Source organism: Labrenzia sp. R5_0 (assembly GCF_017743835.1).
GTDB lineage: Bacteria > Pseudomonadota > Alphaproteobacteria > Rhizobiales > Stappiaceae > Roseibium > Roseibium algicola.
In genome coordinates, this window is record NZ_JAGHRK010000005.1 from 1 (window position 1) to 57,671 (window position 57,671).

Annotated in this window: 54 protein-coding genes (1 of these 54 running past the window's edge); 20 read left to right on the forward strand and 34 right to left on the reverse strand. The window is 60.0% G+C overall.

The features are described 5' to 3' along the window. From J7447_RS23420 to J7447_RS23450, 7 genes are all read right to left on the reverse strand, one after another. A partial coding sequence (locus J7447_RS23420; RefSeq protein ID WP_209171111.1) for an ATP-binding cassette domain-containing protein occupies positions 1 to 817 on the reverse strand: 817 nt, incomplete at its 3' end. Further along, the gene (locus tag J7447_RS23425) at positions 814 to 1,563 is read right to left on the reverse strand and encodes a glycerophosphodiester phosphodiesterase family protein (RefSeq protein WP_209171112.1); all 750 of its coding nucleotides are present in this window, start codon (positions 1,561 to 1,563) and stop codon (positions 814 to 816) included. The genes J7447_RS23425 and J7447_RS23420, both read right to left, overlap by 4 nt. Before the next feature lie 12 nt (positions 1,564 to 1,575). Next, on the reverse strand, positions 1,576 to 2,385 hold the full coding sequence (locus J7447_RS23430; protein WP_023001393.1) for a carbohydrate ABC transporter permease: 810 nt from the start codon (positions 2,383 to 2,385) through the stop codon (positions 1,576 to 1,578). Next, the gene (locus J7447_RS23435) at positions 2,375 to 3,244 is read right to left on the reverse strand and encodes a sugar ABC transporter permease (protein WP_209171113.1); all 870 of its coding nucleotides are present in this window, start codon (positions 3,242 to 3,244) and stop codon (positions 2,375 to 2,377) included. The genes J7447_RS23430 and J7447_RS23435 overlap by 11 nt, the downstream gene beginning before the upstream one ends. Before the next feature lie 70 nt (positions 3,245 to 3,314). Further along, a complete protein-coding gene (locus J7447_RS23440; protein ID WP_031269502.1) occupies positions 3,315 to 4,571 on the reverse strand; it encodes an ABC transporter substrate-binding protein in 1,257 nt (418 codons plus the stop codon). Positions 4,572 to 4,711: 140 nt separating this feature from the next. Continuing rightward, complete coding sequence (locus J7447_RS23445; RefSeq protein ID WP_023001396.1) at positions 4,712 to 5,596, reverse strand: MurR/RpiR family transcriptional regulator; 885 nt, start codon at positions 5,594 to 5,596, stop codon at positions 4,712 to 4,714. Between the two features lie 125 nt (positions 5,597 to 5,721). Beyond that, entirely contained in the window at positions 5,722 to 6,381 is a 660-nt protein-coding gene (locus J7447_RS23450; RefSeq protein ID WP_075283419.1) for a winged helix-turn-helix transcriptional regulator, read from the reverse strand. Positions 6,382 to 6,481: 100 nt separating this feature from the next. Between J7447_RS23450 and J7447_RS23455 the strand changes: the two genes are divergently transcribed. The 4 genes from J7447_RS23455 (at position 6,482) to J7447_RS23470 (ending at position 9,370) form a co-directional block, all read left to right on the forward strand. Beyond that, a complete protein-coding gene (locus tag J7447_RS23455) occupies positions 6,482 to 7,207 on the forward strand; it encodes a DUF1428 domain-containing protein (RefSeq protein WP_209171114.1) in 726 nt (241 codons plus the stop codon). Continuing rightward, positions 7,204 to 7,878, forward strand: a complete 675-nt coding sequence (locus J7447_RS23460) for a glutathione S-transferase family protein (RefSeq protein WP_209171115.1) — start codon at positions 7,204 to 7,206, stop codon at positions 7,876 to 7,878. The genes J7447_RS23455 and J7447_RS23460 overlap by 4 nt, the downstream gene beginning before the upstream one ends. Positions 7,879 to 7,974: 96 nt before the next feature. Continuing rightward, positions 7,975 to 8,451, forward strand: a complete 477-nt coding sequence (locus J7447_RS23465; protein ID WP_152512486.1) for a VOC family protein — start codon at positions 7,975 to 7,977, stop codon at positions 8,449 to 8,451. Between the two features lie 58 nt (positions 8,452 to 8,509). Beyond that, entirely contained in the window at positions 8,510 to 9,370 is an 861-nt protein-coding gene (locus tag J7447_RS23470) for an alpha/beta hydrolase (RefSeq protein ID WP_209171116.1), read from the forward strand. A 6-nt stretch (positions 9,371 to 9,376) separates the two neighbouring features. Here the strand turns inward: J7447_RS23470 and J7447_RS23475 are convergent, their stop codons facing one another. From J7447_RS23475 to J7447_RS23520, 10 genes are all read right to left on the reverse strand, one after another. Then, positions 9,377 to 9,826: a deaminase gene (locus J7447_RS23475; RefSeq protein ID WP_075283415.1), complete on the reverse strand. Its 450-nt coding sequence runs from the start codon at positions 9,824 to 9,826 to the stop codon at positions 9,377 to 9,379. A gap of 10 nt (positions 9,827 to 9,836) precedes the next feature. Next, positions 9,837 to 11,273, reverse strand: coding sequence for an aldehyde dehydrogenase family protein (locus J7447_RS23480; RefSeq protein ID WP_209171117.1), 1,437 nt, complete (start codon positions 11,271 to 11,273; stop codon positions 9,837 to 9,839). A gap of 13 nt (positions 11,274 to 11,286) precedes the next feature. Further along, positions 11,287 to 12,150, reverse strand: a complete 864-nt coding sequence (locus tag J7447_RS23485) for a dihydrodipicolinate synthase family protein (protein ID WP_209171118.1) — start codon at positions 12,148 to 12,150, stop codon at positions 11,287 to 11,289. After that, positions 12,147 to 12,494: a ferredoxin family protein gene (locus J7447_RS23490; protein ID WP_023001405.1), complete on the reverse strand. Its 348-nt coding sequence runs from the start codon at positions 12,492 to 12,494 to the stop codon at positions 12,147 to 12,149. The genes J7447_RS23485 and J7447_RS23490 overlap by 4 nt, the downstream gene beginning before the upstream one ends. Positions 12,495 to 12,508: 14 nt before the next feature. Continuing rightward, a complete protein-coding gene (locus J7447_RS23495; protein WP_055660974.1) occupies positions 12,509 to 13,285 on the reverse strand; it encodes an enoyl-CoA hydratase-related protein in 777 nt (258 codons plus the stop codon). Beyond that, complete coding sequence (locus J7447_RS23500) at positions 13,282 to 14,448, reverse strand: CoA transferase (RefSeq protein WP_152512299.1); 1,167 nt, start codon at positions 14,446 to 14,448, stop codon at positions 13,282 to 13,284. Before J7447_RS23500 ends, J7447_RS23495 begins: the two co-directional genes overlap by 4 nt. Before the next feature lie 13 nt (positions 14,449 to 14,461). Continuing rightward, complete coding sequence (locus J7447_RS23505) at positions 14,462 to 15,829, reverse strand: FAD-dependent oxidoreductase (protein ID WP_209171120.1); 1,368 nt, start codon at positions 15,827 to 15,829, stop codon at positions 14,462 to 14,464. 77 nt (positions 15,830 to 15,906) lie between these two features. Beyond that, a complete protein-coding gene (locus tag J7447_RS23510) occupies positions 15,907 to 16,716 on the reverse strand; it encodes an ABC transporter permease (RefSeq protein WP_023001409.1) in 810 nt (269 codons plus the stop codon). Continuing rightward, positions 16,716 to 17,513: an ABC transporter ATP-binding protein gene (locus J7447_RS23515; RefSeq protein ID WP_055660967.1), complete on the reverse strand. Its 798-nt coding sequence runs from the start codon at positions 17,511 to 17,513 to the stop codon at positions 16,716 to 16,718. The genes J7447_RS23510 and J7447_RS23515 overlap by 1 nt, the downstream gene beginning before the upstream one ends. 4 nt (positions 17,514 to 17,517) lie before the next feature. Continuing rightward, positions 17,518 to 18,561 carry an ABC transporter substrate-binding protein gene (locus J7447_RS23520; protein WP_031269507.1) on the reverse strand — a complete coding sequence of 348 codons (1,044 nt, stop codon included), beginning with the start codon at positions 18,559 to 18,561 and terminating at the stop codon, positions 17,518 to 17,520. A gap of 182 nt (positions 18,562 to 18,743) precedes the next feature. On the opposite strand from J7447_RS23520, the gene J7447_RS23525 reads away from it, so the two are divergent. From J7447_RS23525 to J7447_RS23560, 8 genes are all read left to right on the forward strand, one after another. Next, the gene (locus tag J7447_RS23525; RefSeq protein WP_055660965.1) at positions 18,744 to 19,649 is read left to right on the forward strand and encodes a LysR family transcriptional regulator; all 906 of its coding nucleotides are present in this window, start codon (positions 18,744 to 18,746) and stop codon (positions 19,647 to 19,649) included. 168 nt (positions 19,650 to 19,817) lie between these two features. After that, complete coding sequence (locus J7447_RS23530) at positions 19,818 to 20,747, forward strand: winged helix-turn-helix transcriptional regulator (protein ID WP_168687670.1); 930 nt, start codon at positions 19,818 to 19,820, stop codon at positions 20,745 to 20,747. Positions 20,748 to 20,898: 151 nt separating this feature from the next. Further along, on the forward strand, positions 20,899 to 22,410 hold the full coding sequence (locus tag J7447_RS23535; protein WP_023001414.1) for an alpha-N-arabinofuranosidase: 1,512 nt from the start codon (positions 20,899 to 20,901) through the stop codon (positions 22,408 to 22,410). Positions 22,411 to 22,423: 13 nt separating this feature from the next. After that, on the forward strand, positions 22,424 to 23,494 hold the full coding sequence (locus J7447_RS23540) for an ABC transporter ATP-binding protein (RefSeq protein ID WP_209171121.1): 1,071 nt from the start codon (positions 22,424 to 22,426) through the stop codon (positions 23,492 to 23,494). Between the two features lie 74 nt (positions 23,495 to 23,568). Beyond that, a complete protein-coding gene (locus J7447_RS23545) occupies positions 23,569 to 24,840 on the forward strand; it encodes an extracellular solute-binding protein (RefSeq protein ID WP_075281766.1) in 1,272 nt (423 codons plus the stop codon). A 90-nt stretch (positions 24,841 to 24,930) separates the two neighbouring features. Continuing rightward, positions 24,931 to 25,812 (forward strand): sugar ABC transporter permease, encoded by an 882-nt coding sequence (locus tag J7447_RS23550; protein WP_023001417.1) that lies wholly within the window; start codon positions 24,931 to 24,933, stop codon positions 25,810 to 25,812. After that, positions 25,809 to 26,636, forward strand: coding sequence for a carbohydrate ABC transporter permease (locus J7447_RS23555; protein ID WP_023001418.1), 828 nt, complete (start codon positions 25,809 to 25,811; stop codon positions 26,634 to 26,636). Before J7447_RS23550 ends, J7447_RS23555 begins: the two co-directional genes overlap by 4 nt. A gap of 202 nt (positions 26,637 to 26,838) precedes the next feature. Beyond that, entirely contained in the window at positions 26,839 to 28,833 is a 1,995-nt protein-coding gene (locus tag J7447_RS23560) for a hypothetical protein (RefSeq protein WP_209171122.1), read from the forward strand. 23 nt (positions 28,834 to 28,856) lie between these two features. Here the strand turns inward: J7447_RS23560 and J7447_RS23565 are convergent, their stop codons facing one another. Further along, positions 28,857 to 29,477 carry a LysE family translocator gene (locus tag J7447_RS23565; RefSeq protein WP_209171123.1) on the reverse strand — a complete coding sequence of 207 codons (621 nt, stop codon included), beginning with the start codon at positions 29,475 to 29,477 and terminating at the stop codon, positions 28,857 to 28,859. Between the two features lie 2 nt (positions 29,478 to 29,479). Continuing rightward, the gene (locus tag J7447_RS23570) at positions 29,480 to 30,433 is read right to left on the reverse strand and encodes a DMT family transporter (protein ID WP_286189515.1); all 954 of its coding nucleotides are present in this window, start codon (positions 30,431 to 30,433) and stop codon (positions 29,480 to 29,482) included. 69 nt (positions 30,434 to 30,502) lie between these two features. On the opposite strand from J7447_RS23570, the gene J7447_RS23575 reads away from it, so the two are divergent. After that, the gene (locus J7447_RS23575; protein WP_209171125.1) at positions 30,503 to 31,396 is read left to right on the forward strand and encodes a LysR substrate-binding domain-containing protein; all 894 of its coding nucleotides are present in this window, start codon (positions 30,503 to 30,505) and stop codon (positions 31,394 to 31,396) included. Between the two features lie 54 nt (positions 31,397 to 31,450). Here the strand turns inward: J7447_RS23575 and fba are convergent, their stop codons facing one another. From fba to J7447_RS23600, 5 genes are read right to left on the reverse strand one after another with little or no spacing between them, the layout of a single operon-like run. Next, positions 31,451 to 32,488: a class II fructose-bisphosphate aldolase gene (fba, locus tag J7447_RS23580; RefSeq protein WP_055660946.1), complete on the reverse strand. Its 1,038-nt coding sequence runs from the start codon at positions 32,486 to 32,488 to the stop codon at positions 31,451 to 31,453. Positions 32,489 to 32,498: 10 nt separating this feature from the next. Continuing rightward, positions 32,499 to 33,485 (reverse strand): class 1 fructose-bisphosphatase, encoded by a 987-nt coding sequence (locus J7447_RS23585; protein ID WP_075281770.1) that lies wholly within the window; start codon positions 33,483 to 33,485, stop codon positions 32,499 to 32,501. Positions 33,486 to 33,517: 32 nt separating this feature from the next. Beyond that, positions 33,518 to 33,973 carry an RpiB/LacA/LacB family sugar-phosphate isomerase gene (locus J7447_RS23590; protein WP_023001425.1) on the reverse strand — a complete coding sequence of 152 codons (456 nt, stop codon included), beginning with the start codon at positions 33,971 to 33,973 and terminating at the stop codon, positions 33,518 to 33,520. Between the two features lies 1 nt (position 33,974). Continuing rightward, positions 33,975 to 34,754, reverse strand: a complete 780-nt coding sequence (locus J7447_RS23595; protein WP_152512287.1) for a triose-phosphate isomerase — start codon at positions 34,752 to 34,754, stop codon at positions 33,975 to 33,977. 4 nt (positions 34,755 to 34,758) lie between these two features. Continuing rightward, the gene (locus tag J7447_RS23600) at positions 34,759 to 35,523 is read right to left on the reverse strand and encodes a DeoR/GlpR family DNA-binding transcription regulator (RefSeq protein ID WP_209171126.1); all 765 of its coding nucleotides are present in this window, start codon (positions 35,521 to 35,523) and stop codon (positions 34,759 to 34,761) included. Positions 35,524 to 35,666: 143 nt separating this feature from the next. Between J7447_RS23600 and tkt the strand changes: the two genes are divergently transcribed. Next, positions 35,667 to 37,682, forward strand: a complete 2,016-nt coding sequence (gene tkt, locus J7447_RS23605) for a transketolase (protein ID WP_209171127.1) — start codon at positions 35,667 to 35,669, stop codon at positions 37,680 to 37,682. A gap of 26 nt (positions 37,683 to 37,708) precedes the next feature. Here the strand turns inward: tkt and J7447_RS23610 are convergent, their stop codons facing one another. The 4 genes from J7447_RS23610 to J7447_RS23625 all read right to left on the reverse strand — a co-directional run bounded on the left by J7447_RS23610 (position 37,709) and on the right by J7447_RS23625 (position 42,892). Beyond that, positions 37,709 to 38,644: a sugar-binding transcriptional regulator gene (locus J7447_RS23610; protein ID WP_152508001.1), complete on the reverse strand. Its 936-nt coding sequence runs from the start codon at positions 38,642 to 38,644 to the stop codon at positions 37,709 to 37,711. A 145-nt stretch (positions 38,645 to 38,789) separates the two neighbouring features. Then, positions 38,790 to 39,722 (reverse strand): TIM barrel protein, encoded by a 933-nt coding sequence (locus J7447_RS23615; protein WP_209171128.1) that lies wholly within the window; start codon positions 39,720 to 39,722, stop codon positions 38,790 to 38,792. A 46-nt stretch (positions 39,723 to 39,768) separates the two neighbouring features. Next, positions 39,769 to 41,286 (reverse strand): glycerol-3-phosphate dehydrogenase, encoded by a 1,518-nt coding sequence (locus J7447_RS23620; RefSeq protein WP_209171129.1) that lies wholly within the window; start codon positions 41,284 to 41,286, stop codon positions 39,769 to 39,771. 1 nt (position 41,287) lies between these two features. Continuing rightward, a complete protein-coding gene (locus tag J7447_RS23625) occupies positions 41,288 to 42,892 on the reverse strand; it encodes an FGGY-family carbohydrate kinase (RefSeq protein ID WP_353653817.1) in 1,605 nt (534 codons plus the stop codon). A gap of 539 nt (positions 42,893 to 43,431) precedes the next feature. On the opposite strand from J7447_RS23625, the gene J7447_RS23630 reads away from it, so the two are divergent. The 6 genes from J7447_RS23630 to J7447_RS23655 all read left to right on the forward strand — a co-directional run bounded on the left by J7447_RS23630 (position 43,432) and on the right by J7447_RS23655 (position 49,861). Beyond that, complete coding sequence (locus J7447_RS23630; RefSeq protein WP_286189517.1) at positions 43,432 to 44,106, forward strand: DUF2291 domain-containing protein; 675 nt, start codon at positions 43,432 to 43,434, stop codon at positions 44,104 to 44,106. Then, positions 44,103 to 45,644, forward strand: coding sequence for a sugar ABC transporter ATP-binding protein (locus J7447_RS23635; RefSeq protein WP_077294273.1), 1,542 nt, complete (start codon positions 44,103 to 44,105; stop codon positions 45,642 to 45,644). Before J7447_RS23630 ends, J7447_RS23635 begins: the two co-directional genes overlap by 4 nt. Positions 45,645 to 45,657: 13 nt before the next feature. Beyond that, positions 45,658 to 46,707, forward strand: coding sequence for an ABC transporter permease (locus tag J7447_RS23640; RefSeq protein WP_077294270.1), 1,050 nt, complete (start codon positions 45,658 to 45,660; stop codon positions 46,705 to 46,707). A gap of 98 nt (positions 46,708 to 46,805) precedes the next feature. Further along, the gene (locus J7447_RS23645; protein WP_023001437.1) at positions 46,806 to 47,753 is read left to right on the forward strand and encodes a D-ribose ABC transporter substrate-binding protein; all 948 of its coding nucleotides are present in this window, start codon (positions 46,806 to 46,808) and stop codon (positions 47,751 to 47,753) included. A gap of 100 nt (positions 47,754 to 47,853) precedes the next feature. Next, a complete protein-coding gene (locus J7447_RS23650; RefSeq protein WP_209171131.1) occupies positions 47,854 to 48,711 on the forward strand; it encodes a DeoR/GlpR family DNA-binding transcription regulator in 858 nt (285 codons plus the stop codon). A gap of 169 nt (positions 48,712 to 48,880) precedes the next feature. Beyond that, positions 48,881 to 49,861 (forward strand): sugar-binding transcriptional regulator, encoded by a 981-nt coding sequence (locus tag J7447_RS23655; protein ID WP_209171132.1) that lies wholly within the window; start codon positions 48,881 to 48,883, stop codon positions 49,859 to 49,861. A 19-nt stretch (positions 49,862 to 49,880) separates the two neighbouring features. On the opposite strand, the gene J7447_RS23660 is transcribed toward J7447_RS23655, so the two are convergent. The 6 genes from J7447_RS23660 to J7447_RS23685 all read right to left on the reverse strand — a co-directional run. Then, on the reverse strand, positions 49,881 to 50,825 hold the full coding sequence (locus tag J7447_RS23660) for a sugar kinase (protein WP_209171133.1): 945 nt from the start codon (positions 50,823 to 50,825) through the stop codon (positions 49,881 to 49,883). A gap of 23 nt (positions 50,826 to 50,848) precedes the next feature. Further along, positions 50,849 to 51,808, reverse strand: a complete 960-nt coding sequence (locus J7447_RS23665; protein WP_228148166.1) for an ABC transporter permease — start codon at positions 51,806 to 51,808, stop codon at positions 50,849 to 50,851. A 56-nt stretch (positions 51,809 to 51,864) separates the two neighbouring features. After that, the gene (locus J7447_RS23670; protein ID WP_075281778.1) at positions 51,865 to 53,469 is read right to left on the reverse strand and encodes a sugar ABC transporter ATP-binding protein; all 1,605 of its coding nucleotides are present in this window, start codon (positions 53,467 to 53,469) and stop codon (positions 51,865 to 51,867) included. 78 nt (positions 53,470 to 53,547) lie between these two features. Then, entirely contained in the window at positions 53,548 to 54,549 is a 1,002-nt protein-coding gene (locus J7447_RS23675) for a substrate-binding domain-containing protein (protein ID WP_023001443.1), read from the reverse strand. Positions 54,550 to 54,629: 80 nt separating this feature from the next. After that, entirely contained in the window at positions 54,630 to 55,610 is a 981-nt protein-coding gene (locus J7447_RS23680) for an ABC transporter permease (protein WP_035907770.1), read from the reverse strand. A 131-nt stretch (positions 55,611 to 55,741) separates the two neighbouring features. After that, a protein-coding gene (locus tag J7447_RS23685) for a bifunctional sugar-binding transcriptional regulator/dihydroxyacetone kinase subunit DhaK (protein ID WP_209171134.1) crosses the window boundary here: on the reverse strand, positions 55,742 to 57,671 show its 3' portion. The gene runs 158 nt beyond the window's last position; 1,930 of the gene's 2,088 nt are visible here — the last part of the coding sequence; the start codon falls outside the window, past its right edge; the stop codon is at positions 55,742 to 55,744.

Sequence of the window (57,671 nt, forward strand, 5' to 3'; positions counted from 1 at the left end):
GGGACGAGGTGTGTACCTTCATATGCTCCGGCCGCATGCCGACGGTGAGGCCTGTTCTGCCGGACCAGAAGGGCAAGGTTTCTATGGGCAGAAAATTTGTCGGCAGCATTCCGAGGAACCCGGCGACGAAGCGGTTCGCCGGCCGGTCGTAGATTGTGCCGGGCGTGTCGAACTGCAGAAGATCTCCATCTTTCAGGACGGCGATCCGATCCGCCAGGGAAAGGGCTTCACCCTGATCGTGGGTTACGTAAACGACAGTCGCCCCCAGTTGCCTGTGGAGCTCCTTGATTTCCGAGCGCATGGCAACCCGCAGGGCGTTATCCAGATTGGACAGGGGCTCGTCCATCAGGAAGATGGAACTGTTGCGCGCCATGGCCCGGCCCATCGCGACCCGCTGACGCTGGCCGCCGGACAGGGCGCCCGGCTTTCGGTCGAGATAAGGATCAAGCTTCAACGTTCTGGCCACTTCCTCTGCCCGGGTGTTGCGCTCTGACATGGCGACGCCGCGCAACTCCAGACCAAAGGCGATGTTCTGGCGCACGTTCATATGCGGATAGAGGGCGTAATTCTGGAAGATCATTGCAATGTCCCGATCCTGCGGCGCAACGTCATTGACGCGTTTGCCATCGATGCGGATATCGCCCTGATCGCATTTCTCCAGGCCGGCGATGAGGCGTAGCAGCGTGGATTTTCCGCAGCCCGAAGGGCCGACGATCACGACGAATTCCCCGGCTTGCATGTCCAGCGAAACACCATGCAGAACTTCCGGTCCGCCAGGATAGGATTTGCGGATATCTGTCAGTTCTATCCCGCTCATGACCGCCCCTCCCCCTGCCAGCGGTTCCGGATCGCGATCGCAAGGCTGGGCCGATCGGTAGTGAAAACCTTCACACCGAGCCGGAGCGTCTTTTCGATTTGCGCACAGGTATGTGCTGCCCAGCAGCCGAACTGAAGTCCGGCATTCTCGACAGCAGTCATCAACTCTTCATCTGCGCAATCGACATGAACACCGATTTCCGGGATCCCGTGAGCCTTTGCCACTTCGAGCGTGCCTGCGGTTCCCAGTTGCTGAAGAACCGGCGGGCTGACAAGCCATAGTCTTGGCCGCTCTGTTGCCCTGGCCAGCTCGTCCTGTGTTTCGACCAGAAAGGAGGAAAAAACCGTACGCTCCAGCATGTCTTCTGCGGCAAGCATTGCGACCACCTTCGGAACGAAGTCGGCATAGGGTCTGCGATCCGGACCGGGCTTGATCTCGCAGCGGAAGCCAACGGCACTGCGCCGGTAAATCGCGCAGAGCTCCTGGAGGGACAGAGGATGGCCTCCCGCGCCGTAATCGATCGTTGCCGAGCGAACCTCGGCCTCGCGCAGATCGCGGATCGCGCCGGACCTGTCGGTCGTTCGCTCGAGTGTCGCATCGTGGTGGACCATGATGGCGCCATCGGCCGTCGGGTGCAGGTCGAATTCGACTTCCTCAAGCGCCATCCGCGCAGTGGCTTCGAAGCCCGCCGGTGTGCTGTCGCCAAACTCCAGGGTGCCGCCGCGATGAGATGCAATACGTGTCATTGAAACTTCCATTTACTTGACCGCACCCATGGTGATGCCACGCACCAGGTGCCGTTCGACGAATATGAAACCGAGCAGGACGGGAAGAATTGTGATGGTGGAAGCCGCCATCACCAGCGGCCAATTGACCACGTCTTCACCCGGATTGACCCGGTAGAGACGCGCAAGACCGATCTGGAGCGTGTAGAGGTCTTCATCACCAACTGCCACCAGCGGCCAGATGTAGCTGTTCCATTCCGTGATGAAGATGAACAGCCCCATGGAGAATATGGCCGGGCGGGCAATCGGCACGATTACGCGCCAGAGCACCTTGAGCGGTGTTGCTCCATCCATGTAGGCCGCTTCATCCAGGGCGATCGGAATGCCGCGGATGTACTGCCGCAAAAAGAAAGCCGCGAAACCGTTGGAAATCGCCGGAAGAATGAGCCCTGCATAGGTGTCCAGCAGCCCCACCTTTGCAAGGGTCAGGTAGTTCGGGATCAGCGAGATATGGCTGGGGATCATCAGGGTTGCCACCACGGCCGCAAACAGCAGGTTGCCGCCAGGAAAACGAAACCTGGCAAAGGCAAATGCGGCCATTGTCGACACCGTCAGGGCAATGAACGTGACCAATCCCGATACGACGATGCTGTTCAGCAGATAGCGGGCAAAATGGTATTGCCCAATGGCCAGTTCGTAATTCTCCAGGGTGAACTCGAATTTGCCAGTGTAATAGGCGTCCACCGTCTGGAACGACATGAAGACCGAATAGAGCGCCGGAGACAGGAACAGAAGGCCGGCAATCAGTGCAAGCCCTGCGAGGATGCGGCTGTCAGGCTTCATAATGCACCCTCCGGCCCAGAACCCGTGCCTTGAAGAGGGCCAATGCCATCAACAGCACGAAGAGCACAACGGCCAGTGCAGAGCCCTGCCCGATATCGAACAACGTGAAGCCGACACGGTAGAGCATGTTGACCAGCATGTCGGTGGCCCCCGCCGGACCACCCTTGGTCATGACGTCCACGACGGTGAACACCTGAAAGGCCTCGATCACCGAGACGACAAGCAGGAAATAGGTTGTCGGCATTACCAGCGGAACGGTTACACGGCGGAAGACGCGGCCTTTCCTGCCGCCATCGACGGCGGCGGCGTCATAAAGTTCCTGCGGGATTGCCTGAAGCCCGGCGATGTAGATGACGATATCGTAGCCGAGCTGCTTCCAGGTGTTGACGATGATCAGCACCCAGAGCGCGAGCTGCGGGTCCTGAAGCCAGGGAACCTTGCCGAAGCCGAGAGTTTGCAGGAAGGCATTGATCATGCCGTAGTCCGTCGCGAACAGCCAGGAAAACACGACCGCGATGGAAACGGTGGACGTAACAGACGGCAGGAACAGCGCGCCACGCAGAATACGGGACGGCAGAGCCTCCCGGACCAGGTAACTTGCAACCACAAGCGCAAGGCAAAGCCGGATCGGAACGGAAATGACGGCAAAGATCGCAGTCACCTTGAGCGAATTCCAGAACTCGTGGGACGAGAACAGCAGCCGGTAGTTTTCAAAACCGACAAGGGGCATCGTCGGCGACAGGAAATCCCATTCCCGGAAGCTGAGATTGAGACTGGCTGCAATCGGAATGTAGGTGAACACCGCGATGAAGGAGAACAGCGGCAGTACCAGAATATAGGGTGTCAGGCGGGACAGCATCGGAAAGGGCTCCGGAGACACCGGGCTTCTTCTGGAAGCCCGGTGCTGATGTCGAAAGAAAATCGGGCGATCAGTTGGTGCGCTCGGCTTCCTTTCGGGTGCGGTCCGCGAAATCCTTCAAGGTTTCCGTGACATCACGCTGACCAAGGGCCATGGCCTGCCACATGTCGTATTCGGTTGCGCGCATCCAGGTGACCACCGGCGGGCGCGGACGGCCACGGGCGAAGTCCAGCTGGTCGATCGCAACCGTGATGCCGGGCTTGTCCTGAACGGCGGCGGCGGCCAGCGGCTGTTTGGCGGTATTCTTGTTGATCGGCATGTAGCCGGTGCCGGAGAACCAGGTGGCGTTGGACTCGGGTGAGGCGGCAAAGCTGATGAACTTGTAGGCGGCGTCCTGGGTTTCCTTGTCGGCTGACGACAGAATGCCGATACCTGCCCCACCGATCGGCACGGCGCACACCTTGTTGCAAGGCATCGGACGAACGGCAAGGTTATCGCCGAGCGCCTTCTTGGAGCGACCGTAGTTGCCGGTTGAATTCAACATGATGCCGACCTTGCCGGCCAGGAAGGCATCCCTGCCGTTGTTTTCCTTGGTCACGCCGTCGGCAGAAGCAACCTTGTGCTCATGTACCAGCGAGGCCATCCATTCATAGGCTTCGATCGTGTTCGGGCTGTCGATCAGGATCTCGCCGGTCTTGCTGTCGATCAGGTCACTGTCGTTATCCATGATGAGACCCCAGCGTGCGAACTGGCCCGGTGCGGCAATGCCCGTGATGCCTTCGTCGCCCAGCTTCTCGGTAATCTGTTTGGATACCGCCAGAAGATCGTCGTAAGTCTTGAGCGCCGGTTCTTCGGCAAAGCCGGCCCGCTCGAAAATCTCCTTGTTGTAGTAGAGCACCGGCGTGGAGGAGTTGAACGGCACGATGTAGTTCTTGCCTTCAAAGACGCCGACTTCGCGGGCAAAATCGAACAGGTCGTCCTTGAGCGGGTCGTTGTTGACCTTTTCGGTCAGATCCAACAGCACGCCGCGGTCAGCGAAGAGACCATACCGGGTAACTTCCATGATCACCGCGTCCGGTGCCCGGCGCGCCGGGATGGCAGCCTGGAGCTTGGCGACGATATCATTGTAGTTGCCGATGAACTGGGCATCGATCTTGATATCAGGGTTGGCAGCCTGAAAGTTCTCGATGATCTCGCCAAGCGCTTCGCCGCCGCTCCCATCGAAGCTGTGCCAGAATTCAACCGTGACGTCCGCCTGCGCGGCACCGACGCTGCCGGAAAGGCCGATCAGGCCCGCCAACAGCACTTTCTTCAAATTCTTCAACATGGAGTCATCCTTGTCAGAGTGAACTATTTCCGTTTGCGCACGAGACTTTGCCGCCGGTTCCAACGGCGGTCTTTTTTGGTTTGTTCAGCGAATTCAGTGTCCGGCCCCGCTTCCGGGAAGGGGCAGGTTTGCTGGCGAACTCATCTGCGCCAGCGTGGCGGCAGTGATTGACGAAATGCCTTGAATTCCTCCAGGGAGCGGATCGATCTACCGCCATCGATACCGGCCAGATCGAGAATGACCGCGTTGGCAATGGTCATCGGCACGACCAGCGACTGGGATTCGCCCGCCTCACCGCGCGAGGCGCAGATCTGATGATCGGGCGCGGGGTCGAACCGGGCCGCGAGCAGGTCCGTCAGCGCCAACCTTGTCGCGCCGCGCATGGACGCAATCCCGTTTGCATCGCTGATTTGCTGGGAAGGGCGGCGGAAGGCGAGCAGCCAGACGACATCGTCCGGTGAGAGCCTGTTCAGCATCTCGGCAAAGTGATGGGTGCGGTCGCCAAGGTCGGCGGCATCATACCCGGAGCGCTGCAAGCGCAGGGCAATCAGCGAGGACAGGCTCGCGGCATGACCGCGACCGAAAATGAAGATCTTGCGGGCATCGCGCAGGGCTTCGGAGAAGGCGCGGATATCGCTGTCGGGGACGGCAGTACGCAAGGCCTCGAGGGCGGCAATTTCACTGTCGAGCACGGACGACAGCACTTGCCCTTCTTCCGCCCGCACCAGCCGGGCCGCCATGCGGGCGGCCGGGTTCTCGAAGTCGTTGCCTTCTTCAACCAGATTTGCCTGCAGGTAGGCTCGAAATTCCGGATAACCTTCAAAGCCGAGCCGCTTGGCCAGACGCACCGCTGCGGCGGGATGCACGCCCGCGCGAAGGGACACTTCCTTGCCGTTTTCGATGGCGGCTCGGATCGGGTCCTTGACCAGCACATCGAGTAGACGGGTATCGGACCCTGTCAGCCGGGAGGCGTTGCGGGTGATGAGATCGGACAGGAAACCGGAGGATGGCACAGGTTTTGACATGCCATCGTTCTAGTTTTGCAATTTGAATTGCAGGCTACAGTTCGATGAAATTTTTATTACAAACCCCGGAGCCGGTACAGACGCCGGTACAGGCGCTCGCACCGTCGGGCAGCCGTCCAGCCAACTCAGGTCTTTCGTTGCAGTTTAAACCGCGAGACGAATTCAGCAGCAAGGGACGCGTCTCCCGACACCTCGACCACGCCTTTGGCGATCAGATCCGCAAGCGGAACTGACCCATAAACGGCTGAAGCCATCCGGTTGCCGTTGCCGGAAAGCACAAAGGGCGCGTCAGGACGGGAAACCGCCTTGGTGTGAACCTTGCCGGAGATCAGCTGCATCTCGAATGCCTCGCCCTTGAAATCGAACCCGGCAAGCGCGTCTCTTTGCGCCGCAGCCTCCGGAACGACGTTGACACCCATGGATATCATCAAGGCAGACGGGCTGATGAAACGCGTCGGATCGTGACCGGGTACCAGCAACGCCCACCGGCACAGCGATTCCAGCACAGGCAGCAGAGCCTGGCCCGCCTCCGTCAGGGAATACACCCCCAGTCGCTCGTCGTGTTCGATGACATCGACCTCTACGAGCTGCGCAAGACGGCCGGTCAGAACACTCGCGGTTATGCCCGGCAACCCGGCGCGGATCATCTGAAAGCGTTTTGCGGAAAACATAAGCTCGCGCACAACGAGCAGAGCCCACCTGTCGCCTATTAGGTTCAGGGCGTGGGCGGCCAGGCACCCCTCGTCATAACGAAGGCGCGTTGTTGTTTTTGTCTCTTTGGTCATTTTTTCATACTGGCAGTTGTTTTTTCATACTAACGCTGTCACGATAATGCTGCAACCGGGATGTTCCCATCATCCCGACAAAAAGGAGGAAATGATCGCCATGTCCTATTTCACAGGTGCGGTAGCGGCTGTTCCGGCCGCAAACAAGCAGAAATATGCCGACCACATCGCCGCTGCCTGGCCTCTGTTCAAATCCTACGGCGCCACCCGCATGGTCGAAACCTGGGGTGTTGATGTTCCGAAGGGCAAGGTTACGGACTTCTACGGCGCCGTCGACGCCAAGGAAGACGAGGCAATCGTGTTTTCCTGGATCGAATGGCCGGACAAGGCTGCTGCCGATGCTTCCTGGGAAAAGATGCAGAACGACCCTGCCATGAAGAAAATCCCGGAAATGCCCTTCGATGGCAGCCGGATGATCTTTGGCGGATTTTCCCCTGTCTATGAGGCAGGCAGGCACAGCGATGCTGGTTATTATCAGGGGTTTCTGCTGGCGGTGCCCGAAACGAACAAGAAGGCCTACGCCGAGATGGCGGACGAAGGCTGGAAGATGTTCGAGAAATTCGGCGCTCTCGGGATGATCGAAAACTGGGGCACGGATGTACCGCGCGGCCAGAAGACCGATTTCTACCGGGCCTCCAAGGTGGAAGACACCGAAGTGCCCGTCTTCAGCTGGGTTGCCTGGCCGGACCGTGCCACATGTGATGCCGCTGCCAAAGAAATGGAAGCGGGGATGGCCGACATGGACATGTCCGCAATGCCTTTCGACGGAATGCGGATGATGTGGGCCGGCTTCGATCCGCTCTTCGACTCGGAGAAAGCCGCATGACCCTTACCCTCTACACCTTCGACTGGCTGCCGGAGTTTCCACGCGGGTTCGTGCGGGATCTACGGGTCCGCTGGGGCTTGGAGGAGATTGGTCGCAGCTACCAGGTTGCGACCGTGCCCGCACACCCCAAGAGCGCCGAACACCGCAAGCTGCAGCCATTTACGCAAGTGCCCGTAATCCAGGACGGTGAGCAGACGCTTTTCGAAAGCGGAGCGATCCTTGTCTACCTTTGCGAAGGCACCCCGTTGCTGCCGGACGAGCGGAAAGCGGAAATCTGGCAGTGGTTGTTCGCCGCGCTGAACACGGTTGAATTGTCGGTGATGCACTGGGTCAGCATGATCCTGGCCGAGCGGGTCCCGGAATTCTTCGGCCCTCCTCCGGCAGCCGACGTCAGGGCTCACGTCAAGGCAGACATGGATACCAAGCTGACTGCGCTACAGCAGGCTCTGGGCGACAAGGAGTGGCTCGCCGGTGACTTCTCCGTCGCCGACATCGCGATGGTGGAAGTGCTGCGCGTGGTCGCGGCCGAAGAAGCCCTTGATGCCTATCCGCATCTTGCAGCCTATGTCGAACGGGCAACATCCCGACCTGCTTTCAAGAAGGCCATGGCAGATCACATGCAGCATTGGCAGGCGGCGGACGCCGAACAAGCGAAACGCAGCACGGGCTGACGCCGGCTTTTCCGCAAACAATGTCATGTCGCCCCTGGATCTTTGAGTACAGCCATCCGGGGCGACGGTATAACTCCAGGACTGGAAACAATGTCGATTGCAAAGAACACGATTTGCCTCTGGTACGAAAAAGACGCCGAGGCCGCGGCACGATTTTATGCTGAAACCTTTCCAGACAGTGCCCTGAAAGCCGTCAACCACGCGCCCGGCGACTATCCGTCCGGGAAAGAGGGCGACGTTCTGACCGTCGAATTTACCGTGCTGGGCATTCCCTGTCTCGGCTTGAACGGTGGCCCCACATTCAAGCACAGCGAAGCGTTCTCTTTCCAGGTTTCGACCGAGGATCAGGAAGAAACCGACCGTTACTGGAACGCCATTGTCGACAATGGCGGCGAGGAAAGCGCCTGCGGATGGTGCAGGGATAAATGGGGCATCTCCTGGCAGATCACCCCGCGCACGCTGATGGAAGCCCTGGCTGCCGGCGGCGGCGAAGCAAAGCGCGCCTTTGGCGCAATGATGGAGATGAAGAAAATCGACGTGGCTGCCATCGATGCGGCCCGCCGGGGCGGCTGATCGTACCCGAGAGGCCGGAGATTTCGTGAACCAGCCCTGTAAATTCGAGAAGTCCGATATGAAGAAATCATTATTAGGTGCAGCTGCAACATTGCTGATTACAAGCCTTGCGCACGCAGACACGGTTACCGTGAACGGTCACGACGTCTATTACGAAGTTCACGGAGACCTGGAGACCGGCGAAACGCCGGTTCTCCTCCTTCACGGCGGCATGCAGAGTATCGCCTCAAGCTTTGGCGCCTTCATCCCTGAACTTGTCGAGGACCGGCCAGTGATTGGCGTCGAGCAGCAGGGGCACGGACACACGCCTCTGAATAACGAACCAATCACCCTGGAGACCATGCGCATTGATACCATCGGTGTGCTTGATGCCCTGTCAGTGGAAAAGGTTCATGTCGTCGGGTTCTCGGCGGGTGGCATGCTGGGACTTGACCTTGCGGTCAACATGCCGAACAGACTGGCCTCTCTGACAAGCATTTCCGGCAGCGCCTCGCCAGACGGCTTTGTGCCCGGCATCATCAGGATGCAAAAGGACCCGGACTATGTGCCGCCGGCCGAAGTTCTGGCGATGATGCCGAGCGAAGAGGAATTTGCGGAGATGTTCGCCGAGATTGCGGCCGTGAACCCGGGAGGTGCCGAGGCCGCACCGGTGACGATGCAAAAAATGAGCAGGTTCATAACCACGGACTGGGGATGGACAGAGCAACAGGTCGCGGCAATTCCCGTGCCGTCGCTGATCATGAACGGTGACAACGACTTCATCCTGGCAGAGCATGCGCTCTATCTGTCGAAAACCATTCCTGACGCCCGCCTGGCAATCCTGCCCGGAACCACGCATATGAACATTCTGAAACAACCGGAACTCAAACCGATGATCAGAAAATTCATCGATGACATGGATAGCCAAGCCGGCGAGTGAGGTTTCCTACAGCAATAGCCGAATACCAGCTTCCTTGAGCATGATCTCGGAAACCTCAAAACTGTGATCGAGCTTGCCATCATGCGATGGTCTGGGCGGGCATTCCACACAGGACAGCCCGCTTTGAATGATCGCCCTCGCGCAGTCCGCACAGGGAAACCGGTTGACGTAGAGAGTGCAACCGGCAAGCGCTACACCGGCGCGGGCTGCGTTGTAGATCGCATTGCGTTCGGCGTGTTCCACCCAGAAGAACTTTTCACCGCTCGGGCGGTCGAGACGGGTTTCATCCGTTCCGGAGACCCCGCGCGGCAGGCCGTTGTAACCTGTCGCGCGGATTTCCTGGCCAGGTCCGACAATGACCGCGCCCACCTTGAAGTCGCGATCTTCAGACCATTGTGCGATGTGATCGCACAGCCCGAGAAACCGGTTGCGCCATTTGCCGGAATTGCTGCCCAATATGTTTCTCCTAGCCTGCAAACAGGTAGCTGGTCTTGACCGTGGTGAAGAATTCCGCCGCGTAGCGGCCCTGTTCACGTGGCCCAAAAGACGATCCCCTGGTGCCGCCGAAGGGAACGTGAAAATCAACACCGGCGGTCGGCAGGTTGACCATCACCATACCGACCCTGGCACGCCGCTTGAAGTCGCGGGCATGTTTCAGGCTTGTGGTGCAGATACCGGCTGACAGACCGAACTCGGTGTCGTTTGCAACTGTAATGGCTTCCTCGAAGTCGGCCACCTTGATGACGGATCCGCAGGGACCGAAAATCTCTTCCCGGTTGATGCGCATGGAATTGGTCGTCTCGAGAAACAGTGCCGGGGCCTGAAAATAGCCGGGCACGGCAAGTTCGAGCCGCTCGCCGCCAATCACCTTTGCACCTTCCTTGCGGGCGAGGTCCACATAGGCAAGGTTCGAAGAGAGCTGTTTCTCGTCGACCACCGGTCCAATCTGGGTAGCGGGATCAAGCGCATCCCCGACCTTCAAGGCCAGCATCGCTGTTTGCAGCTTCTCAACGAAAGCATCGTGAATGCCCGCCTGCACGATCATGCGCGAGGACGCGGTGCAGCGTTGGCCGGTGGAAAAGAATGTCCCGTTCAGGCATGCGGATACGGCAACATCCAGATCGGCGTCATCCAGCACCACCATCGGGTTCTTGCCACCCATTTCAAGCTGGCACTTGCGTTTAAGCCGTCCGCACACTTCGGCAATATGGCTTCCCGTGGCAACGGAACCGGTGAAGGAAACCGCATCAACATCCGGATGGGTGACGATGGCCTCGCCAACAACAGAACCGCGCCCCATGACCAGGTTGAAGACACCGGGCGGACAGCCGCATTCATCCAGCAGAGTTGCGATCACATGAGCGCAGCCCGGCGTCAGGTCCGCCGGTTTCAAAACCACGCAATTGCCATAGGCCAGCGCAGGTGCTGCCTTCCAGGCGGGAATGGCGATGGGAAAGTTCCACGGTGTGATCAGGCCGATCACACCGACCGGCTCACGCGTAACCTCGACGTCGATGTCGGGCCGCACGGAGGCCTGCATATCGCCGGTCACGCGCAGCGCTTCACCGGCAAAGAACTTGAAAACCTGCGCGGCGCGCATGGTTTCACCGATGCCTTCCGCCAGCGTCTTGCCTTCCTCGCGCGACAGCAGGCGGCCATATTCTTCGGCCCGTTCCGCCAACTTTCGCCCAACTGCTTCCAGCAGATCATGGCGGGTCTGCGGCGTTGCCGCTGCCCAACCTGGCGTAGCCTTGCGCGCTGCGGTGACGGCGGCATCGACATCGTCAACGCTTCCCTGGGCATAAAGGCCGACGACATCATCGGTGTTCGAAGGATTGCGGTTTTCGGAATAGGTGTTGGAAGGCAGCCATTTGCCGCCGATCAGATTATCGTGTTTTGTCATTGGAATTCCGGTTTCAAAGGGTTTCGGCAATGCGGTCGAGAGACCCGCATGCGGCAGCGTCCAGATGTTGAAAGGGAGGCAGGACACGGTTCCAGGCACTTTCAGCCGCGCGCCGACCGACAAGATATTTGACCGCAGGCACCAGCGGGTGGGCCGCAATGTCCGCCCGTATGCTGGCGACCCGGCCAGCCAATGCCTCGTCTGCCGGGTCCTGCAGGAGCCGCGCACAAAGGGGCGCGCTGATGTTCACGGTGGCGGAAATACAGCCTGCGAACCCGGCTCCGGGCCCCTCCGCGAGCGCCGTTTCCGAACTTGGAAACACCTTCAGCTCAGGCAGTCGCCGGACAAGCTCCCGGCAATAGTCGAGATCGCCAGAAGAATCCTTGATACCCGTGAACCTTTTCGGATGGGCTTTTGCCAGACGCTCGACGACATCCGCGGGTATCTTCAAGCCCGTCATCTGCGGAAAATTATAGAAATAGATCTCGATCGACGTCGCGCCGAGTGCCCGGTCCAGCGCTTCGTACCAGGCAACCAGCCCCTCTTCGGTGACAGGCTTGTAGTAGAACGGCGGCAGGACCAGCGCGACGCCATAGCCCATGTCGGCAGCTGCACGCGTGAGGTCCAGCGTGTCCTCAAGGGACGTGAGACCCGTGCCGACCATGAGACGGCTTGTGTCAAAGGCCTCGGCCGCCCAGGCCATCACTTGCTTGCGATGGGCCAGACCGAGAGAATTCGCCTCACCGGTCGTACCCAGGATGTTCAGGGCATCGCACCCGTTTGCCAGCGCCCAGGCGCAATGTTCCAGAAAGGTATCTTTCACCGGTGCGCCATGCGCATCGAGCGGTGTCGGCACCGCCGCAACTATCCCCTTCATGTCGTCTGTTCCTCAAAATCGCGTTTGAAAAAATCCCGCACCGCAGGGTGGTCCCGGAAAGGCGTATCGCCCCTGGTCCAGCCACCCGGCGAAACCAGCCCTCCGTCCGGACCCTGGAACACATCCTTGTTGATCTCGATGAACGCCCGGTCCGCACCGGTCACCTCGTCGTCGTAGCGGATCGCGTCGACCGGGCAGATGCTCTCGCACATGCCGCATTCGATGCATTCTTCGGGGTGGATGTAGAACATCCGCTCGCCTTCATAGATGCAGTCGACCGGACAGGACGTGGTGCAGATCCCGTCCTTCACATCAATGCATTCGCTCTTGATGATCAGCGCCATCTTGATCTCTCAACTCATTTGCCTTGCCAGACCGGCGCGCGCTTTTCCCGGAACGCCCGAACCCCTTCGAGGGAATCTTCTGACGTGAGGGCGGCGATCAGTTCGGGAGACCGCACGGCCTGTGCCTGGTCGGGCGGCATTTCACCGGTTTCGCGTACTGTGGCCTTGATCGCCTGCACGCAAAGCGGCGCACTTGCCAGAATGTCGGCAATCCAGCGGTCCACTTCCGCATCGAGTTCGTCCTGCGGCACGACGGCATTCACGAGCCCGTAGCGCTCCATCTCCACAGCGCTTGCCATCCGGCCGGTCATCATCAGACCGACAGCGATATTGCGGGGGACAAGACGCTGAAGCAGCGTCATCCCGCCTGCCAGCGGAAGGTTGCCCACCTTTGCTTCGGGCAGGCCGAACCTGGCCGTATCGCTGGCAATCACAATGTCGCAGCCGAGAACCATTTCCATGCCGCCGCCGAGCGCAAGACCGTTGACACGGGCAATCACCGGCACCTTCAAGGAGCGCCTCAGGGCGATGCCGCCGAACCCCAGCGGGTTTGCGGACGCCCAATATTCAAGCCCACTCAGTCCGTTGCTGTCCTTCAGGTCCGCACCGGCGGAAAAGGCACGTTCACCCGAACCGGTCAACACCACGCAGCGCACGGTCGGATCGGCTTCGATCTTCCGCCAGATGGTTTCCAGCTCGTCCGAAGTTGCCCTGTCGACCGCATTCATGCGCTCCGGGCGGTCTATGACAACCCGGGCGACATGGTTTTCGAGGGTGAAAAGGACACTCATTCCGCCGCCCCTGCCACCTGTTGCAGGCCGAACTCCGCAATGACTTCGTCGGTGTGTTCGCCCAGGCGCGGCGGCGCGTGCCGCAGTTTCAGCGGAGCTTCACTCAGGTGCACGGGTGACCCCACGACCCTCAAGGGGCCAAGGACCGGATGGTCGAAATCCAGCAGCATGCCGTTGATGGCGGTCTGCGGGTCTTCGAGTGCCTCTCCGAGCGCCCGCACGGGTGCGCAAAGCAGATCCTGCTCTTCCAGCCTGGCGATCCAGTGCGCCGTCGTGTCCGTTGCGAAGACAGCCCGAAACCGGTCCTGCAGATAGGGCTTGTTGGCACGCTGGCTGGCGAGATCCGGATAGGTGGGTGAAAGGTCCTCGATGCCAAGCGCGGTGCAGATGTCGCGCAGCGGATTTGCCTTGAAGGCACCGACCACCACCAGAGCACCGTCAGTGGTGTCGAAGACACCGGTCAAGGGCATGGCGGCCCAGTTCAGCACTTCACGATGCTTGGTCCACTGTGCGGCTTCCTGCATCTGCATCGCAATCATGGAATCGTAGAGCGAAACGGAGACCCTCTGGCCACGACCGGTCTTCGTCCGTGCCAGCAAGGCCGCCAGAATGCCCTGAACCAGGTGCATGCCTGCCGTATAGTCGCACAAGGTGGTGGGGTAGATGGACCGCTCGATCGACGGGTCGGCGGTCTTTTCCATGACACCACTCATTGCCTGGGCCAGAACGTCCTGCCCACCCTTGTGGGCATAGGGGCCCTTCTCGCCAAACCCCGTTCCGGATGCACAGATGATGCGGGGATTGATCGCCTTGAGCGCCTCATAGCCGAAGCCCAGACGGTCCATGACACCGGCGCGGAAATTGTCGACGACCACGTCCGCATTGCGTACCAGATCGTACACCATCTGCTTGCCCTCATCGGACTTGGTGTCGATCTCGACAGACCGCTTGTTACGGTTCAGCGACGAGAAGACGGCATTGTTCATGCCCTCTTCCGACCGCACGTCGAAGAAGTGTCGCGACAGGTCGCCCGCACCGGGGCGCTCGATTTTGATGACGTCTGCACCGAAGTCGGCCAGCATCTGGGTTGCACATGGCCCCAGCATGACCTGGGTGAAGTCCAGAATGCGGACACCGGAGAGTGGGAAAGCTTGGGTATTCACGTTTGTTATCCTTTTATTCTGCAGCGACGGTGCCTTCGACGAGCGCATTTGCTGATGGGATGTCGCCGGGGTCGGCGCCCTGGGCACGCATGCGTTTCTGGATCGTGGCAACGTCGGCGTCGCGCAGTGCACAGTTCTGGTCCAGAGCGACCGAAACGGCGACGCCGGCGGCTTCGCCCTGCGCCATGCACGGCGGTATTTCCCGCGAAAGCTTCTGGGCTTCGCTCTCAACCGAGTAGTGGCGACCGGCAACGATCATGTTGTCGATGCCCTTGGGCAGCAGGGCCCTGTAAGGCGTGTAGTAGTCCCTGCCCCGGCAGACGCTGTCGGAGAAATGACGGCGGGAGCGCACGTCATCGCGGGTGACCACATATTCGCCCTGCAACAGACGGGTCTGGCGAATGCCGAGTTGTTCCGCGGCACCCAGCATCTTGGCGTTTTCGAAACCGGGCAGATTGGCGCGCACGAAGGCGAGCAGCTTCATCATGCGCTCGCGGCCTTCGACTTCCGCCGCCAGCATGTGTTCCGGCGACAGGCCGTCATACCCCGGCATGTGCGGGCAATTGCACCAGACGATGCCCGGCAGCGGCGTCTTCAGCCACCACATGCCCCAGGCGCCACCGATCACCCGGCGCACCTGACGGTCCAGGGCCTTGTATTCTTCCGGATTTTCGAACTCGAAGGCTTCTGCCTTGTCCGTATCGACGTCGCACAGGCGGAACACGGTCGTGACGATGTACTGTCCGGTCTGGAAAGACGCCCCTGCGGAGGATGCGACATCCAGATCGCCGCTGGCATCGATCACCATCTTCGCCTTGATCGCCTGACGGCCAAGCTTGGTCTGACAGATCACGCCGGTCACACGGCCGTCTTCCACCATTGCTTCGGAAAACCACGAATGCAGGCGCAAATTGACACCTGCCTCACGAGCCAGGTCGAGGCTCACCCGTTTCCAGCAATCGGGGTCGAAGGCAACTGCGTGAATGATCGGCTGAGGCATGCCGGTCTTGTGAAAATCGATGCAGCCCCAACGGGACCACTTCTTCCACATTTCCCAGTTGGTCAGGCAATCTTCCGGCGGCGGAAACACTGCGCCATCCTGAGCCGACATCCGGTCGACGAATTCGTTGACGATGCCCGTCGTGACGATTTCATTGCCCTCGTTGACCATGTCGTCGAGCACCAGAACCATTCCGCCGGAGGCCATGCCGCCAAGGTGGTGGTAACGCTCGAGCAGGGTCACCGAGCAGCCGTTTCTGGCGGCCGATACGGCGGCACTCAGGCCGGCGGGACCACCACCGATGACGACCACGTCGCAGTCTGCGACGACCGGAACCTGCTCATTGCGGGTCAAGGAAATCTGCGTTGTGTTGGTGCTCATTTCGGCGCACTCCTCCCGTTGGGCCGCCAAGCGACGGCCCGGTTTCAGTTCAGATTTTCGTTTGGTTCAGATCCGCTTCACCACCGCACGATCATGCGTTCGGCAATGGAAACGGCGGCAAACATCAGCACCGACAGGCCCGACGACAGGAAGACTGTCGCGTAGAGCAAGGCGGAGCGGAAATTGAAGGTTGCATCGATGATCAACGCACCCAGCCCGACATCCGCGCCAACCCATTCCCCGACGATTGCGCCGATGACACAGGTGGTGGCCGCGATCTTCAGTGCCGAAAACAGGAACGGCAGCGAAGACGGCAGGCGGATCTTCCAGAACACTTCCGACTTGGAGGCGGACAGGATCCGTGCCAACTCAAGTGCCTGAGGGCTGACGGACTGCAGGCCGCGTACCATATTGACCAGTGTCGGGAAGAAACAGATCAGGGCAGCGATGACGACCTTTGCGGTCAGGCCGGCTCCGAAGATCAGAACCAGGATCGGGGCAATGGCCAGGATCGGAATGGTGTTGATGAACACCGCGATCGGGAAGAACGCCCGCTCCACCATCCGACTGTGCACGAAGGCGATCGCGATCAGCACTGCAGCCACGTTGCCGACGACAAAGCCGAGCACGCTTTCGAACAGTGTCGGCCAGAAGTTCCGCATCAACTGCGGAAATTCGGTCACCAGCGTTGTCGCGACTTCGCTCGGAGCCGGGGCGATGTAGCTCGGCACTCCAAAGGCCCGGACGCCGATTTCCCAGGTGGCGATCAGGCCGACCGCAGTCAGCACCGGGGTCGCGACAGCAGTCAGCCGTGCCCTGCGCGCCATGGCCTTTTCGGCAGCGTCATCATCCACCGGCATGCCCATCGTTTCGTCGACGGCAGTCATCAGCACGCCTCCAGAAGTTTGCGCAAATGCGCGGAGTATCGGGTGAATTCCGCCGTATCCCGCAACTCAGTGGTGCGCGGATATGGCAGATCGATATCGACGATCTCGTGCAGGCGGCCCGGATGCGCCTTGAGCATCAGCACCTTCTGCCCCAGAAAGACCGCTTCCGGGATCGAGTGGGTTACGAACAGGATCGTCACGCCGGTTTCCTCCCAGACCTTCAGGAGCTGAAGGTTCAGGTGGTCGCGGGTCATCTCGTCGAGCGCACCGAAGGGCTCGTCCATCAGCAACAGCTTCGGCTTGCAGACCAGTGCACGGGCAATCGCCACACGCTGGCGCATGCCTCCGGAAAGCTCGTGCGGCAGTGCGTGTTCGCGGCCCTTGAGCCCGACCAGCTCAAGCAACTCCATCGGCGACTTGTCGCTGACGGGGATCTGGATCCCGCGGCTTTGCCCCATTTCCAGGGGAAGCTGGACGTTCTCCAAGGCCGTGCGCCAGGGCAGCAGTGTCGCGTCCTGAAACACGAAGGCAAATTCCCGTGCCAGGCGGGCAGCCTCGGTCGTCTTGCCGAAGATCGACACGTCCCCGGATGCAGGCGGGATGAGATCAGACACCAGCCTGAGCAAGGTCGACTTGCCACACCCCGACGGACCAAGGATGGAATAGAAGGCTCCCGCCTCGATCTCCAGGCTGATGTCCTGGATCGCGGTGAACTGACCGAACTTGACCCAGGCATTGCGCAGGCTGGCTGCTGGCACCAACGTGCCTGCGTCCAGATTTTCCAATACCGCTTCCATGGCCTTAACCCACCTTCGGGCGGCTGTCTGCGGTGCTCTCCAGGACCGACAGTGTCATCACATCGTCGACGGCGGGCGCCCCGTTCGCGAATTGCTCGAGATTTTCGTAAGTCTCGATCTGGGCCTGCCAGTTTTCGCGGGTCATGGTGCCCCAGCCGTTTTCGGCGGTCTTTTCGTTGAAGGAATATCCGACCACCAGCGGCACCGCCTTCAGTTCGCTTTCCCTATCCAGGTTCGGCAGGCGCTCGACCAGATAGTTGACGGCTTCTTCCTGGTTCTCACGAACCCAGCCCCAGCCGCGCGAGATGGCGCGGATCATGGCCTGCACCTTGTCGCCATGCTCGTTCAGCACCGTGTCCGTGGTGTAGAAGGGGTTGGCATAAAGCTGGATGCCGGCATCCCACAGGGACATGTCGACACGCTGGTCCCCTAGGATCGAAAGCGCGTTGACGTTTGTCTTCCAGCCGGTAATCGCATCGACCTGCCCCGTCAGCAGCGGCGCCATGTCACTGCCGATGACCTTCAGTTCAACCTGATCCTCGGATATGCCGTTCTTGGCCAGAAGCGCGCGGAACAGGATCCGTCCGGTCGCCTGAGTGCCGATGGTCTTGCCGATCATGTCCTGCGGTGTCTTGATCGGGTTCTTCTTGAGCGAGAAATACGTGTAGGGATGCTGCTGGTAACCGGCGGCAATACATTTCACCGGAATGCCCGCCGAGCGCGCCAGCATGAGAGAGGGGCTGGAAGACACCTGGCCGAGATTGGACCGCCCGGAAGCGACGGACGCCACACCATCGACATTCGGCCCCCCCGGCACGATTTCGAATTCAAGACCTTCTTCCGCAAAATAGCCCAGCTTGTCGGCCGCGATTTCTCCTAGGTTGCCGTTACCGGCCAGCCAGCCGAGCTGCATGGAAACCTTGAAGGTGTCCTGAGCAAAGCCTGGTACGATATTCACAAGTGTTCCGGCGCCTGCCAGACCAGCGCCCGCGGCCATGGTCTTGAGCATCGAGCGGCGGTTCAATCCATTCGAGAATAGGTATGACATACTGTTGGTCCCCCTCATTTGAGATTGGGCGGTTTGTGGCCGACTGTTCCCCTTGCCGACTTCACAGTGAACTCTAACGGGAAGATGCACGGTGCAAAAAGTGCAAAAACATGCTAACGGTGATGCATAAAATGCACCACACTTTGTGATGCACTGTTTGCCACTCTGTCCGGGGGGACATCGTGCATTCGAATTTTCTGCGTTATTTCGACGAAGTCGCCCGCCAGGGCTCCATCCGCAAGGCATCTGCGGTTTTGAACGTGTCTTCCACCACGGTGAACCGGAAGATCATCAGCACCGAGAACGAGATGGGTGTTCGCCTGTTCGAGCGCACCCCCGAAGGCGTGACGCTGACCGATGCGGGGGCCATCGTCCTGGAACACTGCCGCAAGACGCTGCAGGATTATGAACGCACCCGCACCATGCTGGATGATATCCGCGACCTTCGGTCCGGGCACCTCAACATTGCCGCCATCGATTCCGTAACCTACGGCCTGTTGCCCCGTATCCTGCTCGACTTCAACCGGATCTATCCGCAGGTCACCTATTCGATCACCACCGCGCAGCCGGACGAGATCATTACCGCTGTCGCGGGCGGGATCGCCGATATCGGCATCACCTTCACTTTCGATCTGCATCCAAACGTTCGGGTTATTTCCGACAAGACCGCGCCGATCGGCATCATCATGCGATCCGACCATCCCTTCGCGGGCCGAACAAACCTTGCCATAGAGGAACTCTCCGGCCAGAAAATGGTGCGCACCGTGGATGCGCGCGGCCGCAATTCCATCATCGATCAGGCAATCTCGGGCATGTCCTCCGCCCTCTCGACCAACTGTTTTACCGACACCTTGCACGTGGCAAAACAGATGATCCTGGCCGGCCGAGGCCTAGGCCTTTACACCAAGATCGGTTTCATTGACGAAATCGACCAGGGCATTCTCCGCTTCGTGCCACTGATGCATGACATCCTGTCCAACCTGCGCATTGGTGTCGTCATGTCCGCCTCTTCCGGCATCTCGCCCCCAGAACGGTTGCTCGGCAACGAAATCAAGCGCGCCCTCACCCAGCTGCGGCTGGATTCCTGAGTTTGCAAGAACACTGTCTCTCAGCTGAAGACCGGTTGTCTGTGGACTGCACTCTGTCTGCCGGATGGTTCAAATCGACGTTGAGAACCGGCGCAGTGAAACAGCAATTGTAATTATCGAAAAAAGCGATACAAATAGCTGTTCCAGATTTACAGCCGGGAACAACCCATGCGCGCAAATTTTCTGATCGTCGATCCCGTCAAGGACAAGGTCGCCATGAAGGCGATCGCTTCCCAGCCTCGCCTGCACCTGTTGCAGGAGCTGGTACGGACACCCGGGATGAACATCAACGCGCTTTCGGAAGCTTCCGGCATGCCGCAATCCTCCGTCTCCACCCACATCCAAGTTCTGGAAGAAGCAGGCCTGGTGCGAACGGAAGTGCAGCGGGCGAAGAAGGGCAGCCAGAAGACGACCTTCGCCATCTACGATGAGATCATCCTGGCCTTCCGCTCGTCGGAAGAACGCATCGAGCCGAACCAGATCGAAGTTTCGATGCCGCTCGGGCTTTACACCAACAGCCTCGTCACAGCGCCTTGCGGCATCTGCTCGACAGAAGGGATCATCGGCCTTCTCGATGTGCCGGAAACTTTCATGGATCCGGAGCGGATGAAAACGGCTTTGTTGTGGTTTACCAGTGGCTTCGTCGAATATCAGTTCCCCAACAACGCCAAACTGACGGGCAAGCAGATCGACGGTTTGGACGTGGTGATGGAGGTGAGTTCCGAGGTGCCGGGCACCATGAGCAACTGGCCCTCCGACATCGTCCTGTCGATCAACGGCAAGGAGATCGGCGTCTGGACATCCCCGGGTGATTTCGGCGACAAGCGCGGGGCCTACACACCCGACTGGTGGAAGCTTTCCGGTTCGCAATACGGCATGCTGAAGACCTGGAGCGTGGGCAGGAACGGCACCTTCGTGGACGGTCACAAGATCTCCGATATCAAGACAGAAGACCTCCAGCTCGACGAACACCGGTCGGTTCGGTTGAAGATCGAGGTAAAGGCCGAAGGACGGCACCCGGGCGGAATCAACGTCTTCGGCCGCGGTTTCGGCAATTACGACCAGGACATTATTTTGCGGCTGCACACCCGCAATTGACCGAAACTGCACTTGAAAAGACGTGGGGACATTCACTTCTGGTTGCACCGCAGCAACATTGTCCAGTTGACAATTTTCGCCAAGCTCGCATTCTTATCAGAAATAAAGATTCATATCGATTTATTCGATATATATTTCTGGGAGAATGCGAATGAAGGCACGCGTCACCGTGCATCGGGATTTCCGGATCAGTTCCATCGATGAGCGGCTTTATTCCGCATTCATTGAACACATGGGACGGGCGATCTATTCCGGCATTTATGAACCTGACCATCCGCAGGCCGATGCCAACGGCTTTCGCAAGGACGTGCTGAAATTCGTACAGGACCTCAGGATCCCGGCCATTCGTTACCCGGGCGGCAACTTCGTTTCCGCCTACAACTGGGAAGATGGTATCGGCCCGAAGGACAAGCGCCCCGTCCGCCTCGATCTTGCCTGGCGCAGCAAGGAAACCAACCAGGTCGGCATTGACGATTTCGCAATCTGGGCGGAACAGGCCGGCATCGAGATGATGCTGGCCGTCAACCTGGGTTCGCGTGGTCTGGAAGAGGCACGCAACTTCCTGGAATATGTGAATTTTCCCGGAGGCACCCAATGGTCCGACCTGCGCCGTTCCAATGGCCGCGAGGATCCCTACGGGGTCAAGATGTGGTGCCTCGGCAACGAAATGGACGGCCCCTGGCAGATCGGCCACAAGGTTGCCACGGAATACGGCCGGCTGGCCAACGAGACGGCAAAGGCGTTCAAAGGCTTCGACCCGACGATCGAGGCAGTCGTCTGCGGTAGTTCAAACGACCGCATGCCCACCTATCCCGAATGGGAACGCGAAGTCCTGGAAGAGTGCTACGAGAACGTCGACTACATCTCGCTGCACAAGTATTTCGGCAACAAGAGCAAGGACACGCTCAACTACTTCGGCAAGATCGAGGAAACCGGCCGCTACATCCAGACCATTGGCGGTGTCATCGATTACGTGAAGTCCAAGAAGCGTGCGAAGAACGACGTCCATATCTGCTTCGACGAGTGGAATGTGTGGTACCACATCCGCGAGGACGACAGCCGCCGCATCAAGGAATGGGACTGGCCGGAAGCACCCCCGCTGCTTGAAGAGAACTACAACTTCGAGGACGCCCTCTTCGTCGCCGGCCTGCTCAACGAGTTCATCCGCCGCTCCGACCGTGTGCGTATTGCCTGCATTGCCCAGCTGGTCAACGTAATCGCCCCGATCCGGGCGGAAAAAGGCGGTCCCGCCTGGCGTCAGACCATCTATTACCCCTATCAGTTCGCGTCTCTTTACGGCCGCGGTGATGCACTGAACGTTGCCGTGGATGCACCTACCTACGACTGCTCCGTTGCCGACGACGTCTGCTACCTCGACGTTGCCGGGGTACACGACAAGGCAGCAGGCACACTGACGCTTTTCGTCCTGAACCGGCATCTGACCGAAACGGCCGATCTCGACGTGTCCTTGACGGGTTTCGGCTCGCCGTCCCTGGCCGAACATCTGTCCATGGAAGGCTACGGCCTCAATGACACCAACGGTCCGGACAAGCCGGACAACGTGGTTCCCGGCAAGGGGACAGGCGTTGGCGTGGAGGATGGTCAGCTCAAGGGCAAGCTTGCGCCGCTTTCCTATCATGTCCTGCGGTTGAGCGTCGGCTGAGGGGATCCATGCAATGGGGGTTCAGCTTCGCAACATACGCAAGGTCTTCGGCCCGGTCGGGGTGATCCATGATGTCAGCATGGACATTCCGACGGGTGAATTCGCGGTCTTTGTCGGTCCTTCCGGTTGCGGAAAATCGACATTGCTGAGGATGATCGCAGGCCTTGAGGACACAAGCGGCGGCAAGATCTCGATCGAAGGCACCGATGTGACCTGGCAGGAACCGGCCAAACGCGGCGTTGCCATGGTCTTCCAGTCCTATGCGCTTTATCCGCATCTTTCCGTCTTCGAGAACATGGCGTTTTCCATGCGTCTGAAGCGGGCGCCGAAACAGGACGTGCACAACAAGGTGATGGAGGCGGCCCGCATCCTCCAGCTTGAGGAACAGCTGCAGAAGAAGCCGTCTCAACTGTCCGGAGGCCAGCGTCAGCGGGTTGCGATCGGACGGGCGATCGTGCGCCAGCCCAAGGTGTTTTTGTTTGATGAGCCTCTGTCGAACCTGGATGCGGAATTGCGCGTCCAGATGCGGCTGGAACTTGCCCGGCTGCACAAGCAGATCGGCGCGACGATGATCTATGTCACCCACGATCAGGTGGAGGCCATGACACTGGCCGACCGGATCTTCGTCCTGAAACAGGGTGTCGTGCAGCAGGCCGGAAAGCCGCTTGATCTCTACGACGACCCCGACAACAAATTCGTCGCCGGTTTCATCGGATCGCCGGCCATGAACTTTCTGCCGGCAACAGTGCTCGGCCGGGAAGGCGATTGCCTGCGCATTGCCATCAACGGAACGGATGCAGTCCTGCTGGCGAAAGTTTCCGGCGATCTTCCGGCCGACAGCCGGGTCACCATCGGACTGCGTCCGGAACACCTGACCAGCGCGGACACGGGCATTCCCGTGACCGTGGAAATGGCGGAGGACCTGGGAGGTGTTTCCTACCTGCACACGCATATGCCGGACGACCGCGAGATTGTCGTTGAATGGCGCGGCAGCCGCCATGCCGGGGGCGGTGAAGCAATCAAGCTCACCTGCACGCCGGAACAGGTTCTGGTCTTCAACGAGCAGGACCAGCGTATTCGGTAGACCCTCTGTCTGCCTGGTACCTTTGAACCGGCCTTGATGGGAAATGCCGGTTTTTCATACGGGAGGAAGAGTCGATGAAATACCTTAAGACACTTCTGGCAGCGGGGGCGATGAGCCTTGCCAGCCTGCCGGCATTTGCCCAGCAGGACATCACCTGGTGGGACTTTCTGAGCGGTGGGGACGGCGTTCGCATGAAAGCGTTGATCGCACGCTTCAACGAAGAGCATCCGGACATCAAGATCAACGGAACCACTCTGGAATGGGGCGTGCCCTTCTACACCAAGGTGCGCACTTCCGTTGCCGTCGGCCAGGGCCCGGACGTGATGACCTATCACCTGTCGCGCATGCCGCTCGGGCTTGAGGAAAATGTGCTGGACGTGATCAGTGATGACGATCTTGCCGCCGCCGGTCTCAGCAAGGATGACTTCTTCCCGGCAGCCATTGCCGCCGCGAGCGATGCGGACGGCAAGCTCCACGCAGTGCCGTTCGATATCCACGCGATCGTGCTCTACGTAAACAAGAGTTATTTCGAAGGATCACGCTTCCTAGATGACCAGGGCAACCTGACCGGCATTGAAAGCCTCGCCGATTTCGAGGAAGCGCTTGCGCTTGCCAAGGAAAACGGCTCCGAAGCACCCGTCTCCTACGCAACGGGTGACGACGGCGGCACCTACCGGGTCTTCTTCACCCTGCTCAAGCAGCAAGGCGGCGAGCTGATCACCGATGGCGAGGTTCTGGCAGGCGACAATCTGGACAAGGCCGCCAATGCCATCGAGATCATGACCAACTGGCACAAGCAGGGCTGGCAGCCGGAGCAGGCCGAATACGAAGCCTCCGTTGCGTTGTTCACGTCCGGCAAGGCCGCTTTTCACATGAACGGCGTCTGGGAAGTGCCGACCATGGTCGACATGGCGGAAAAGGGAACGCTCGGGTTCGACTGGGGTGCGGTACAAATTCCGACGCTGCTTGGAACCACGGCCACCTGGGCGGATTCCCACGCCTTCGCCATTCCTCAGGGAACGGAAATGAGCCCGGAAAAACGCGCGGCGGTGATGACCGCAATCGGCTGGATGGAGAAGAACTCGATCTCCTGGGCCGGTGCAGGACATATTCCAGCCTACAAGCCTGTCGCAACCAGCGATGAATTCGGGAAAATGGAACCGAACGCCACCTATTCGTCACTCGCCGAAACCGCGGCCTACGACCCAAGGTCGCCGATCGCAGGGGTGGCCTCGCCTGTCTATGATGCAGCCATCAACATCATCTCGCCCGCCATGCATGGTTATCTGGAGCCCGCACAGGCAGCACAGCAGATGAAAGACGAGCTTCAGTCGAAGCTTCAATAGACGAAGGCTTTGCCCGGGACGCCTGCCGCACGCACACCGTATGCGGCAGGCGTCTCCTGCGGCGAGAAAAGGACGATTACTAAAGTGGCCATGATTACCAACCGGCGCAGGGAAGTGGCGGTCGCCATGACGCTCATCGCGCCCTTTGTCCTGACCTTCGTGCTGGTCTTTCTCTATCCGACGATCCGGATGATCGAGCTGAGCTTCACCAACGCGCCCCTGATCGGTCCGGGGGAATGGGTCGGCCTTGCCAATTTCAAACGGCTGCTTACCGACAACCTCTTCTATACATCTCTGAAGAACAACGGTTATTTCGTTCTCCTGACCGTCGTTCCAACGACCGCACTGGCCCTTGCCATTGCAATGATGATCACGCGCCTCAAGGGGCCGCTTCAGGCGCTGATCCTCGCGCTTTTCTTTCTTCCCTACATTCTGCCCGTGTCGGTGGTGACGCAAATCTGGGCCTGGATGCTGGACTTCCAGTTTGGCGTGCTGCAGCCGGTGTTCGCATTTTTTACCGGCAAACCGGTACCTGTCTTCAAGAACCCCTATTGGGTCATGCCGACAGTCGCCACGGTGACCATCTGGTGGACCAATGGCTTCAACGTGCTTCTGTTCATCGCGGGCCTTCGAAACATCTCCAGCGATTATTATGAAGCAGCGGCACTGGACGGGGCGACACGCTGGCAACTGTTCACCAAGGTCACCTGGCCCCTGCTCTGGCCGGTAACCGCACTTGTCCTGACCCTTCAGTTGATCCTGCAGCTCAAGATTTTCGACCAGATCTACCTGTTGTCGTCCGGTGGGCCGTTCAATTCGTCCTACGTTCTGCTTCTGATGGTCTACCGGGAAGCCTTCCAGTTGAACCACGGCGGCTATGCCTCTGCCATCGCCCTCGTTCTGTTTGTGCTGATCGTGGTCGTGTCGGTGCTGCAGTTTCAGTTGCTGCGCGCGGGAGGGAACAAGCAATGAAGACCCGCAAACTGGAAAACTGGGTTCTGGGCATCGGCAGCCTCTTGGCGGCGGCCATCTGGATCTTCCCTCTCTACTGGGCGTTCATCACCTCGATCCGCACCGAGGAAAGGGTCGTCAGCGAAGGCGCGGGTGTCATTCCGGACGAGTTCAACCTGACTTCCTACATCGACGTTCTGTTCGATACCAAGCTGCTCAACTGGTACTGGAACTCCATCGGCACATCCGTGATCATCACGCTGGTTGTCATTGTCTCCGGCATGATGTGCGCCTATGCCATCTCCCAGATGCGGTTTCCCGGCCGGAGGCTGCTTTACGGCGTGGTGCTCGCCAGTTTCATGGTGCCCTCGCAGGCGCTTGTGGTGACGCAGTTCATCCTGATGAACGACATGGGCCTGATAAACACCTGGGCCGGCATCATTCTGCCGCAGCTCATCGTTCCGGTGGTGATCATCGTCTACAAGCAGTTCTTTGACGCCGTGCCGAAGGAAATGCGCGAGGCCGTCGTCCTGGATGGCGGCGGTGACTATACGCTGCTGTTCAGGATCTACCTGCCGCTCAACTGGGGCATCACGACCGCTCTGGCAATCATCACCTTCATCATGGCCTGGAACCAGTTTCTCTGGCCCTTCCTCGTCATCACAACGGAGAACCAGATGACGATCCCGGTCGGGATCACCCAGGTGAACGATGCCTTCGGCGTCTATTACGCCCGTCTGATGTCCGTCGCGCTTCTGGGTGCCATGCCCGTCGCCGTTGCCTATCTGATCTTCCAGAAGAAGGTGACGGAAGCCGTCATGATCTCCTCGGGCGTGAAAGGCTGAAGCCTGCCCTTTCGGGAGCATTTCTTCTTCCGGCTTCCTGAAACTCTTCAACCCCGCGAACCATGTCGCGTGGCAATCGGTCTACTGCAGGCACTTGGATGCAGGCGCTGCAGTTCATATGTCTACGTCAACAAGATCAGAATGACGAAGACAGTTGAGCACTCACACCGTGTGTGTTTGGCAGACGGATGAGGAGTTCAGAATGACAGTTGGAGCCGGTCTCCCGATCGTCCTGGCGGGACCGATCCTGCGCCATGTCACGGCGAACAACGTTAGCGTCTGGTTCGCCACATCCCGACATTGCGATGTTCGATTTGAGTTTTTCCCCGAAGCACAACCGGACCTCAACCAGACATATGAAACCGGCGACCAGGACTGGCAGGTTCTGAAGGCGGGAGAGAGCCTCTATTATCATCTCGTCGATATCGAACTGGGCACTTCGCTCCCCATCGATGTCCTGATTTCCTATCGCCTGAGCGTCAAGCCGACTGGTGAAGCAGGGACAGCGTGGCAGGATCACACGGTTTGGGCGCCCGATCTCTGCTATCCGGGACGTGACTTGCCCTGTTTCAAGGTGCCGGACCGTATCACCTCCCTGTTTCACGGGTCCTGCCGCAAGCCGCATGCGCGAACCCCTGACGGCCTTGCCGGAGCCGACGTGGTCCTGAGGCAGGCCCTCGGCCCTGAGGGCGAAACCACTGCCAGCAGTCCCGCCTTGCCATCGCTGCTCGTGATGAGCGGTGACCAGGTTTATGCCGACGACGTTGCGGGACCGATGTTGCAGGCAATCAGCCTGCTTGTCGAAAAACTGGGCCTGCCGGACGAACCGCTGGATGGCGTTGAGCCTGGCCTGCCGGCGTCGGGCAACGAACTGCGGAATGTCGGTAACCTGCTCTATCATCGCGATACGCTTCTGCCCCGGGTCTACAAGAACAAGACCGTGTTCGACGTCCTGTTCGGAGGCACCGAAAAACCGGTTTTCACAACCCAGCACGCCCGCAACCACCTCGTCACACTCGGCGAAATGCTGGCCATGTATCTGCTGGTCTGGTCGCCGGCGTCCTGGCATGACATGCCGGAGCTGCAAGCGCCGGAAGGCCTGGAGGCCAAGGACGCGGAGATGTACGCCGAAGAAACGGCGACGCTGAAGGATTTCCGGGCTGATCTGCCTGCCTGCAGACGGGTCATGGCGCATCTTCCGACGGCAATGATTTTTGATGATCACGACATCACCGACGACTGGAACCTGTCGCTTGCGTGGGAGCAGGCCGCTTACAGCCACCCCTTGTCGCGCCGGGTTATCGGCAATGCGTTGGTCGCCTATGCTCTGAACCAGGCCTGGGGGAACCGGGCACGCACGATCGGTCCGGACATTCTTCCGCCCGTGAAGGCCTCGCTTGCCGATCCCGGTTCCGAGGCGCATGAGACTGCGATCACCACGCTGCTGGAGTACGAGGAGTGGGACTACCAGTGGCAGACGTCCCCGCCGTTGATCGTTCTGGACACGCGCACGCGGCGTTGGCGGTCAGAACGCAATGCGCATAATCCGTCTGGCCTTCTGGACTGGGAAGCGGCCACCGACCTTCAGACCTACCTGAAAGGCAAGGACGCCGTTCTGCTTGTGTCCGCTGCCCCGATCTTCGGCGTCAAGCTGATCGAAACGGTGCAGAAGATGTTCACGCTGGCCGGCAAGCCGCTGACTGTCGACGCGGAATACTGGATGGCGCATTCGGGAACCGCCAGTGCGATCCTGAATGTGTTCGGTCACCGCGGCACCCCCCAGCACTTCGTCATCCTCTCCGGCGATGTGCACTACTCGTTCGTCTATGACGTCGAACTGCGCCAGACCGCACCGAGCCTGTCCGGTGCGACCGACGATGGTCCGAAGATCTGGCAGATCTGCAGCAGCGGGATAAAGAACAAATGGCCGGACAAGCTGATCAAGATTCTGGATCGCGGCAACCGATGGGCTTTTTCACCCCGTTCGCCGCTGAACTGGTTCACCAAGCGCCGTGGTATGCGTGTCATTCCGCGCAAACCCGTTGGAACGCCACATGGCCGCCGGATCCTGAACGCGTCGGGGATCGGCCTCGTGGAGCTGGACGAGACAGGCGCGCCCATCGACATCAACCAGGTTCTGCCGGACGGTTCGCTGGTGTCGTTTGAACGCCGTGAAGCCGAAGCCCGGGACGACTGACCGTTCCGGCGGACGGTGCTGCTTCAGCGCGTTACCGCCATCAAGGCACTTCCACCGATCATGAACCCGCCCCCGGCATAGCCCATGCGGCGCCGGGCGAGGCGTGTCTGAAAAAGTTTGCGCGCACGCGCGGCGATCAACGCATAGCCCGCCAGAAGCACCATGACGACAACGCTCGAGGTCAGCGTCAGCACAACGAGTTGAACCGTCATGTCCGCGGTCGGGTCGATGAACTGAGCGAGGAAGGCCATGTAAAAGACGATCGCCTTGGGATTGAAGATAGCCGTCAGGGTACCTGCCCAGAAGCTGCCCCACGCAGACCCTGTGCGTACGTCCGGTTCAAGGGAAACGCGGTCGCGATGTGCCTCCCTGATCTGGCTGTACCCCAGCCAGGCGAGATAGACGACGCCTGTCCATTTCACGATCTGGAACAGCACCGTGGACGCGGCCAGAATGGCGCCGACACCTGCGAAGGAAAGGCCTGTCAGAACGATACTTCCGACAACGTCGCCGAGAATGCACATCACAGCAGCAGTTTTGCCGCGCATCAAGGTTTGCCCGACAACCAGCATGACGCTCGGTCCCGGAATGATGGTCAGAACAACACAAGCGAGTGTGTAGGCAAGCCAGGTTTCCAGAGACACGTTCAACTCTCCCTTGGGGTCAGGCAGCGGCGGGTTGCGGCAAGAGGCAGTGAGGCGAGGAGCGCGGCACACCCGATAAGGAGTATGCCGGCCAGATCTGCCCTGTCTGGCATATCCGCGAAGAAGACGACACCCCAAACCACCGCGAAAACGAGATAACCATTGTCGAAAAGCCCGATCAGAGGTGCCGGTGCCAACTGATAGGCAAATGCCACGGCCACCGTAATGAAGGCAAGCAGCAGACCCAGCAGGATCAGAAGACCCCAGGCAGCAGCTGAAAGAGCTGGCCAGGCGCTCAGCAGGAACCCTGCCCCGGCAGGGACGGAAAAGAGATGAAGCCCCAGCACATAGACACCACCCGCCAAGGCAAGCACCAGGTTCAGGTTGAACGCCATTGCCAGCGGAGCCTCCTTCCGGCACCTGGCCGACGTGACGACTGCCGCAAGCGCATAAAAGAAGCCTGCCAGCAAGGGCAAGACTATTGCCGCAGACATGTCATCAATTCCCGGCCGCAGGAGCATGACAACTCCCGCCATCCCGAGGACAATTGAAACCGTGCCTTTCGCACCGACGGGCCTTCCCTGAAAGACAGATGTCAGAATGGCCATCCACAGGGGCGCGGTGTAATAGCAGGCTGCCGCAAGTGACAGCGGCATCAGCGGCAATGCGGCGTAGTAACAGCCCCACATCAGCGCAAGGCAAACGCTGCGCGTCCAGACCCAGGCGTTTGCAGCAAGAAGGGGCTTCGATGGGCGCCCGGTGTACGCGAATGCCAGCCCAAGCAGAATGGCTGCAACGAGAGAGCGGACCAGAAGCAACTGCCCGAGCGCGATACCGCCACTGTTCAGTTTGACCAAGGCATCGGACAAGGACAGCAACAGCACTGCTCCGGTAATCGAAATGATCCCGGCAAGGAGCGATCCAGCTTGTTGTTTCGGCAGAAATAAAGATATCATTTCAGCATGGAAACATGTTGCCTATCGTTATAAAAATGAGAAATTTCGAGAAATACATGACTGAAACGCATGCATAAGGACGACCTCTCACTGGCCCGCCTGAAACCGTTCGAGGCCGCTGCGCGATATGAAAGTTTCACACGCGCGGCCGATGAACTCGGCCTGACCCAGACGGCCATCAGCCGGCAAATTGGTCAGCTTGAAGAGGAACTGGGTGTCCGCCTGTTCGAGCGGCGCAACCGCGCGGTGTTCCTGACCGAGGAAGGAAAACGCCTGGGCCAGGTTGTCGGAGAAGCACTCAGGGCAATCCGCACGGAAGTTGCCGCCATCCGCGGGACAGGCGATCCAGATACCATCGTCCTGCGATGCCAGCTTTGCGAAGCCTTCTACTGGCTAATGCCGCGTCTCTCTGGTTTCCATGCGGCACATCCTGAAATCCAGCTTCAACTGGTCAGCGCATTGGAACCCCTGACGGAAGCTCGCGAACCATTTGACGTCGCCCTTCAGACCACCGGGCGGGCGGCCGGAGCGGCACGGTTGGTGTTCACGGCATCCGACGAGATCTTCCCGGTCTGCGCTCCGGCACTCTTGAAGGACGTTTCGTTGCCGCTGACACCGCAAGAGGTCTCCACCTTGCCGCTCCTGTCGCACCGTGTGGTGCCACAGGACTGGTTCGACTGGCCGGACTGGTTCGAAGCTGTCGGCGTTCCGCGATCCGCCCACAAGAAGGTCATCTATTTCGACAGTTACCCGCTTGTTCTTCAGGCCGCCGTTGCCGGTCAGGGTGTTGCCCTTGGCTGGAAGCGCACGGTGGACGGCCTGATCGACGAAGGCAAGTTGCGCTCCATCTGTGATGTTGCCCTGAAGAGGCCAAGCGAAATCTCGGTTTACCGAGGCACCAAACAGTCACGGCACAGTGCCGTCGACCAGTTGATCGCCTGGCTCCGCTTAGAGCTGGCATAACTCGGCGATATCATTCGAAAAACCTAGTTTGGCCAGACCAATAACGCGTGATGTTCAGTTGTAGCGCTGTGCCATCGCTTCCAGCGGCAACGGGCGAATGCGGCTGGCGTGGCCGGCTGTTCCGAAAGCCTCGAAACGGTCGCGGCACACCTGCGCCATCAACTCCATGGCCGGTTTCAGGTATTTGCGTGGATCGAATTCGGACGGATCGTTCGTCAGGGCCTTGCGTACGGCTGCCGTCATTGCCAGGCGGTTGTCGGTGTCGATGTTCACCTTGCGCACACCACTCTTGATGCCGCGCTGGATTTCCTCGACCGGAACGCCCCAGGTCGGGCGAATATCACCGCCGTAGGAATTGATGATTTCCTGGAGATCTTCCGGCACCGAAGACGATCCGTGCATGACGAGGTGCGTGTTCGGCAGACGGGCGTGAATGGCCTCGATCACGTTCATTGCCAGAACGCTGCCATCCGGCTTGCGCGTGAACTTGTAGGCGCCGTGGCTGGTGCCCATGGCAACGGCGAGCGCATCAACACCCGTGTCGGCAACAAAGCGTTCAGCCTCTGCCGGGTCGGTCAGGAGCTGGTCTTCGCTCAGCTTTTCGGTAGCGCCATGTCCGTCTTCCTGATCACCCATTCCGGTTTCGAGCGAGCCGAGCACGCCAAGTTCGCCTTCCACCGAAACACCGGCCGCATGAGCCATGTCCACGACCTGCCGGGTGATGCCCGCGTTATAGGCATAGTTGGCAGGCGTCTTGCCATCCGCTTCCAGCGACCCGTCCATCATCACGGAGGTGAAGCCATGCTGGATAGCCGTCACGCAGGTTGCCAGGTTGTTGCCGTGGTCCAGATGCATGCAGACGGGAATATCGGGATAGGTTTCGGCGAAACCATCAATCAGGCGGGCCAGCACCCTGTCACCGGCGTAGGCCCGTGCGCCCCTGCTTGCCTGCAGGATGACCGGCGCATCGCAATCGGCTGCGGCGCGCATGACAGCCATGCCCTGTTCCATGTTGGAAATGTTGAACGCAGGCACAGCGTAGCCGTTGTCAGCTGCGTGATCCAGCAGCTGACGCAAAGTGATGCGGGCCATCAAAAGCTCCTTAGGTGTTGTCCGTGCAATAGGTAATGAACATGTCGACGTTTTCGGGTGACCCGAAAATCAATGGAATGTTCTGGTGCAGGCTCTCGGGCATCAGGTCGAGGATGGGCGTTTGCCCGTCCGTCGCCTTGCCGCCGCCCTGCTCGATCAGAAACGCGATCGGCACCGCTTCATAGACCAGACGCAGGCGCCCGTTCTCATAGCCGGGCCGCCGGTCGCCCGGATAAAAGAACAAACCGCCCTGAAGCAGGATCCGGTGAAATTCGCCAACCGCGGAGGCCAGCCAGCGCATGTTGTAGTTTTCGCCAAGACGCCCCTCCTTGCCTTTGAGAACGTCATCGGAAAAGCGCCGGACCGCATCCGGCCAATGACGGGCATTGGAAGCGTTGAAGGCCAGTGTTCTTGATTTAGCGGGCACCTGATGGTTCTCCCGCAACATGCGGAACACGCCCGTGGCGCGGTCGAAGACAGCAAGGTGAAGGCCGTTGCCCAGGCTGAACCCCAGGTCTGTGGAATGGCCAAACGAAACATATCCCGCCGCAATGACGGATCTGCCCGTGCACAGAAAACCCTGGTCCGATGCCGGCAGGACCGAGAACAGGGTCCCGAGCGGAGCGCCTGTTCCGATACTGCCGGACCCGTCGATGGGGTCGATGGCAACGTCAAGCGTGCCTTCCGGATTGAGAAGGATGATCTCTTCGGCTTCTTCCGAAAGCAGTTGGCGGACACCCGCTGCCCGCAACACCTCGACCATGTGAAGATGGGCACCGACGTCGAGTGCCTTCTGCTTGTCGCCACTTTCATTGGTGCCGACGACCTCGCCGGGGTCCCCCGGCAACCGGCCTGCGGCAAGCCTGTCTGCCAGGACGCCGGTCGCATCCGCAATGGCCTGAAGAACGGCGGCGGTATCGCTCGCCCCATGCTGTCTTGCCAGATACGCCTGCAGCGTTTCGGCATTCACGTCCGTATCGTTCGGAAGTCTCAGCATGGTCTCATCATTCCTCAGGTCAGCAATTTCGATCAGACCGCATGATACTTCGAATCGACGGCATTGATCGCGTCAACATTGCTAGCAGAACGGCCGTTGACGTCGAATGTTTCCTTCAGGAAGGCGTCGGCGATGGATTTGGCGAGTTCGGGGCCAACCACACGCGCACCCATGGTGATGATCTGGGCATTGTTGGAAAGGGCTGCCCGCTCGGCGGAGTAGGTGTCGTGGGTCAGTGCGGCGCGAATGCCCGGCACCTTGTTGGCGGCAATGCACACTCCGATACCGGTTCCGCACACCAGGATCGCCCGGTCGTAGGCACCGGAGATAACCTGGCTGGCAACACGCTCGGACAGATTGGCATAAAACGCATCCGGCCCTTCGGGCGTTCTGGAGATCTCGTCGACCTCGAAACGATCCTTCAGGTAGTCCGCCAGCAGTTTCGCAAGGCCTTCGCCTGCACTGTCGCCCGCAATTGCAAGTTTCATGTCAAACCTCTCCGAGTTTCGACGAGCACCTGGCGAGAATGTCGAGATAACCCTCGACTTCCCAGGCGGATCGCCCGATGAACAGCCCGTCCACATGAGGACAGGAAATGAGCTCTTCGCAGTTTCCGGGATTGACCGACCCGCCATAGAGGCAGGGGATACGCCGGTTGAGAACGTCCTCGGCAACGGCAATGATCTCCGCCTGGCGAGCGTCGGCATAGTCCGACGTTGCCGGCACACCATTGACGCCGATTGCCCAGACCGGTTCATAGGCAAGCAGGATCTCGGCCTGTTTCTGCCCATCGGACAGATTGCCAAGAGCCGCGCGAACCTGCGCCTCAAGCACCGCCTGTGCCTGTCCGGCCTCTTTTTCCGCCAGCGTTTCACCGATGCAGATCAACGGAACGAGCCCGTGACGCACGGCCGCTTCGGTCTTCAGGCCGACGGCCTCATCGGTTTCACCGAAAAAACTGCGCCGTTCGGAATGCCCAAGTTCGACAATGTCGAGACCGCAATCGGTCAGCATGAGCGGCGAGACTTCTCCCGTCCACGCCCCTGCATCTTCCCAGTGCATGTTCTGCGCGCCAACCTTCACCGATGTGCCTGCGAGCATCGCCTTCACTTCGCGCACCGCGGTGAAGGGAGGGATGACAAACCGCTGGATCCGGGGATCCCGATCCGCGTCGGATGTGACAAGCCCGTCCGCAAACCGTCTGGCATCCGCCAGCAGCTTGTTCATTTTCCAGCTCGTACCGACCCATTTTCCGGTGAGGGCAGCCATTCGCTCAGTCCTTTGCGATCATCAGCTTGAGCCCCGCAGACTCGATTTCCTTCGCCGCATCTCCGGCCGGCTGGTCATCCGTGATGATCCGGTCGAACCGATCCAGATCGGCAAGGGTATGAAGTGCGGTGCGTCCGAAACGCGTGTGATTGACGAGCAGGCAGCACCGTGACGCAGCACCCATCATCTTTTGCTTGGAACGAACGACGTTGTCGTCCATGTGAAAGGCCTTCAGGTCCGCTACGGCCGGGGTCGACACGAAAGCGATATCCGCGCGCAACTGCGACAGCGCCGCTTCGGTAACGACGCCGAAAAAGCCGTTGAACTTGGCCGAATAGACGCCGCCGAGGCCCAAAAGGGTGATGCCGGGCTCATCCCGCAAACCATCGAGAATGGCGGCGTTGTTGGTGATGACCGTCAGAGGCCGCTTTTCCGGCAGCATTGAGCCGAGCACTGCGGCCATCGAACCGTCGTTGATCATCACGGTCATGCCGGGCTCGATCAGCTCGAGCGCCGCACGGGCCATCCGCTCCTTCGCGGCCGCATCCTGGCGGGCCCGGATGCGGAAGTCGCTTTCGAACTGCGTTCCTGAATCCGCAGTGGCACCTCCGCGCACCTTGCGCAGCACGCCGGCCTGTTCGAGCTCGTCCAGATCCCGGTGAATTGTCATTTTCGAGACGGCAAATCGCTCCGCAAGGTCGTCGAGATCGACTTCCCTGTGCTCCACGAGCAGATCCATGATCGCCTGTCTTCGTTCTTCGCGTTTCACGCAAATCCTCCTCGTCCGGCGTTCACCGGATGCTTGATACCTAACATCACAAAATCACAAAATCAAAATTATTTTGTGATTTTGTGATTTATTTTTGTGACTTCCTCCGCTACGCCTATGCCGTAAGCGCAGAGGAGGACCTCATGACTACAGACACATTTCTATCGTCGAAAGCAGCCCTGGACCCGGAAAATTTCAAACTCGCCAACTGTATTCGGGCGTTGTCCATAGATGCCGTCGAGGCAGCCGCTTCCGGACATCCGGGCGCGCCCATGGGTCTCGCGGATGCAGCGACCGTGCTGTTCCGCAAACACCTGAAGTTTGACGCGAAAACACCGGACTGGCCGGACAGGGACCGCTTTGTGCTGTCAAACGGTCATGCCTCCATGCTCCTCTACAGCCTGCTGCACCTGTGCGGCTATGAAGACATGACGATCGAGGAGATCCGAAATTTCCGTCAGTGGGGCTCGATAACCGCAGGTCATCCCGAGCATGGTCACGCCAAAGGCGTCGAAACCACCACCGGCCCTCTTGGCCAGGGCATTGCGACCGCCGTCGGCATGGCCTTGGCCGAACGACGTCTTGCAGATGAGTTCGGTGATGATCTCGTAAATCACAATACTTATGTGATCGTCGGTGACGGCTGCCTTCAGGAAGGCATTGGTCAGGAAGCGATCAGCCTTGCCGGTCATCTGGGCCTCGGCAAACTGATCGTTCTCTACGACGACAATTCCATCACCATCGACGGCCCAACCAGCGTTTCCTTTTCCGAGGATGTTCCGGCCCGCTTCGCAGCCTGTGGCTGGCATGTGCAAACGTGCGACGGACATGACGGTTCTGCAGTCGACGCCGCACTGACCGCAGCCAAGGCAGCCACCGACAAACCCTCGATGATCGCCCTGAAAACGGTGATCGGCTTTGGCTCCCCCAACAAGGCAGGCACCGCCGGCGTACATGGCGCGGCGCTTGGCAAGGACGAAGCGGACGCGACCAAGAAGGCTCTCGGATGGACGGCTCCTGCTTTCACCATTCCGGATGAACTCGCCGGCAGCTGGAAGAAGATCGGTACACGTGGCCAGGACAGCCGCGAGGCCTGGGAAGACCGGCTGGCAGGTGCGCCTGAAGACAAGCGCCGCGAATTCGAAAGACGCGTGAGCGGCACCTTGCCGGCAGGCTATGAGGCAGCGGTCTCCAGCGCGCGTGACAGTCTCTTTTCAGAGCCCAGGTCCGCTGCCACCCGCAAGGCAAGCCAGATGGCCCTGGAAGCCCTTGCCCCGGCCCTGCCGGAAATGATCGGGGGATCAGCCGATCTTACCGGGTCGAACCTGACCCGCGTTCCTGCGGTCAACAGCCAGTTTTCGCGCGAAGCGTCCGGCCGTTATATCGGTTACGGAGTTCGTGAATTTGCCATGGCGGCAGCCATGAACGGCCTCGCGCTGCATGGCGGCTTTCTGCCCTACGGCGGCACTTTCCTTGTCTTTTCCGACTATGCAAGGAACGCCATTCGCCTCTCGGCCCTGATGGGGCTGCGCTCCATCTATGTCATGACACATGATTCCATCGGTCTTGGCGAAGACGGCCCAACCCATCAGCCGGTCGAACATCTCCTCTCGCTGAGGGCAATCCCCAACCTGACGGTGTTCCGACCGGCAGACACGGTTGAAACGCTGGAAGCCTGGGACTGTGCCATTCGCTCCATGAATGCACCGAGCCTTCTGGCCCTTTCCCGTCAGGCTGTCCCGCAACTGCGCCTGGAGCGGACAGAAAAAAACCTGACGGCACGCGGTGCCTATGTCATCCGCCAGTTTGGAGAAGGCCGCGACATCACGCTGATCGCGACGGGAACCGAAGTCGCACTGGCGGTCGAGGCAGCAGAGGGCCTGGCAGCCGATGGACAGGCCGTTGCGGTCGTATCGATGCCGTCGTGGGAACTGTTCGACGCCCAGCCGGACGCCTACCGCGCCGACGTTCTCGGCACCGCCCCGCGCATTGCCATCGAGGCCGCGGGAAAACTTGGCTGGGCACGTTATGTCGGCAGTGAAGACAATGTCATCGGCCTGAGTGGTTTCGGAGCTTCTGCACCGGCCGAACGTCTCTACGAGGAATTCGGCATCACGACAGAAGGGATTGCCCGCAAGGCGAAGTCTCTGGCCGGCTGATCAAGCCATCTGCGCATCCTGACCGGTCACGCTCCGGTCAGGGCATGCGCGGTGGTCTCGTCGGTGATGAGGCCACGCAGGCGTCCGCTGCGCAAGATGGCGCGAATGGCCTCAATCTTTTCAGGGCCACCTGCAATCGCGATGATCTGACTGTCGGCCCGTTCGTCCAGCGTGGCCGCAAGCGTGCGGGCGGTCAGGGTCGTTTCCAGTGTCCGTCCACTGGCATCGAAGAAGTGGCCGAGCATTTCACCGACACCGCCACCGGCCTTGATTTCCTGGATCTCACTGAGTTCGATCATGCCGGACGAGACCAGTTGCGCCTGCGGCGCTACGGTGCCAATCCCGACGAGCTTGATATCGGCTGCGTTTGCCATGTCGAACACGTCCTGAACCCCGCGCTGCGCGAGCAACACCTCCCGGTCTTCCGACGAATTGGCAAAGAAGGGCACCGGCATGACAAAAGCGCTCGCCGCCGTCTTTTCGGCAAGGCGATGCATGACGTCGTACGGATTGGCGGAAAAGTTGCGGGTCAATCCGCCGAGCAGGGAAACGAACTGGACACCGCCTGCATCCATGCGGCTCATCAGACGAACAGCGTTGGAAAGCGTCCTGCCATGGCCAAGGCCAATGACCTTGTGCTCCTTGCGCTCGATTTCCCGGCGGATGAAATCCGCACCGGCCTGGCCCAGAGCCCGCAGCGGCATGCCGGGCTCGCCCAGATCCGGTGCGACATCACAGAATTCGAGGCCAAACCGGTCGCAGAGGCTGTCCTCCAACTCGACGCATTCGATGATCGCACCATCAATGGAGACCTTCACCACCCCTTCGGCAGCCGCCTTTGCGATCAGCCGGTGCGCCTTGACCGAGGCAACCCCGAGCCGCTTTGCCACGGCCGCCTGTGTCAGTCCACCGGCGTAATGCAGCCAGGCAGCCCGCGTCGCGAGCGATTCCTCCGGGTCGATATCCCTCACCTTGCGTACCTTCCCAATATTTCGCAATGCCGCTTGCCGCCGCCAGCCGAACCGCGACGGTCACCTGATTTCAATAGCTTAGATATCGGGGCCTTGCTACCGCAAGCCCGTTGGCAATAGCCGAAGACCCGATCAGCTAGATGTTGAGATCCTGCTGGCCCGTATCGATATGAGGTGCCCAGAAGGCAACACTCTCGGCGATCTGCGGAATGACCTGCCGGTCATTTGGCTCGCGCTCCTTGAAGCTGAGCTCCAGGCAGATCTCATTGTCCTCGGCGCCGCCTTTCGCCAAAGCTTCCAGAAGCGGCTCGGGATGGATCTGGCCACGGGCGTTGAATTCCGCCGTGAAGGGTCGATGGCCGCTCTTGTCCAGAAGGCTCTGCTTGATGTGAATGATCGGCGACACCCGGGGAACGGCTTCGGCCCAGGCAAAGGGGTTGAAATCGTCCGGATTTGAGCTGGTCACGTCACCGTGGTCGATATCGGCCATCATCCACATCGGAACGGCCATCGGCGTGGCCGAAATTCGCTCCTGAAGGGCAAGGCAGGCCGCTATGGTCTCACCGAATTCCCGGCCAATGCTCATCGGCTCCCAGAAAACATATTCCAGACCCGCCCCCTTCGCGTGTTCGGCAACCTCCGCCCAGCAATCGATGGCGATCCTGATCAGGTCGTCCCGCCGGACCGGATCGTCGTAATCCTTGTAGGTGAAAATCGCGAACTGGGTGCCGACGGAAACGCCTCCGAGATCGCCGATGATGTCGGCGAAGGTCTTGAACCAGTCTACATAATAACGCCGCACATCGGCATCTGGATGACCGAAATGATTGAGACGGCCGTAGGGGCCCGTCATACCGCTGGTCACCCGCACACCTGTCCTGGCAAGTGACGCCGACATTTCGCGCGTCAACCGCCGGATAAGGGGCGCCGGCCAGCTGGGGTTGATGAACTCGTGCGTCAACTGCAGGTCGCGGATCTTCAGGTCGCGTGCGACCGTCTCGATCAGATCCGCGGGATCCGCGTAGCGATTGACCAGCGGGTTTGTGTTGAGCGAAAGCGTCAGGGGCATGAAGTGTCCAGTCGTCGGGGGAAATGGCAGGCGTCCGAGCCGGATATCAGGCGGCGCGTGCGGCGTATTCGGCGTTGAACCAGCTCGAGAAGGCCGCTTTTTCATCCGCGCTCAGGTGCAAGCCGTGTTTGGTCCGCCGGGTCAGGATGTCATCGGCGGTCTGCGCCCATTCCTCATTGACGAGATGGCGCACCTCGGCCTCATAGAGTTGCGCGCCGAAGTGTCTGCCAAGCCCGTCCAGTGCGGTGGCCGAGCCGACTATCCGGCTGGTCCTTGCCCCATAGCAGCGCCCGTAGTGTTTCAAAAGGGCGCGCGACATCCACGGATAAGCCTCCCGCATCGTTTCCGAAAAGCTTTCGAAATCCGCATTCGGAATTTCGCCGCCAGGCAACGTGGCGGTTTCCGTCCAGTCGCCGCCCATCTGCGGGAAGATCCGGTCAAGCTTGTGCATCGCGCGCTCGGCCAGCTCGCGGAAAGTCGTGATCTTGCCGCCGAAGACATTCAGAAGCGGGACATTGTCCGTCATGTCGAGATCGAACACATAGTCGCGCGTTACGGCGGACGGATTGCCCTTGCCGTCGTCGAACAATGGACGCACACCCGAGAAGGACGTCAGGACATCCGACCGGCGCAGCTTTGCCTTGAAGTACCTGTTCACGGCCTTGATCAGATATTCGATCTCGAATTCTTCGGCCTGCACGTCCTCGGCCCGGCCTTCATAAGCGATATCCGTGGTTCCGATCAGGGCCTTGTCGCCCTCATAGGGGTTTATGAAGATCACCCGTTTGTCGTCGTTCTGAACCAGATAGGCCTGTTGTCCCTGCCAGAACTTCGGCACGACGATATGGCTTCCCTTGACCAGCCGCACGTTCCGGCTGGAATTCGATCCGGCTACGTTCAAGATGACATCGGATACCCAGGGACCTGCCGCGTTGACGATGCATCTGGCCCGAACTGTTGACGTTTCGCCGGTTTCGCTGTTGCGCAATGTTGCCAGCCAGACGCCGTTGTCGCGGCGCGCGCTGGCAACAGCCGTACGCGTGAGAACCCGAGCCCCTTTCTCGAAGGCGTCCAGTGCGTTGATGACAACAAGGCGGGCATCGTCGACCCAGCAGTCGGAATATTCGAAACCGCGCTTGTAACTGTCGAGGATCGGCGCACCTTCCGGATCCCTGTGCAGATCGAGCGTCCGGGTGCCCGGCAGCTTCTTGCGGCCTCCCAGGTGATCGTAGAGAAACAGGCCGAGACGCACGAGCCAGGCCGGGCGGTCTGCCGGGCTGTGTGGCAGCACGAAGCGCATGGGCCAGATGATATGGCTGGCCGAATTCATGAGCACTTCCCGCTCGATCAGGGCTTCGCGCACCAGCCGGAATTCATAATATTCCAGATAGCGCAGACCACCGTGAACCAGCTTGCCTGACCGGGATGACGTTCCTTGCGCAAGGTCGTCCTTTTCGCAGAGCCAGACGGACAGTCCCCGGCCGGCAGCGTCGCGCGCAATGCCGGCGCCATTGATGCCGCCACCAATCACCAAAAGATCGATCGTCTGCGTTTCGCTCGTCATTTCATGCTCCTGTGGTGACACTGCTGGCAGGTTCCGTCTCGTCGCGGCTTTCGGTGCGCAGTTTCGCGAGCAGGTCCCATGTGCCTGCAAGATCCCTGCGAAGACCTGCAAAGACCGGGAAAATAGTCTCGTAGGACCGGACCAGGCCGGGATCGGGTGCTTCCGCCTGTCCAAGCAAGGGCGTGACCCACTCGCTGATGCAGCTGCGCATGTCCGGATAAACGCCCGTGGCAACCGCCGCCATCATTGCGGCACCCGCCGCTCCGGCCTCGTCCCGCGCCGAGACGCGAACCGGTGCGTTTACCGCGGCTGCCAGTATCTGGCGCAGTGCCGGGGAGCGTGCCGCGCCTCCGGTCAACCGAAGTTCGGAAGGAAGTGCTCCCATTGCGGCGTAGCAATCACGGGCGGCCATACCGAGACCTTCCGCCACCGCGCGCACCAGATCCGCGTAGCCATTTGCGGCGGAAAGCCCGGTAAATCCGGCGCGGGCGTTGGTATTGACGAAGGGGCCACGTTCGCCGGCTTCGGAGATGTAGGGGTGATAGAGGATGGCGCCCGGCTTGCCGGCGGCAAGCCAGCCCTCGATGTGGGACACCAGATCGCGGTGAGAGACATCCTGTCCCATGCCGCGCATCACGTCAGCGGCAATGTTGAGAACCCAGTCGAGATTGAGCGTGGCCGCCATGTTGGTCTGCACCTGGGTGACGATGCCCGGCACCGGCAACGCAATCACATAACCTGTGCCTTCAGCATTGAGGTGCACTTCTTCGGCTGGCTTGGCATGCATGTGCACACCGGTGGAGCCAATCGTCGAACAGGCGGCATCCGCTTCGCCCGTGTAGACACCGGCGCCAAGTGCCGTCATCACCATGTCGACGTAGCCGAGCGAAACCGGTGTCCCTGCCCGAAGGCCCGTCACCTTCGCGGCCGCATCGCTCAGCCCGTAGGTCGTTTCCGTTCCCTCGACGATCTCCGGCAGCAAATGCCGCCGGTGCCTGAGGCCGAGTGCTTCGATAGCCACATCGTTATATTGCCGGGTCCGGAAGTTGCCGAAGGTGAAACTTGCCTCGGACGGGTCCGTTGCCCGGACGCCCGTGAGGTTCAGGTAGAGCCAGTCCTTGCAATGAAGCGCGACTTCCGCGCGGTCCAGGCTTGCCGGATCAAACCGGTCCATATGCGCAAGCTGGGCGCCTTGCTGACAGGTATTCAGCCCTGTTCCCGTTGCCTCGAACCGGGCCCGGTTCAGCGCATTTCCTTCCAGCCGGCTGACAGTAGGTGCGGCACGGGCATCAAGCCAAAGCCAGGCGTCACCGACCGGAACATTGTCCCGCCCCACCAGCCAGGTTCCGTCTCCCTGCGCGGTCACGCCGATCGCGACAGTGCGCCCGCTCAGGCCTTCGACCAAATTACCAAGCTGTTTCAGGGCTGTGACACAGTCCTGCCAGGTTCGGCTCATGCACTGGGTCGCGGCACCTCCCGCGCCGGTGTCATAGGCATTCGTGACCGAAGCCACCGCAATCTGGGTGCCTGAAAGGTCGAACGCCACCGCTTTCACCACGGACGTGCCGGAGTCGATTCCGATAAGAATGTCGCCCTTATGCATGATGGCATCCACCGCCCAAGCCATGCTCAAGAGCCGCTATTTCGGCTTGCATTTCATTCCTCCCAGAAAGCTTCAACTGACCGGACTCTCGCAGATCCTGACTGTTTGCACAGCCCTGCATGCGCCGTTCGGGACGAAGCTTCTGTAGTCTATATATAACACTATTATCTCATATGCATGTATTTTTTTACTGACAAAGTAATTTATTTCATCTAGGGTGATTGTCATTGGGAGGCATGCAGCAGGCATTTCTCCCGGTGCGAGGGCGGGAGCAACGTTCGCAGGAACGGGACCCTCAAACGAAAAAGCCGCGCAAGCGCGGACTGGGAGGAGAACAATGGTTTTCACGTTAGAAATGACGGTCACCCGGAAGCGCATCGCGGATCAATGCCGCACGCGGCACCGGGCATTTGCGCATCCAGTTGCGCATAGCCGCTAAGAACGTGCTGAACGGCGCGATTAACGGGCGCCCGACACATCCAGCTCCTGACACGAGAAGAACATGCCGGCCGCAAGCCTTGTCGCGGCCGAACGAGAATTGCATGCCGGAGGAAGATATGGCCAAGGTCGAAACAGCAGTCGGCGGCGCATCATTCGTGAAGCCCAGCTATGGAAAGTGGATCGCGGTCGCGATCGCCGCTGTAGTGGCCGGCGCCATAGTCCTGGACACCAAGGTCGTGCGTGTCGGCTCCGAGAGCGACATTCGGCAACAGGCTTTTTCACCTGACGTCTATGGTGTGGACACTTTCCCGCGTATTCGCGACTTCGTTGCACAGAAGGCGGTCGAAGCTAGCGAGATAGGCGCCCTGGCGCTTTCCGACAAAACGAAGCTGGCCGAAACCTACGGCACGGCTTCGTCTACCGGCTCGATCATTCCGGTGAAGTTCGAAGGTGTCGTCGGCGAAGGAAAGTCGGGACTTTACAACGTCACGATCGACGGTGTGCCGTCGGAAATCCGGGTTCGCGTCCAGACGGGTCCTGCCATCAACGGCACGGATCTTCGCGATGTCCCGGGGGATATCGCCTTCGGCGATTTCAAGAACCAGATCGAGTATCAGAACGCCGCTTCCGCCATCAACCGGGCAATGAAGCAGGTGGTGCTTGAAGGCCTCGACACGAGTGCCCTCACCGGCAAGACCATTCGGGTCACCGGCGCGTTCCGCCTGATCAATCCCAAGAACTGGCTGGTAACACCGACGGAGGTCACCGTTCGATGAACGCGATCCATCCCGTTGCCGCAGTTGAAGACGAAGTCGTGCTCGCCGCGCGTAATGTCGCCAAGTCCTACGGTGCGATCCAGGCTCTGAAGGGCGTCAACTTCGACATTCATCGTGGCCAGGTCACCACCCTTTTCGGCGAAAACGGCGCCGGCAAGTCGACCTTGATGCGCATCCTGTCCGGCATCACGACGCCGACGACGGGTGAAATCATCCTGGATGGCGCACCGATCACCTTTGCCTCGGCTACCGAAGCCCGGGACAGAGGCATCTCCATCATCCACCAGGAGCTGAGCCTGGCGCCGAACCTTTCCGTGCGGGACAACATCTTCATGGGCCGTGAAATTCGCGGACCGATGGGGGTCGACTTCGCGGAGGAAGAACGCCAGACGCGAGCGCTGATGGTGGAGCTGGAAGAGGAAATCGACCCGCTGACGCCGGTTGAGGATCTGCGCCTCGGCCAGCAGCAAATCGTCGAAATTGCCCGTGCGCTTTCATATGACAGCCGTATCCTGATCATGGACGAGCCAACCTCTGCCCTTTCTGCCTCGGAAGTGGAAGTGCTGTTCAAGGTCATTCGCGATCTGACGAGCCGCGGCGTTTCCATCGTCTATATTTCCCATCACCTGGAAGAAGCGCTCCAGATCACCGATCACGCGGTTGTCCTGCGGGATGGCGTGATGACCGCCTATGCGCCACGCAGCGACATCGACCTGGAATGGATCGTCCGCAACATGGTGGGCGAGAACTATGATCTCGGCTCACCACCGACCGGTTACGAATTTGGCGAAACCGCCCTTTCCATTCGCAATCTGACCGTCGCCGACCCGTCAGGTGCGGATTACAACGTGGTCGACGACCTGTCGCTTGACGTGAAAGCCGGCGAGATCGTCTGCATCTACGGATTGATGGGCGCCGGACGCACCGAACTTCTGGAAACCGTCGCCGGGCGGTTGAAGCAGGAGACGGGAGACATCCTCCTGAACGGCGGCAATGTCTCGCCCCTCTCGATCGGCCAGAGAATTGCCAACGGTCTCGCGCTTGTTCCCGAGGATCGGCAGAAGGACGGCCTCGTCCAGACAATGACGGTCGGCCAGAACCTGTCGCTTGCCTCCATCATGGATTTCACGCGCGGCATCTTCACGTCCAGAAAGCTGGAATCCGATCTCATCGAAACCAGCATCCGCAAGGTCACCGTCAAGACCTCCGGACCGGACGCGGCGATCGGCTCGCTGTCTGGCGGCAACCAGCAGAAGGTCGTGATCGGCAAGATCCTGGCCACCGAGCCGAAGGTGATCATGCTCGACGAGCCAAGCCGCGGCATCGATATCGGCGCCAAGGCGGAAGTGTTCCGGCTCTTGGCCGAACGTGCCCGCGAAGGTCTGGCAGTCATCTACTCGACCTCGGAAGTCGGCGAATGCCTGTCCATCGCCCACCGCATCATCGTCATGCACCGGGGCCGGATCTCGGCGGAATTCGATTCAACCATCAGCAAGGAAAAGATCATGGCCGCCTCCGGCGAAGCCGTGGTCGCCTGACGGAGATCAGATCATGAGCGTTACGAGCGCCAACACGCAACCGGTCGCCAAGAACCGCCAGTCCCGCGAGCACAATATAGGACGGCTCCTTCTCGAAGGCCGCGCTTTCTTCGCCCTTATCGCGATCATTGCCGTTTTCTCGTTCCTGTCGCCGCATTATTTCACGGTCGGGAACTTCCTGATCATGTCCTCGCATGTGGCGATCTACGGCATTCTGGCCATCGGCATGCTGCTGGTGATCCTGAACGGCGGTATCGACCTTTCGGTCGGCTCCATTCTGGCCCTGTCCGGTGTCATTGCCGGCTTCCAGATGCAGGGCATCGTTCTGAATGCCTTCGGCGTCATCGTCTATCCGCCGGTCTGGGCGGTGGTCGTCATTACTTGTGTCGTCGGGGCGCTGGTTGGCGCGGTCAACGGGATCCTGATCGCCTGGTTCCGCGTTCCGGCTTTCGTGGCAACGCTCGGCGTCATGTATGTCGCCCGCGGCATCGCCCTGTTGATGACCAACGGCCTCACCTACAACAACCTGTCCGGCGATCCTTCGCTTGGAAACACCGGTTTCGACTGGCTTGGTTTCAACCGTCTGTTCGGCGTACCGATCAGTGTTCTGGTGCTGGCGGCACTTGCGATCGTTGCCGGCCTGATGCTCAGCCGTTCCGCCTTCGGTCGCTGGCTCTATGCTTCCGGCGGCAATGCCCACGCGGCCGATCTTTCCGGCGTTCCCGTCAAGAAGGTGCAAGTTGCGGTCTATACGCTCTCCGGCATTCTTGCGGCCATCGCAGGTCTTGTTCTCTCGTCCCAGCTGACATCCGCTGGCCCGACCGCGGGAACGACCTACGAGCTGACCGCAATTGCTGCTGTGGTGATCGGCGGTGCAGCCCTGACCGGTGGCCGAGGCACCGTCCGAGGCACCATGCTGGGTGCCTTCGTCATCGGCTTCCTGTCCGACGGCCTCGTGATCATCGGCGTCTCGTCCTACTGGCAGACCGTCTTCACCGGTGCCGTGATCGTGCTCGCCGTCCTGATGAACTCCATCCAATACGGCAGCGCGCGGAAGAAATAGCCACTGCCTCGAACAGATTTCGCCGCTCCCGGAGGACTTAGGGAGCGGGAATACCCGCCAATTGGCGACCCCCATTCACGCTAAGGGAGGAATACTCGATGTTGAAATTTACCAGACGGACCCTGCTTGCTGCTGCCGCCGTCCTGCCGATGATTGCAAGCCCGGCTCTTGCCGACGGCCTGATCTCGATCATCGTCAACGACCCGGCCAACCCCTACTGGTACACCGAAGGCCATGTGGCAAAGGCGACTGCGGAAGAGCTCGGTTACGAAGCACAGGTCAGCGCCCATAAGGGTGACACCAACACCGAAAGCACCCTGATCGACACCGCGATCACCAACCAGTCCAAGGCAATCATTCTCGACCCGGCCAATGCAGACGGTTCTGTCGGCGCGGTGAAGAAGGCCGTGGCCGCCGGCATTCCGGTGTTCCTCATCAACGCTGAAATCAACCAGGAAGGCCTTGCCCAGGCACAGCTCGTTTCCAACAACGCCCAGGGCGCTGCAATCGGTGCGCAGCAGTGGGTGGAAGCCGTTGGTGAAGAGGGCAAATACGTCGAGCTTTTCGGTGCGCCCTCCGACAACAACGCAGCAACCCGTTCCAACGGTTTCGAAACCGTGCTGACCCAGTACCCGGATCTGGAAAAGGCAGCGCAGGAAGTTGCCAACTGGGACCGTACCCAGGGCTATCAGAAGATGCAGTCCATGCTTCAGGCCAATCCGGACATCATCGGCGTCATCTCCGGCAACGATGAAATGGCTCTCGGTGCAATCGCCGCCTTGAAGGAAGCCGGCAAGCTTGACCAGGTGAAGGTCGGTGGCTTTGACGGTTCGCCGGACGCGGTTGCTGCCATCCGTGCTGGCGAACTTCAGTACACCGTGCTGCAGCCGGTTGCTGTCTTCTCCGCTGAAGCAATCCGCCAGGCCGACAAGTACATCAAGACCGGCTCCACCGGCGCGGAAAGCGAAAAGCAGCTCTTCGATTGCGTGCTGATCACGGCCGACAACGTCGACAAGGTCACGGCAGCCTTCACCCTGACCCAATAATACCTCCCCACCTGACGGAGGCATCGCAAGGTGCCTCCGCTTTTTCCGGGCAACCGAACCGCAACGCTGCCACTTTGCCAAATTCAGACTTTGACGTTAAGTGAAGCTGATCGAGCAGCAGCAGAAGCGACACAGCGTGGCATCGGACAACACCAGTTCTCCCGGAAACCGGCCCCACCTTCCCACCGACAGCCGACAGGCGCGCCAGATCGCGCGCAGGCGTTTGATCGCCGACTACGTCAACAGCCGCCAGAGTGCGCGCATCGACGAGATTTCGAAACGCTTCGGCATCAGCCTGATGACGGTCCATCGCGATATCGACACGCTTGTCGAGGACGGGCTTGTCTCGAAGTCCCGCGGTGTGATCACCTCCAGAACCAGTGCTGCTGGTTTAGCTGAACCGGCTGATACCGCGGCAAATGACGACGGCGACTATCAGGCGATCGCAGCGGCCGCTGCGGATTTGATCCAGCCCGGCCAGACCGTTTTTCTCGCAGGTTCCCCGATCCTGAGGCACGCAGCCAGGTACCTCGCCAGCAAGGTGCCGCTCACCATCGTGACCAACTCCCTCGATCTGATGAACGATTTCCGCGAACTTCCCGATATTTCTCTCATCGGGCTCGGCGGAACGTTCAAATCCTGGTCTGGCTGTTTCCACGGTCCGCAAACGATCCGGGAAATCAACGACATCGATGCGGATGCGGCGATTGTCTCTGCGGATGCGATCTTCGAGGAAAAGACCTTCTACGAGACAGAAGAAGACCTGGCCGTTCGGAATGCGATGCAGGAAAAGGCCAAGCGGATCATCCTGGTTGCCAGCCATGGGATGTTCGACAAGAAAGCCTTTTACGGTGGCAACGATCTTCGTGACTACGACGCGGTTGTCGTGAATTCCGCCGTTCCCCCGCTGCTTGTCGACCGAATGCTGTCCAGAAAAATCGACGTCCGGCTTGCCTGAGATCCTCTCGACAATTCTTGTCTCCAGACAATCGTGACATTGTCGTCTTTTGTTGCAACGAAATGACAAATGTTACTTAATGTTGCCAAAAGTCAGATTCCCTAATCGGCGGATTGGACTATCGGCCGAAATCGTGCAATTCAGATCGGCAACAAAGGGGGGAGCGGTCATGACAATGGAACCGTCTCGAGAGGTCAATCGCCGCGTACCTGTGGAGTTTGACGATGTCGTCGTCTGGGCAGCCTGGCTCTATTACGAAGAATCGCTCAACCAGAGCGACATTGCCGGCATCATCGGTGTCTCGCGCGCAACCATCGTGAACTATCTTCAGGAGGCACGAGAGCGGGGTGTCGTTCGCATCGCCATGGATGCGGGCGTCATGGCACGTTCCGATCTCTCACGGGAGATATGCGAACGCTTTGGCCTCAGAGAAACGCTGGTAGTGCAGCATCAACCCGGCGCGGATGCCCAGACACGGCTATTGACCCTTGGTGCAGCCGGTGCGCGCCAGCTGGAGCGGATGATCGACCCCGGTGAGATACTCTGTGTTTCCTGGGGCAAGACTGTTCTTGCGGTTGCCGACGCGTTGAAACCCATGAGCGACGTCGACGGGGTCACGGTGGTTCAGGTGACAGGAGCCGCTACCAGCAAGCGCGACTTTTCCGCCGAACTCTGCACCGCAATCATGGCCCGTAAGCTTGGTGCGATCAGCATGAACCTGAATGCACCCGCAGTTCTGTCCAGCGCAGACCTATGCCAGGCGCTGCGACGTGAACCTGCCCTCGAACGCCAGTTCGACATGATCCGGCAAGCCCGTACGATCGTTTTCGGGCTCGGCGGCCTTGGTCCGGAAAGCACCATCCGCTTTGCCGACATCGCGACGGACGAGGAAATCGACGCTTACGGTGAAGACGGTGCGAAAGCCGTTCTGATCTGCCGGTTCCTCGATGAGGAGGGCAATCAGATCACGCGGGAATTCGACAAGCGCATGATGGGGATCGAACTCGACGAACTGCGCGCCATTCCACGCCGGCTTTGCGTGGCAGGCGGATTGTCAAAGCTCGAGGCAATCCGCGCAACGCTGAAGGGTGGCTATGCAACCCATTTTGTCACCGACCTGGAAACGGCGCGGGCCCTCCTCAAGGGCTGAGGCCCGCGCGTTCTGTTGGTCAGGCAAGAACCTTTGCCGAATTCATGAAGTTGACGGTGTCCTCGAAGCTCTTGATGCCCGCGTCAGACCCGAGCCCCGTCGCCACAAGCGCCGCCGAGGCCTGCGCAAAGTTCAGCGCAGTCTTCAGATCCATCTTGTGGTGAAGGGCCGTGATGAACCCGGCATCGAAGGCGTCGCCGCAGCCGGTCGTATCCACAACGGAAATTTCGAACGCTGGCTGGCGGACAAACTCGCCCTGGTGATCCATGAAGCAGACACCGTCACCGCCGAGCGTGAATACACACTGCTTGACGCCGCGATCCAGGAAAAAACGTCCTGCTTCCTGGATGTCACCTGCACCGGAAATCAGACGGGCTTCTTCGATCGACGGCATGAAATAATCGACATGAGGAAGCAGCGGCAGGAGCAGGTCGATTGTGTTTTCGTTGGCTCCCAGCAAATCGAAGGTGACCGTGCGGCCACGTTTCTTGGCTTCCGCCAGAAGTCTCGCGCTCGGCTCGCCATCCAGTTTGGCCAGGAGTCCGGTTCCACCCAGGTGAATGATTGACGGCGCCAGCACGGCATCAAGCATGTCGGCGGGGACATCAAAATGATCGGACGCGCCGCGCTGGTGCAGGGCCGGACGGTCACCGTTGCGGCGCACGTTCAGGATGGTTGCCGACGTCGGTACGCCCTCGAGCCGCTGCATCAGGCTGGTGTCGACCTTGAACCTGCCGAGCGTTGACAGCACGAAGTCGGCCTTTTCATCGTCGCCGACGGCTCCGACGGCCAGGCAGTTCAGCCCGAGTTTCGCCAGATCGATCACCGTACCGCCTGCGGTACCGGCAACGGTCAACCGAATTTCGTCGATGAACTCGACGTTGCCGCCCTCGGGGATCCCATCGACCGGACGACCGAGAACGTCAAGAATGTAAAGGCCTATGACAGCAGCATCGTGGCTCATTTTTCCTCCCGGGAAATTATGTTTCAGGCGCGGTTGCGCAATGCGAAGATCGTGCCCGCCAGCAGGATGAAGGCGCCGATGATGGCGAGCTGAAGCGTGCTGGGGATACCGATGAAGACAAGAACGTTGCTGACCAGCGTGATCAGGACAACGCCGAGCAGTGTGCCGACCACGGTTCCCGAACCGCCGGTGATCTTGGCGCCGCCGAGCACCACTGCCGCGATGATTTCCAGTTCCATGCCTGCAAGGTCGAACGGGTTGGCAAGCCGGTTCGAAGCGACATGCACGATACCAGCGACACCAGCCAGAAGGCCGGCCCAGCCGAAGACGAACAACCTGACATAGAACAGATTGAACCCGAGGCGCTCGGCAATGCCCGGATTGCCGCCAGCTGCAAAGATCGCCCGTCCCATGAGCGTTCTTTCGAGGATGAACCAGGTCGCAAAAGCCGCGGCCACCAGCACCAGCACTGTTGCCGGCAGGGTCGAGATCACACCATTGGTGCCATGCCACGTGATCAGCGAGGCTTTCCCGAAGCCATCCATTGCGGCCGGAATATTCATGAACAGGGCCGTTCCGATGAACGTCAGCAGGAAACTGCGAATGAAGTACTGGGTGCCGATGGTGACGATCAGCGAAGGCGTGCGCAGCGCATGGACCAGAAGCCCGTTGACCACGCCGAAAGCAGCTCCTCCGGCGGCGGCCAACGGCAGGATCACCCAGATCGGCATGCCCGGAAACACATTCGTGACCAGCATGGTCAGCGCGTACATGACGAAGGCGGCAATCGCGGTAAACGATACATCGATCCCGCCGGCGGCAAGAACGGCAAGCACGCCCATCGCGAAGATGCCGCGGACCACCGAGGCCCGCAGAATGTCGAAGAGATTGTTGACCGCCAGAAAGTCCGGATTGGCAATTGCAACGCCGATCACCGTCAGGATGACGAGTGCAAGAGTGAACAGCTCCGGTCTGCGGCCCATCAGATCCCAGATGCGCTTGAACACGCCGGGTCCGCTGTTGGTAAGGGTCATGTCGGTCACTGTGCGGCTTCCTCGTCCATGTTCGCCGGCGCTTCCGTCGCCGGGCCTGCAGCCATTGTCTGGTAGATCCCGTCTTCATCGACCTCTTCGGCCGCATAATCGGCGACGATCCCGCCCTGTCGCATGACGAGAATGCGGTCGCAGTTCTGCAGCAGCTCGGGAAGGTCATCGGAAATGATCACGACAGCCATACCGTCGTCCGCCAGACGCTGAATGATGCGGAAGATCGTGTCCTTCGAGCCGACATCGACGCCGACAGTCGGGCCGTGCAGCACCAGAAGGCGTGGTTCGATGGTGAGCCAGCGTCCGATCAGAACCCGTTGCTGGTTACCGCCCGAAAGCGATTGCACCGGCACCGTGACATCGGGCGCGACCACCTGAAGATCAGTGATCTGGTCTTCGGAGAGCTTGCGCGCCTTGCGCTGGCTGATCATTCCGAAGAAGTTGCGCAGCCTGTTCAGCACCGGCAGCGTGACGTTGTCCTGAATGGATTTCTCCAGGAAGAGGCCTTCGGTCAGGCGGTCTTCGGGAACATAGCCGACACCTTCCCTGATGGCCTCGGCCGGCGAACGCAGGGCGACCGACCGGCCGTCCAAACGGATCGTGCCGCGCTCTGCCGGGACGACACCGGAAAGCGCGAGGGCCAGCTCGTTGCGGCCGGAATCCAGAAGGCCGGTCACACCCAGAATTTCACCCTTGCGCACCGTGAACGAGAGGTTCTTGAAGGCACGTCCCTGGCTCAGTCCCTCGACCTGAAGCAGCGTGTCGCCGATTTTCGGCTCGGTGCGATACCGGGCCTCGGAAATCTCGCGACCGGTCATCAGATGACCGATTTCGGCCTTGTTGGTGGTGGTCACGTCGCGCTCGGCGACCTTCTGGCCGTCACGCATGATGATGGCGTGTCCACCAAGCGACTTCACTTCGTCGAGCTTGTGCGTCACGAACAGGACCGTCACGCCCTTGTCCAAAAGCTTCCGGACCACGGAAAGCAGGTAGTTCACTTCCTGCCGGGTGAGCGAAGTGGTCGGCTCATCCATGATGACGAGCCGTGCCTCTGCGGCAATGGCGCGGGCAATCGCGACCAGCTGCCGGGTTGCAAGAGGAAGCGTGTCAATTCTGCGCGTCAGGAAGGCACGGTCCGTCGGCAGATGAACCTGCTCGAGAGCCTTGGCCGCGGTTTCGTAAAGCGCCCCCAGCTTCAGCCTCCGGGCGAGACTGCCGTCTGCTTCCACGAGCTGGCCTGTCAGGGCGACATTTTCGGCAACCGACAGATTGGGGAGCAGGGAAAGGTCCTGATAGACGGTCTCGATGCCCGCGCGCAGGGCACCGATGGCACCGAGATCGCCTGCGACCTCGCCTTCGGTCTGCACGCCATCGATGAAGATCTGTCCCGATGTCGCCGGTTGGGCGCCAGAGATGATCTTGATCAACGTGGACTTGCCGCAGCCGTTTTCACCCATGAGATGGTAGATCTGTCCGGCATGAAGCGTGACGCTGACATCCTTCAGCGCCTGCACGCCGCCGAACGACTTGCGCACATTGCGGATCTCTAGAAAAGGCGCCGTGCCTGTCTTTTGAGACTGAGCGGGCTGGGGCTGCATAGTGACGTCCTGTGAATTCGATAGGTTCGGGGACGCGGTGTTCCCGCGCCCCCTGTTTTGCAGTCGTGTGTCAGTGGATCAGAACGGGTATTCGCCGTAGTTTTCCTTGCCGACATCAACCCAGGCCTGACCCTGAATGATGATGCCCTTGCCCGGACCCTGGCTCACCTTGACCGAGTTGTAGCCCTGCACGCCGAGGTCGGCGCCATCGGTGATTTCTTCGCCATTGAGGATCTTTTCCGAAACGACGTTCATCACGTAGCCGGCATCCTTCGGATCCCAGAAGTAGATCCGGTCGACAGCGCCGGTCTCCAGGTAAGGTCCGGTGTCCTTGGGCAGACCCAGGCCGAAGACGCAGGTCTGATCGGACCGGCCAGCTTCCTCGATCGCACGGCCGATGCCGATGACGTCGATTGCGGAGGAACCCTGGAAACCCTTGATGTCCGGATAGGCGCGCAGGATTTCCTTGGCCTTCTCATACGCCTTGTTGGCGTCGTTGAAGGATTCGTTTTTCGCAGCAACCAGTTCCATGCCCGGATACTTGGCTTCCGCGTTGGCCGCACCGGCATCAACCCACTGGTTGTGCGTCAGGCTGCCGAGCGAGCCGACGAAGGTCGTCCACTTGCCTTCACCGCCCATGCATTCGGCCAGGCCTTCGTTGATCTTGGTGCCGAACGCGGCGTTGTCGAAAGCTTCGATGTCGGCATCCGCGTTGACAATGCTGTCACCTTCATGGGCGATGACCTTGATGCCACGGCCCTGTGCACGGCGCAGCACGCCTTCCAGTGCGGACGGATCCATCGGCACTACCGCGATCGCGGAAACGCCCTTGGCAACCAGATCCTCGATGATGCGTGCCTGCTGAGCGGCATCGGCCTGTGCCGGACCGATCTGGGTGGCGTCGATAGCCTCCTTGTCCGCATTGAAGGCATCGACGCCTTCGTTCATGCGGATGAACCAGTTTTCGCCGGTAACCTTCACGACCGTCGTGATGGTCTGCTCGTCTGCAGCCAAAGCCGGGCCGGCAAGTATAGTGCTCAGGACGAGCGCGCTTCCAGCCAGTTTCTTGACTGATTTCATAGTCTTTCCTCCACGGTTTTTTAAAAGGGCTGTTCATTCTTGCGCCGCCCGGGATGCCCTCAGGCCCGCGGCGCATCCGTTTATTGCCTTGATGGCAACCAGATGCTGAAGTTCACGCGAGCCGAGGCCAGCAGGGCGAGCAGAAGGACACCCCAGGCAAGGTCGCGGAAGAAGTTCGAGATTCCGAGAAAGTTGAACAGGCTCGACAGGATCTGCAGCGCCGTTGCCGCAAGAAGAACGCACAGCACCTTGCCGTATCCGCCTTCCGGCTTCACGCCACCCAAAACCGCAATCAGGATCGCGATGAGGACATACGAGCTGCCGTAATCCCATTTGACGGACAGATTGCGTGAAGCGATGACGACACCCGCGATAGAGGCCAGAATTCCGCAGATCGTATAGGTGATCACGATCATGCGGCGGGCCGGGATACCGCCATAGTGAGCGGCCTTGGCATTCGACCCGAGCAGCATCAGCTTCACACCGAAGGGCGTATAGCGCAGGACATAGGCAATCAGCGCGGCCACCACGACAAACAGAGTGAAGCACAGGGGAACGCCGAGAACGGGCAGGTTTCCGAAGCTGTCGAGCGGCGGAATATATCCGAGGCTGAGCGCCGATCCGTTGGTCAGCCAGACGGCGACACCGGTGAACAGCAGCTGGGTGCCGAGTGTCGCGATCAGCGGCGTCAGACCGGCAAAGGCGATGACTATTCCATTCAGAAGACCACCGACGAGACCGACCGCAATTGCAACGCCGGCGAACGTCCAGGAGAACAGCAGCGGATCGTCACCCGGCACGATAAGCGCACGAACGACCAGAAACGAAACGATGCCGGAAAGATTGGCCAGGGCGATGCCGGAAAGATCGATGCCGCCGTTCCCGGAGATCATGGCCAGGGTCACGCCAAGTGCCAGGAGGCCGAGCTCCGGTACCTGGGCAGCCATGATCTGCAGGTTATAGCTGTCGATAAAATTGGCACCTGCAAGCAGGGCACCGGTGACCAGCACGATCACATTGATCAGCGCCAAAAACACCGTCTGTCGGTCAGCTCTAGGCAACAATCTTTCCTCCCAGGGGCCGGAGCGTTTGCACTCCGGATCGTTAATTGTATTTAGACAAGGGTATCTGACAAATGTCAATCACTCTGATTCAAGGTTTGACAATTCACCTTTAACCCATTGTCTTTTCCTCACTTTTCGCCCTTCTGCTCACCGAGTTCCGTCAGTGCAGGAGTGTGGCAGGGATGGTCGAGAAGGGTGATAAGCTCGTCGTCCAGCTTCATCAGCGAGAGCGACACTCCCTTCATGTCCAGCGAGGTGAAATACGGTCCGACGAAGGTGCGGTGAACGCCGATGCCATGCGCCTTCAGACGCTGGCGGACACGGCGTGCCAGAATGTAGAGTTCCATCGTCTGGGTGCCGCCGAGCGAGTTGATGAGCAGCGCCACGCGATCGCCGCGCACCGGTGCCATCTCGCTCAGAATGCGGTCCAGAAGCAGATCCGCGGCATCATCCGCCTTGACGATCTTTTGCCGCATCACACCGGGTTCACCGTGGATGCCGACCCCGATCTCCATCTCGTCCGGACCGACCTCGTAACTCGGCTGACGGGTATCGGGCAGCCTTACCGGCTCCAGGGCCAGACCCATCGTGTAGGTACAGTCGGCCGCCCGCCGCGCAACGATTTCGCAGGCCTCGAGCGAGGCATTGAGATCTGCCGCAGCCCCCGCGATCTTGAAAACGAAGACGTTGCCGGCAACACCCCGGCGCGACCCGCGGGCATCCGGTGGTGACGAGGCGATGTCGTCTGTCGTCACTACCTGACGAACACGAATTCCCTCCGCCGCTGCCATTTCGGCAGCCATGTCGAAGTTCATGACGTCACCGGAGAAGTTTCCGTAGATATAAAGAAGCCCGGCATCGCCATGAACTGCACGGCTCGCAGCCAGAATCGGATCAGGCGGCGGCGCGGCAAAGATGTTGCCCATGACGGCAGCATCAGCGCAGCCCTGGCCGACATAACCCCAGAACCCGGGGTCATGGCCCGAACCGCCCCCTATGACGATGCCGACCTTGCCGGACCTCGGCCCGTTCCGCGCCATCACGGCACGATGGGTCCCCGGCACCTTGGCAAGCAAGGGTTCATGCGCCAGCAGAAGACCGTCGATACTCTCGTCGACAATGTCCCGTGCTTCGTTGATCAGTTTCTTGTCGCCGCCGTGATGGACGCGCGGTGCAGCCCCGTCGACAACAGGGGCCGGGACTTGCGAACGCCGTTTCGGCTCCTGCCAGCCATCCGCCGTGAGCACACCTCTTGCACTGGCCGCATCGGTGATCAGCACATTGACGTATCCGCCGCGCAGCGCAGCAAGGATCGCCGAAACCTTTTCAATACCGCCGGCAACCGCAATGCGCTGCGGGATTGCCCGCAACGCTGCAAGATCAAGGCCGATCGTCCGATCGTTGACCGGACCGATGACCGGTTCCCCGCGTGCCGAGATGAAGCGCCCGCTGACGCTGCCGACTGCGTCCTGATAATGCGCTTGCTGGTCGACCCCGTCGAGAAAGCCGCTTGTGTGAATTGTGCTTTCCGGGCGCATCGACGAAATGCCCATCACGATGCGATTGGCTTCCGAAAGAACGACCATCTGCTCGGACAAGACGGTTTCGGCCAGCAGCCGTTCGCGCATTTCCGGCGAGGATACGATGGCAGGTGCCGACAGGGGCACCCAACGAGCCCCGAGCGCTTCGGCAAGGCGCGCGGCGCAGGCCTCCGGGGTCCAGGGTATACGCGCCGTCGTGCTGCCGGACGCCTGAACGACGCGAATGTCGGCAAGGCCCGGATGGTGCAATTCCTCGGCAAGGGACAGAACAGACCGGCCCCAGGCCACCGCAATCGTGTCGCCGGCGCGCACCAGCCTCTTGAGCACCTGCGCTCCTGCAGCGCCGAGCCGTTCGAACAGCGAACGATCACCGCCTTCGCTGGGGATGACCAGGCAATCCTGCAGGTTGAAGCGGTCCTTCATGGCCTTTGCGATCATGACCGAACGGAAACGATCCGGTTCGATCTCGATATTGACCAGCCCACGCGTGCGCGCATCGGCCAGATAGGTATTCACC

What these genes read in the sequence shown, in the direction of transcription:
- J7447_RS23570 (WP_286189515.1), bottom strand. Translation starts at nt 30,433, where the DNA reads ATGATATCTTTATTTCTGCCGAAACAACAAGCTGGATCGCTCCTTGCC.
- J7447_RS23660 (WP_209171133.1), bottom strand. Translation starts at nt 50,825, where the DNA reads ATGAGCCACGATGCTGCTGTCATAGGCCTTTACATTCTTGACGTTCTC.
- J7447_RS23430 (WP_023001393.1), bottom strand. Translation starts at nt 2,385, where the DNA reads ATGAAGCCTGACAGCCGCATCCTCGCAGGGCTTGCACTGATTGCCGGC.
- J7447_RS23645 (WP_023001437.1), top strand. Translation starts at nt 46,806, where the DNA reads ATGTTGAAATTTACCAGACGGACCCTGCTTGCTGCTGCCGCCGTCCTG.
- J7447_RS23540 (WP_209171121.1), top strand. Translation starts at nt 22,424, where the DNA reads ATGGGGGTTCAGCTTCGCAACATACGCAAGGTCTTCGGCCCGGTCGGG.
- J7447_RS23445 (WP_023001396.1), bottom strand. Translation starts at nt 5,596, where the DNA reads ATGTCAAAACCTGTGCCATCCTCCGGTTTCCTGTCCGATCTCATCACC.
- J7447_RS23585 (WP_075281770.1), bottom strand. Translation starts at nt 33,485, where the DNA reads ATGCTGAGACTTCCGAACGATACGGACGTGAATGCCGAAACGCTGCAG.
- J7447_RS23425 (WP_209171112.1), bottom strand. Translation starts at nt 1,563, where the DNA reads ATGACACGTATTGCATCTCATCGCGGCGGCACCCTGGAGTTTGGCGAC.
- J7447_RS23505 (WP_209171120.1), bottom strand. Translation starts at nt 15,829, where the DNA reads ATGAGCACCAACACAACGCAGATTTCCTTGACCCGCAATGAGCAGGTT.
- J7447_RS23560 (WP_209171122.1), top strand. Translation starts at nt 26,839, where the DNA reads ATGACAGTTGGAGCCGGTCTCCCGATCGTCCTGGCGGGACCGATCCTG.
- J7447_RS23460 (WP_209171115.1), top strand. Translation starts at nt 7,204, where the DNA reads ATGACCCTTACCCTCTACACCTTCGACTGGCTGCCGGAGTTTCCACGC.
- J7447_RS23595 (WP_152512287.1), bottom strand. Translation starts at nt 34,754, where the DNA reads ATGGCTGCCCTCACCGGAAAATGGGTCGGTACGAGCTGGAAAATGAAC.
- J7447_RS23545 (WP_075281766.1), top strand. Translation starts at nt 23,569, where the DNA reads ATGAAATACCTTAAGACACTTCTGGCAGCGGGGGCGATGAGCCTTGCC.
- J7447_RS23590 (WP_023001425.1), bottom strand. Translation starts at nt 33,973, where the DNA reads ATGAAACTTGCAATTGCGGGCGACAGTGCAGGCGAAGGCCTTGCGAAA.
- J7447_RS23620 (WP_209171129.1), bottom strand. Translation starts at nt 41,286, where the DNA reads ATGACGAGCGAAACGCAGACGATCGATCTTTTGGTGATTGGTGGCGGC.
- J7447_RS23485 (WP_209171118.1), bottom strand. Translation starts at nt 12,150, where the DNA reads ATGAAGGGGATAGTTGCGGCGGTGCCGACACCGCTCGATGCGCATGGC.
- J7447_RS23495 (WP_055660974.1), bottom strand. Translation starts at nt 13,285, where the DNA reads ATGAGTGTCCTTTTCACCCTCGAAAACCATGTCGCCCGGGTTGTCATA.
- J7447_RS23515 (WP_055660967.1), bottom strand. Translation starts at nt 17,513, where the DNA reads ATGGAAGCGGTATTGGAAAATCTGGACGCAGGCACGTTGGTGCCAGCA.
- J7447_RS23450 (WP_075283419.1), bottom strand. Translation starts at nt 6,381, where the DNA reads ATGACCAAAGAGACAAAAACAACAACGCGCCTTCGTTATGACGAGGGG.
- J7447_RS23630 (WP_286189517.1), top strand. Translation starts at nt 43,432, where the DNA reads ATGCCGGAGGAAGATATGGCCAAGGTCGAAACAGCAGTCGGCGGCGCA.
- J7447_RS23555 (WP_023001418.1), top strand. Translation starts at nt 25,809, where the DNA reads ATGAAGACCCGCAAACTGGAAAACTGGGTTCTGGGCATCGGCAGCCTC.
- J7447_RS23640 (WP_077294270.1), top strand. Translation starts at nt 45,658, where the DNA reads ATGAGCGTTACGAGCGCCAACACGCAACCGGTCGCCAAGAACCGCCAG.
- J7447_RS23615 (WP_209171128.1), bottom strand. Translation starts at nt 39,722, where the DNA reads ATGCCCCTGACGCTTTCGCTCAACACAAACCCGCTGGTCAATCGCTAC.
- J7447_RS23490 (WP_023001405.1), bottom strand. Translation starts at nt 12,494, where the DNA reads ATGGCGCTGATCATCAAGAGCGAATGCATTGATGTGAAGGACGGGATC.
- J7447_RS23575 (WP_209171125.1), top strand. Translation starts at nt 30,503, where the DNA reads ATGCATAAGGACGACCTCTCACTGGCCCGCCTGAAACCGTTCGAGGCC.
- J7447_RS23635 (WP_077294273.1), top strand. Translation starts at nt 44,103, where the DNA reads ATGAACGCGATCCATCCCGTTGCCGCAGTTGAAGACGAAGTCGTGCTC.
- J7447_RS23440 (WP_031269502.1), bottom strand. Translation starts at nt 4,571, where the DNA reads ATGTTGAAGAATTTGAAGAAAGTGCTGTTGGCGGGCCTGATCGGCCTT.
- J7447_RS23530 (WP_168687670.1), top strand. Translation starts at nt 19,818, where the DNA reads ATGCGCGCAAATTTTCTGATCGTCGATCCCGTCAAGGACAAGGTCGCC.
- J7447_RS23520 (WP_031269507.1), bottom strand. Translation starts at nt 18,561, where the DNA reads ATGTCATACCTATTCTCGAATGGATTGAACCGCCGCTCGATGCTCAAG.
- J7447_RS23670 (WP_075281778.1), bottom strand. Translation starts at nt 53,469, where the DNA reads ATGCAGCCCCAGCCCGCTCAGTCTCAAAAGACAGGCACGGCGCCTTTT.
- fba (WP_055660946.1), bottom strand. Translation starts at nt 32,488, where the DNA reads ATGGCCCGCATCACTTTGCGTCAGCTGCTGGATCACGCAGCTGACAAC.
- J7447_RS23665 (WP_228148166.1), bottom strand. Translation starts at nt 51,808, where the DNA reads ATGGGCCGCAGACCGGAGCTGTTCACTCTTGCACTCGTCATCCTGACG.
- J7447_RS23435 (WP_209171113.1), bottom strand. Translation starts at nt 3,244, where the DNA reads ATGCTGTCCCGCCTGACACCCTATATTCTGGTACTGCCGCTGTTCTCC.
- J7447_RS23510 (WP_023001409.1), bottom strand. Translation starts at nt 16,716, where the DNA reads ATGACTGCCGTCGACGAAACGATGGGCATGCCGGTGGATGATGACGCT.
- J7447_RS23455 (WP_209171114.1), top strand. Translation starts at nt 6,482, where the DNA reads ATGTCCTATTTCACAGGTGCGGTAGCGGCTGTTCCGGCCGCAAACAAG.
- J7447_RS23535 (WP_023001414.1), top strand. Translation starts at nt 20,899, where the DNA reads ATGAAGGCACGCGTCACCGTGCATCGGGATTTCCGGATCAGTTCCATC.
- J7447_RS23655 (WP_209171132.1), top strand. Translation starts at nt 48,881, where the DNA reads ATGACAATGGAACCGTCTCGAGAGGTCAATCGCCGCGTACCTGTGGAG.
- J7447_RS23480 (WP_209171117.1), bottom strand. Translation starts at nt 11,273, where the DNA reads ATGACAAAACACGATAATCTGATCGGCGGCAAATGGCTGCCTTCCAAC.
- J7447_RS23675 (WP_023001443.1), bottom strand. Translation starts at nt 54,549, where the DNA reads ATGAAATCAGTCAAGAAACTGGCTGGAAGCGCGCTCGTCCTGAGCACT.
- J7447_RS23470 (WP_209171116.1), top strand. Translation starts at nt 8,510, where the DNA reads ATGAAGAAATCATTATTAGGTGCAGCTGCAACATTGCTGATTACAAGC.
- J7447_RS23550 (WP_023001417.1), top strand. Translation starts at nt 24,931, where the DNA reads ATGATTACCAACCGGCGCAGGGAAGTGGCGGTCGCCATGACGCTCATC.
- tkt (WP_209171127.1), top strand. Translation starts at nt 35,667, where the DNA reads ATGACTACAGACACATTTCTATCGTCGAAAGCAGCCCTGGACCCGGAA.